This window comes from Bradyrhizobium sp. PMVTL-01, assembly GCF_051861855.1.
GTDB lineage: Bacteria > Pseudomonadota > Alphaproteobacteria > Rhizobiales > Xanthobacteraceae > Bradyrhizobium.
The window spans coordinates 7,626,692-7,681,226 of record NZ_CP193982.1; the positions used below are offsets into that span (position 1 = coordinate 7,626,692).

The 54,535-nt window shown below is 65.5% G+C and carries 55 protein-coding genes, 1 other RNA gene and 2 pseudogenes (1 of these 58 only partly in view); 14 read left to right on the plus strand and 44 right to left on the minus strand.

Going from position 1 to position 54,535, the window contains the following annotated elements; translation table 11 throughout:
• Positions 1–49 precede the first annotated feature (49 nt).
• From ACRQ5Q_RS36745 to ACRQ5Q_RS36755, 3 genes are all read left to right on the plus strand, one after another.
• Positions 50–487, plus strand: coding sequence for a hypothetical protein (locus ACRQ5Q_RS36745; RefSeq protein WP_439370461.1), 438 nt, complete (start codon positions 50–52; stop codon positions 485–487).
• 49 nt (positions 488–536) lie between these two features.
• Positions 537–722 carry a hypothetical protein gene (locus ACRQ5Q_RS36750; protein WP_439394742.1) on the plus strand — a complete coding sequence of 62 codons (186 nt, stop codon included), beginning with the start codon at positions 537–539 and terminating at the stop codon, positions 720–722.
• A 418-nt stretch (positions 723–1,140) separates the two neighbouring features.
• Positions 1,141–1,491, plus strand: coding sequence for a hypothetical protein (locus ACRQ5Q_RS36755; RefSeq protein ID WP_439370462.1), 351 nt, complete (start codon positions 1,141–1,143; stop codon positions 1,489–1,491).
• Between the two features lie 106 nt (positions 1,492–1,597).
• Here ACRQ5Q_RS36755 and ACRQ5Q_RS36760 read toward each other — a convergent pair whose 3' ends face one another.
• The 4 genes from ACRQ5Q_RS36760 to ACRQ5Q_RS36775 all read right to left on the minus strand — a co-directional run bounded on the left by ACRQ5Q_RS36760 (position 1,598) and on the right by ACRQ5Q_RS36775 (position 4,385).
• Positions 1,598–2,011 carry a VOC family protein gene (locus tag ACRQ5Q_RS36760; RefSeq protein WP_439370463.1) on the minus strand — a complete coding sequence of 138 codons (414 nt, stop codon included), beginning with the start codon at positions 2,009–2,011 and terminating at the stop codon, positions 1,598–1,600.
• 36 nt (positions 2,012–2,047) lie between these two features.
• Positions 2,048–2,584, minus strand: coding sequence for an SRPBCC family protein (locus ACRQ5Q_RS36765; protein WP_439370464.1), 537 nt, complete (start codon positions 2,582–2,584; stop codon positions 2,048–2,050).
• A 149-nt stretch (positions 2,585–2,733) separates the two neighbouring features.
• Positions 2,734–4,020 carry an RNA polymerase sigma factor gene (locus ACRQ5Q_RS36770; protein WP_439394744.1) on the minus strand — a complete coding sequence of 429 codons (1,287 nt, stop codon included), beginning with the start codon at positions 4,018–4,020 and terminating at the stop codon, positions 2,734–2,736.
• Positions 4,017–4,385 (minus strand): YciI family protein, encoded by a 369-nt coding sequence (locus ACRQ5Q_RS36775; protein WP_439370466.1) that lies wholly within the window; start codon positions 4,383–4,385, stop codon positions 4,017–4,019. Before ACRQ5Q_RS36775 ends, ACRQ5Q_RS36770 begins: the two co-directional genes overlap by 4 nt.
• Before the next feature lie 144 nt (positions 4,386–4,529).
• Between ACRQ5Q_RS36775 and ACRQ5Q_RS36780 the strand changes: the two genes are divergently transcribed.
• Entirely contained in the window at positions 4,530–5,495 is a 966-nt protein-coding gene (locus ACRQ5Q_RS36780; protein WP_439394746.1) for a 2-hydroxyacid dehydrogenase, read from the plus strand.
• A gap of 142 nt (positions 5,496–5,637) precedes the next feature.
• On the opposite strand, the gene ACRQ5Q_RS36785 is transcribed toward ACRQ5Q_RS36780, so the two are convergent.
• The gene (locus ACRQ5Q_RS36785; protein ID WP_439394748.1) at positions 5,638–6,315 is read right to left on the minus strand and encodes a TetR/AcrR family transcriptional regulator; all 678 of its coding nucleotides are present in this window, start codon (positions 6,313–6,315) and stop codon (positions 5,638–5,640) included.
• Between the two features lie 106 nt (positions 6,316–6,421).
• On the opposite strand from ACRQ5Q_RS36785, the gene ACRQ5Q_RS36790 reads away from it, so the two are divergent.
• Positions 6,422–7,066: a glutathione binding-like protein gene (locus ACRQ5Q_RS36790; RefSeq protein ID WP_439394750.1), complete on the plus strand. Its 645-nt coding sequence runs from the start codon at positions 6,422–6,424 to the stop codon at positions 7,064–7,066.
• A gap of 216 nt (positions 7,067–7,282) precedes the next feature.
• Here ACRQ5Q_RS36790 and ACRQ5Q_RS36795 read toward each other — a convergent pair whose 3' ends face one another.
• From ACRQ5Q_RS36795 to ACRQ5Q_RS36830, 8 genes are all read right to left on the minus strand, one after another.
• Positions 7,283–8,050: a substrate-binding periplasmic protein gene (locus ACRQ5Q_RS36795; protein WP_439394752.1), complete on the minus strand. Its 768-nt coding sequence runs from the start codon at positions 8,048–8,050 to the stop codon at positions 7,283–7,285.
• 49 nt (positions 8,051–8,099) lie between these two features.
• Positions 8,100–8,378 carry a c-type cytochrome gene (locus ACRQ5Q_RS36800; RefSeq protein ID WP_439394754.1) on the minus strand — a complete coding sequence of 93 codons (279 nt, stop codon included), beginning with the start codon at positions 8,376–8,378 and terminating at the stop codon, positions 8,100–8,102.
• Between the two features lie 149 nt (positions 8,379–8,527).
• Complete coding sequence (locus tag ACRQ5Q_RS36805) at positions 8,528–10,246, minus strand: pyrroloquinoline quinone-dependent dehydrogenase (RefSeq protein WP_439370472.1); 1,719 nt, start codon at positions 10,244–10,246, stop codon at positions 8,528–8,530.
• A 384-nt stretch (positions 10,247–10,630) separates the two neighbouring features.
• Complete coding sequence (locus ACRQ5Q_RS36810) at positions 10,631–12,289, minus strand: hydantoinase B/oxoprolinase family protein (RefSeq protein ID WP_439370473.1); 1,659 nt, start codon at positions 12,287–12,289, stop codon at positions 10,631–10,633.
• Position 12,290: 1 nt separating this feature from the next.
• Positions 12,291–14,375, minus strand: coding sequence for a hydantoinase/oxoprolinase family protein (locus tag ACRQ5Q_RS36815; RefSeq protein WP_439394756.1), 2,085 nt, complete (start codon positions 14,373–14,375; stop codon positions 12,291–12,293).
• 141 nt (positions 14,376–14,516) lie between these two features.
• Positions 14,517–15,323, minus strand: coding sequence for an NAD-dependent protein deacetylase (locus tag ACRQ5Q_RS36820; protein WP_439394758.1), 807 nt, complete (start codon positions 15,321–15,323; stop codon positions 14,517–14,519).
• Between the two features lie 53 nt (positions 15,324–15,376).
• Positions 15,377–16,213, minus strand: coding sequence for an SDR family oxidoreductase (locus ACRQ5Q_RS36825; protein WP_439370476.1), 837 nt, complete (start codon positions 16,211–16,213; stop codon positions 15,377–15,379).
• A 74-nt stretch (positions 16,214–16,287) separates the two neighbouring features.
• The gene (locus ACRQ5Q_RS36830; protein WP_439370477.1) at positions 16,288–17,607 is read right to left on the minus strand and encodes a solute carrier family 23 protein; all 1,320 of its coding nucleotides are present in this window, start codon (positions 17,605–17,607) and stop codon (positions 16,288–16,290) included.
• A 141-nt stretch (positions 17,608–17,748) separates the two neighbouring features.
• Between ACRQ5Q_RS36830 and ACRQ5Q_RS36835 the strand changes: the two genes are divergently transcribed.
• A complete protein-coding gene (locus ACRQ5Q_RS36835; protein WP_439370478.1) occupies positions 17,749–19,077 on the plus strand; it encodes a dicarboxylate/amino acid:cation symporter in 1,329 nt (442 codons plus the stop codon).
• Between the two features lie 97 nt (positions 19,078–19,174).
• Here the strand turns inward: ACRQ5Q_RS36835 and ACRQ5Q_RS36840 are convergent.
• The 10 genes and pseudogenes from ACRQ5Q_RS36840 to ACRQ5Q_RS36885 all read right to left on the minus strand — a co-directional run.
• Positions 19,175–19,842: pseudogene (locus tag ACRQ5Q_RS36840) on the minus strand (ATP-binding cassette domain-containing protein); the annotation flags it as partial.
• A 183-nt stretch (positions 19,843–20,025) separates the two neighbouring features.
• Positions 20,026–20,373, minus strand: coding sequence for a RidA family protein (locus ACRQ5Q_RS36845; RefSeq protein WP_439394759.1), 348 nt, complete (start codon positions 20,371–20,373; stop codon positions 20,026–20,028).
• A 12-nt stretch (positions 20,374–20,385) separates the two neighbouring features.
• The gene (locus ACRQ5Q_RS36850; protein WP_439394761.1) at positions 20,386–21,507 is read right to left on the minus strand and encodes an NAD(P)/FAD-dependent oxidoreductase; all 1,122 of its coding nucleotides are present in this window, start codon (positions 21,505–21,507) and stop codon (positions 20,386–20,388) included.
• Positions 21,504–22,922: an NAD(P)/FAD-dependent oxidoreductase gene (locus tag ACRQ5Q_RS36855; protein ID WP_439394763.1), complete on the minus strand. Its 1,419-nt coding sequence runs from the start codon at positions 22,920–22,922 to the stop codon at positions 21,504–21,506. The genes ACRQ5Q_RS36850 and ACRQ5Q_RS36855 overlap by 4 nt, the downstream gene beginning before the upstream one ends.
• Positions 22,919–23,215, minus strand: a complete 297-nt coding sequence (locus tag ACRQ5Q_RS36860; protein ID WP_439370482.1) for a (2Fe-2S)-binding protein — start codon at positions 23,213–23,215, stop codon at positions 22,919–22,921. Before ACRQ5Q_RS36860 ends, ACRQ5Q_RS36855 begins: the two co-directional genes overlap by 4 nt.
• Positions 23,216–23,243: 28 nt before the next feature.
• Entirely contained in the window at positions 23,244–24,380 is a 1,137-nt protein-coding gene (locus ACRQ5Q_RS36865; protein ID WP_439394765.1) for an NAD(P)/FAD-dependent oxidoreductase, read from the minus strand.
• 8 nt (positions 24,381–24,388) lie between these two features.
• Positions 24,389–25,195: an ABC transporter permease gene (locus ACRQ5Q_RS36870; protein WP_439394767.1), complete on the minus strand. Its 807-nt coding sequence runs from the start codon at positions 25,193–25,195 to the stop codon at positions 24,389–24,391.
• On the minus strand, positions 25,192–26,067 hold the full coding sequence (locus ACRQ5Q_RS36875; RefSeq protein ID WP_439394769.1) for an ABC transporter permease: 876 nt from the start codon (positions 26,065–26,067) through the stop codon (positions 25,192–25,194). The genes ACRQ5Q_RS36870 and ACRQ5Q_RS36875 overlap by 4 nt, the downstream gene beginning before the upstream one ends.
• The gene (locus tag ACRQ5Q_RS36880; protein WP_439394771.1) at positions 26,064–27,104 is read right to left on the minus strand and encodes an ABC transporter ATP-binding protein; all 1,041 of its coding nucleotides are present in this window, start codon (positions 27,102–27,104) and stop codon (positions 26,064–26,066) included. Before ACRQ5Q_RS36880 ends, ACRQ5Q_RS36875 begins: the two co-directional genes overlap by 4 nt.
• Before the next feature lie 23 nt (positions 27,105–27,127).
• Positions 27,128–28,162, minus strand: coding sequence for an ABC transporter substrate-binding protein (locus ACRQ5Q_RS36885; protein WP_439394773.1), 1,035 nt, complete (start codon positions 28,160–28,162; stop codon positions 27,128–27,130).
• Between the two features lie 274 nt (positions 28,163–28,436).
• Between ACRQ5Q_RS36885 and ACRQ5Q_RS36890 the strand changes: the two genes are divergently transcribed.
• Positions 28,437–29,336 (plus strand): LysR substrate-binding domain-containing protein, encoded by a 900-nt coding sequence (locus ACRQ5Q_RS36890; protein WP_439370488.1) that lies wholly within the window; start codon positions 28,437–28,439, stop codon positions 29,334–29,336.
• Positions 29,337–29,429: 93 nt separating this feature from the next.
• Here ACRQ5Q_RS36890 and ACRQ5Q_RS36895 read toward each other — a convergent pair whose 3' ends face one another.
• From ACRQ5Q_RS36895 to ACRQ5Q_RS36935, 9 genes are all read right to left on the minus strand, one after another.
• Complete coding sequence (locus tag ACRQ5Q_RS36895) at positions 29,430–30,803, minus strand: amidohydrolase family protein (RefSeq protein WP_439370489.1); 1,374 nt, start codon at positions 30,801–30,803, stop codon at positions 29,430–29,432.
• Complete coding sequence (locus ACRQ5Q_RS36900) at positions 30,800–32,383, minus strand: ABC transporter substrate-binding protein (protein ID WP_439394774.1); 1,584 nt, start codon at positions 32,381–32,383, stop codon at positions 30,800–30,802. Before ACRQ5Q_RS36900 ends, ACRQ5Q_RS36895 begins: the two co-directional genes overlap by 4 nt.
• A 222-nt stretch (positions 32,384–32,605) precedes the next feature.
• A complete protein-coding gene (locus ACRQ5Q_RS36905) occupies positions 32,606–33,262 on the minus strand; it encodes an aspartate/glutamate racemase family protein (protein ID WP_439370491.1) in 657 nt (218 codons plus the stop codon).
• An 8-nt stretch (positions 33,263–33,270) separates the two neighbouring features.
• Positions 33,271–34,155 (minus strand): polysaccharide deacetylase family protein, encoded by an 885-nt coding sequence (locus ACRQ5Q_RS36910; protein WP_439394776.1) that lies wholly within the window; start codon positions 34,153–34,155, stop codon positions 33,271–33,273.
• Entirely contained in the window at positions 34,142–34,957 is an 816-nt protein-coding gene (locus ACRQ5Q_RS36915) for an ABC transporter substrate-binding protein (RefSeq protein WP_439370493.1), read from the minus strand. The genes ACRQ5Q_RS36910 and ACRQ5Q_RS36915 overlap by 14 nt, the downstream gene beginning before the upstream one ends.
• 16 nt (positions 34,958–34,973) lie before the next feature.
• Positions 34,974–35,738, minus strand: coding sequence for an amino acid ABC transporter ATP-binding protein (locus tag ACRQ5Q_RS36920; RefSeq protein WP_439370494.1), 765 nt, complete (start codon positions 35,736–35,738; stop codon positions 34,974–34,976).
• A complete protein-coding gene (locus ACRQ5Q_RS36925) occupies positions 35,735–36,592 on the minus strand; it encodes an amino acid ABC transporter permease (protein WP_439370495.1) in 858 nt (285 codons plus the stop codon). The genes ACRQ5Q_RS36920 and ACRQ5Q_RS36925 overlap by 4 nt, the downstream gene beginning before the upstream one ends.
• On the minus strand, positions 36,589–37,416 hold the full coding sequence (locus ACRQ5Q_RS36930; protein ID WP_439394778.1) for an ABC transporter substrate-binding protein: 828 nt from the start codon (positions 37,414–37,416) through the stop codon (positions 36,589–36,591). Before ACRQ5Q_RS36930 ends, ACRQ5Q_RS36925 begins: the two co-directional genes overlap by 4 nt.
• Before the next feature lie 48 nt (positions 37,417–37,464).
• Positions 37,465–38,388 (minus strand): N-carbamoyl-D-amino-acid hydrolase, encoded by a 924-nt coding sequence (locus ACRQ5Q_RS36935; protein WP_439375695.1) that lies wholly within the window; start codon positions 38,386–38,388, stop codon positions 37,465–37,467.
• A 184-nt stretch (positions 38,389–38,572) separates the two neighbouring features.
• On the opposite strand from ACRQ5Q_RS36935, the gene ACRQ5Q_RS36940 reads away from it, so the two are divergent.
• Positions 38,573–39,499: a LysR family transcriptional regulator gene (locus ACRQ5Q_RS36940; protein WP_439375696.1), complete on the plus strand. Its 927-nt coding sequence runs from the start codon at positions 38,573–38,575 to the stop codon at positions 39,497–39,499.
• A 27-nt stretch (positions 39,500–39,526) separates the two neighbouring features.
• A complete protein-coding gene (locus ACRQ5Q_RS36945) occupies positions 39,527–40,240 on the plus strand; it encodes a type 1 glutamine amidotransferase (protein WP_439394780.1) in 714 nt (237 codons plus the stop codon).
• A 213-nt stretch (positions 40,241–40,453) separates the two neighbouring features.
• On the opposite strand, the gene ACRQ5Q_RS36950 is transcribed toward ACRQ5Q_RS36945, so the two are convergent.
• From ACRQ5Q_RS36950 to ACRQ5Q_RS36980, 7 genes are all read right to left on the minus strand, one after another.
• Positions 40,454–40,921, minus strand: a complete 468-nt coding sequence (locus ACRQ5Q_RS36950; RefSeq protein WP_439370499.1) for a DUF1348 family protein — start codon at positions 40,919–40,921, stop codon at positions 40,454–40,456.
• A 95-nt stretch (positions 40,922–41,016) separates the two neighbouring features.
• Entirely contained in the window at positions 41,017–41,466 is a 450-nt protein-coding gene (ybgC, locus tag ACRQ5Q_RS36955; RefSeq protein WP_439394782.1) for a tol-pal system-associated acyl-CoA thioesterase, read from the minus strand.
• A 67-nt stretch (positions 41,467–41,533) separates the two neighbouring features.
• On the minus strand, positions 41,534–42,451 hold the full coding sequence (locus ACRQ5Q_RS36960) for a metallophosphoesterase (protein ID WP_439370501.1): 918 nt from the start codon (positions 42,449–42,451) through the stop codon (positions 41,534–41,536).
• Positions 42,452–42,580: 129 nt separating this feature from the next.
• Complete coding sequence (gene ruvB, locus ACRQ5Q_RS36965) at positions 42,581–43,612, minus strand: Holliday junction branch migration DNA helicase RuvB (protein WP_207233021.1); 1,032 nt, start codon at positions 43,610–43,612, stop codon at positions 42,581–42,583.
• Positions 43,613–43,632: 20 nt separating this feature from the next.
• Complete coding sequence (gene ruvA, locus ACRQ5Q_RS36970) at positions 43,633–44,250, minus strand: Holliday junction branch migration protein RuvA (RefSeq protein ID WP_439370502.1); 618 nt, start codon at positions 44,248–44,250, stop codon at positions 43,633–43,635.
• Entirely contained in the window at positions 44,247–44,774 is a 528-nt protein-coding gene (gene ruvC, locus ACRQ5Q_RS36975; RefSeq protein ID WP_439370503.1) for a crossover junction endodeoxyribonuclease RuvC, read from the minus strand. Before ruvC ends, ruvA begins: the two co-directional genes overlap by 4 nt.
• A gap of 80 nt (positions 44,775–44,854) precedes the next feature.
• A complete protein-coding gene (locus tag ACRQ5Q_RS36980) occupies positions 44,855–45,601 on the minus strand; it encodes a YebC/PmpR family DNA-binding transcriptional regulator (RefSeq protein ID WP_439370504.1) in 747 nt (248 codons plus the stop codon).
• A 218-nt stretch (positions 45,602–45,819) separates the two neighbouring features.
• Here ACRQ5Q_RS36980 and ACRQ5Q_RS36985 point away from each other — a divergent pair.
• The 4 genes and pseudogenes from ACRQ5Q_RS36985 to ACRQ5Q_RS37000 form a co-directional block, all read left to right on the plus strand.
• Positions 45,820–46,324 (plus strand): annotated as a pseudogene (locus tag ACRQ5Q_RS36985) (methyl-accepting chemotaxis protein); the annotation flags it as partial.
• A gap of 488 nt (positions 46,325–46,812) precedes the next feature.
• A complete protein-coding gene (locus ACRQ5Q_RS36990; RefSeq protein ID WP_439370505.1) occupies positions 46,813–47,277 on the plus strand; it encodes a (2Fe-2S)-binding protein in 465 nt (154 codons plus the stop codon).
• A gap of 8 nt (positions 47,278–47,285) precedes the next feature.
• Complete coding sequence (locus tag ACRQ5Q_RS36995) at positions 47,286–49,454, plus strand: molybdopterin cofactor-binding domain-containing protein (protein ID WP_439370506.1); 2,169 nt, start codon at positions 47,286–47,288, stop codon at positions 49,452–49,454.
• A complete protein-coding gene (locus ACRQ5Q_RS37000; RefSeq protein ID WP_439370507.1) occupies positions 49,451–50,794 on the plus strand; it encodes a c-type cytochrome in 1,344 nt (447 codons plus the stop codon). Before ACRQ5Q_RS36995 ends, ACRQ5Q_RS37000 begins: the two co-directional genes overlap by 4 nt.
• 136 nt (positions 50,795–50,930) lie before the next feature.
• Here ACRQ5Q_RS37000 and ACRQ5Q_RS37005 read toward each other — a convergent pair whose 3' ends face one another.
• The 5 genes from ACRQ5Q_RS37005 to ACRQ5Q_RS37025 all read right to left on the minus strand — a co-directional run bounded on the left by ACRQ5Q_RS37005 (position 50,931) and on the right by ACRQ5Q_RS37025 (position 53,650).
• Positions 50,931–51,755, minus strand: coding sequence for a TIGR00282 family metallophosphoesterase (locus ACRQ5Q_RS37005; RefSeq protein ID WP_439370508.1), 825 nt, complete (start codon positions 51,753–51,755; stop codon positions 50,931–50,933).
• The gene (locus tag ACRQ5Q_RS37010; protein WP_439370509.1) at positions 51,733–52,329 is read right to left on the minus strand and encodes a 5-formyltetrahydrofolate cyclo-ligase; all 597 of its coding nucleotides are present in this window, start codon (positions 52,327–52,329) and stop codon (positions 51,733–51,735) included. The genes ACRQ5Q_RS37005 and ACRQ5Q_RS37010 overlap by 23 nt, the downstream gene beginning before the upstream one ends.
• A gap of 191 nt (positions 52,330–52,520) precedes the next feature.
• Positions 52,521–52,681: non-coding RNA, 6S RNA (gene ssrS, locus ACRQ5Q_RS37015), on the minus strand.
• A 268-nt stretch (positions 52,682–52,949) separates the two neighbouring features.
• A complete protein-coding gene (locus ACRQ5Q_RS37020) occupies positions 52,950–53,333 on the minus strand; it encodes a cell division protein ZapA (protein WP_061025095.1) in 384 nt (127 codons plus the stop codon).
• Complete coding sequence (locus ACRQ5Q_RS37025) at positions 53,330–53,650, minus strand: DUF4164 domain-containing protein (RefSeq protein ID WP_020608063.1); 321 nt, start codon at positions 53,648–53,650, stop codon at positions 53,330–53,332. Before ACRQ5Q_RS37025 ends, ACRQ5Q_RS37020 begins: the two co-directional genes overlap by 4 nt.
• A 370-nt stretch (positions 53,651–54,020) precedes the next feature.
• Between ACRQ5Q_RS37025 and tkt the strand changes: the two genes are divergently transcribed.
• Positions 54,021–54,535 carry the 5' portion of a transketolase gene (tkt, locus tag ACRQ5Q_RS37030; protein WP_439394784.1) on the plus strand. The gene runs 1,471 nt beyond the window's last position, so 515 of the gene's 1,986 nt are visible here — the first part of the coding sequence; the start codon lies at positions 54,021–54,023; its stop codon lies off the right edge, out of view.

Here is a 54,535-nt window from a genome sequence, read left to right on the forward strand (position 1 = left end):
GCAGCCGTAGGGCTAACCCACCCTGCGAAACCGAGTTGGTGGAGAGTTCATGCGACGCGTCACCTCCCTCAAAGCCCTGATGCTCGCATCCACCCTGCTCGCCGCCACGCCCGCGGCCGCCGAAATCCGTATCATCCAGTCGCCGGGCGGTCAGGTTGGGCCGTTCCTCGATCTGTTCGAGAGGGTGCGCGAGAGCGGCGAGCGCGTGGTGATCGACGGTCCCTGCCTGTCCGCCTGCACGCTGGTGCTGAGCATCGTGCCGGGCGAGCGTATCTGCGTCACGAGGCGCGCCGTGCTCGGCTTCCATGCCGCGCGTTCGATCGACCGGGCCGGGCGCATCTATGCCGAGCCCGAAGCATCCGAAGCGGTGCTGGCCGCCTATCCCGGCCCGGTGCGCGACTGGATCAGCCGCCGCGGCGGTCTCACTTCGCGGCTACTGCTGCTGAAGGGGCGCGATCTCGCCGCCATCTATCCGCGCTGCCGGTGACGCCCTGGGCGCCGCTGGCGCGTCCGAGCTGCGGCTGCTCGAGCTCTATGTGAAATATGTCGGCGGGGACGCAGACACCGCGACCGTGCCGCCGCAACCCTACCGGCTCGGCGTCGAGCCGCCGCGGCAGGGGAAACCGACGCCCTCCCGGACGGCGCGGCCGCGCAACTACATCGCCTCGACGCTCGTCATCGCAAGTGTCAGCTTCACGCTCATCGCATTGCTCGTGCGCTGACGGGCAAGGGCGCCGGCGACATATTGCGCCCGTCACACGCTTCGTCGGTTCTAGAAGAACCGCTGGATCATCTGCGCCAGTTCCATGCTCGCGCAGATGAGCATACCCCAGAGTGCAAAGTTGATCTGTAGCGCCGCCACCATCGGTCGCTCCCCTTCCAAGTCACGTCCATCCCAGTTTGTAGAATTTATGAAGGAATGATTAGCGATTCTGACGCTGGGTTCACAGCCTATTATTGCGCCAGTTGTTGTGCGATGCGGGCCGCACCGTTTTCACGAAGCGGCCTCACTGCTCCCGCAAAGTGAGGCGAGCATGATCCCTCATGCCGGCCACGTCGTCCCTTACTTCCATTCAACTGGCGCGATGCGATACTTCCCAAGCGGAATTTGCGTGTCGCCTACCGCTCCGAAGGCCCGGCATGATGCGGCACGGCTTGTTCTTGCTTGGTTTTTGCGCAGCACTCATGGGATGCGCGGTCGCACCGGCGCAGGAGCGTCGTCCGGTCGCATGGGACGGCCTCGGCCAGAACCCGAATCGCTCTCACGTCGCAAAGCGGCGCGCTGCCAATCCGCTACCTGCGCAGGACAATCCCAATCAGGAGCGGGAAAAAGTGCTCGCCACCTTGCGTCCGTACTCCGAAGCGTGGTGGGCGGTCCACGACGAGATCGAAGCGGAGAACGACAGAACCCTCGGCACCAAGCTCGTGATCTGCCCGCGCTGCGTTCAGTCTCCGCCGTCCGGCGAAGACGTGACCGGATCAATCCGGTGAGAGGCGCATAAGCCGATCTGTATTTGACGTGCCCAGCCCGGGGCGCGCCCTGACCCGCAATGATCGAAAGGGGCGCGCCGCCGGGCGTGTCAGGCGACCAAGGCTGTCACATGCCCTCCGCCGGGCAGTTCACCATCCAGGGAATGCCGAACCTGTCGACGCACATGCCAAAACCCTTGGCCCAGAAGGTCTTGCTGAAGGGCATCGTGACGGTGCCGCCGTCGGCGAGCGCATTGAACCTGCGCTCGGCGTCCGCGACGTCCGTGATCGTCAGCGAGACCGAAAAGCCCTGCGGCTTGTGAAAGTGCTCGCCTGGCGCATCGGAGGCCATCAAGACGCTGCCGTCGGGCAACGACAGCCGCGCATGCATGATCATCTTCTCGCGGCCGGGTGCAGCCGGCATGTCCGGCGGCGCTTCGGATGCTCGCATCATCGCGTCGATCTTGCCGCCGAGGACCTTGGCGTAATAGGTGAACGCCGCTTCGCAGGTGTCCTGATAGAACAGATAGGGATTGAGCATCGTTTCTCTCCTCTTTCTTCCTGGGCAATCGTTGCGTTATTTCTCGGCGAGCTTCTTGAGGCTCGCGAGACCAGCTTCGAAATCTTTGCCGATCATGCTGTCCATGTTGATGAAGACCTGCATCACCTTGGACATGAACGGGGCCGGACCGTACATCGCCCATGTGACCAGAGTGGTATCGCCCTGCGGCACAAAGGTGAACTCGGCGGTGTTGTGGCCTTCGAAGGGCCGCTCGAAATCGAGCTTGATGCGGAGCTTCGACGGTGAGCTCGCCTCGAGGATCTCCATGTGGCCGGCGCCGACATTGTTGTTGCCGTCCCAGGCATAGGTCGCGCCCTTTCCTGCCGCGGTTCCACCGAAGCTGCGTTTCATAGCGGGATCGCGGTTCTCGTACGGCGACCAGCTGGTCCAGAAGCGGAAATCGGCCACCTGCGGATAGATCGCGGCGGCGGGTGCCTTCATGGCCAGGGAACGCTCAACGCGGAACGTGTCCGGCTTGCTCAATGCGAAGACGAGGACTCCGGCGATGCCGACGGCGAGAACGATGACGATGACGGTAATGGGTTTCAGCAATGAATGGCTCCCTGGCTACGGGATCAAGACGAAGGGGAACGGCGGGGGCCGACAATTGATGGAATGTTTTTTTGATCGTCATTCCGGGATGGTCCGAAGGACCAGACCACAGGTGCGCAATTGCCCACCGCCCCGGAATGACGGGCGCCCTACTTCGCCTTCGCGCTTTCCTTTGCCTTCGGCTGGCTGTCCCGGATCAGCCGGTCGAGATGCATGCGGATGTGGGCGGCTTCGGCGGAGGTGTTGGCCAGCGCGATGGCGCGGTCGAAGGCGGTTCGGGCTTCGTCGTTGCGACCGAGCTGCATCAGGAAGGCGCCACGCACGCCATAGAAATGGAAGTAGTTGGCGAGTTTCGGCGCCAGCGGCTCGATCAGGTCGAGCGCGGCCTGGGCTCCGCGGACCTTGGAGACCGCGACGGAGCGGTTGAGCGTCACCACGGGCGAAGGCTGCACCAGCTCGAGCGCGCCGTAGAGCAGGTCGATCTGGACCCAGTCGGTCTCCTCCGGCGTCGACGCGCGCGCATGCAGTGCGGCGATCGCGGCCTGGATCTGGTATGGCCCGCTGCGGCGATGGCGCATCGCCTTGTCGATCAAGGCGAGGCCTTCCGCGATCATGGCGCCATTCCACAGCGAACGGTCCTGGTCGCCGAGCAGGATCAGCGAGCCATCCGCCGCAAAGCGCGCGGCGCTGCGGGCATGCTGCAACAGGATCAGCGCCGTGAGCCCCATGATCTCAGGCTCGCTCGGGAACAGCCGCAGCAGCAGCCGCGCCAGCCGGATCGCCTCCTCGCACAAGGGCTTCCTGATCTCGGCGGTATCGCCGCTCGCGGAATAGCCCTCGTTGAAGATCAGGTAGATCATCGCCGCCACGCCGGCGAGCCGCTCGGCGCGCTCGACGGCGCCGGGGGCTTCGAACGGCGTCCCCGCCTCCGCCACCTTCGCCTTGGCGCGCGTGATCCGCTGCTCCATCGCCGCGTCCGAGACCAGGAAGGCGCGTGCGATCTGCTTCACGGTGAGGCCCGAGACGATGCGCAAGGCCAGCGCGATCTGCTGCGTCGCCGGCAGCTGCGGATGGCAGCAGATGAACATCAGCCGCAGGATGTCGTCGCGATAATGCGAGCCGTCGAGTCGCTCGGCGAGCGCGCCCTCGGCGTCGTCGAGATCGGAAATCGCCTGGTCGTCGTCGGGCAGCGGCTGCTGCTTGCGGGTCCGGCGCACTTCGTCAATCGCGACGTTGCGGCCGACCATGATCAGCCATGCCGCGGGATCGCGCGGCGGCCCGTTCTGCGGCCAGCTTTTCAGCGCGCGCAGGCAGGCGTTCTGGAAGGCTTCCTCGGCGGTGTCCAGATCGCGGAAATAGCGCAGCAGCGCGCCGACTGCCTGGGGTCGCGCCGAGGTCAGCGCAGTCTCGATCCAGGCAGTCTCGGTCTCGCTCACGTCAGGTTTCCTCCGGGCCGGAACACGCCGACGGGACGCACCTCATAGGCGCCGCCGGGATTGGCTGCGCCGAGCTCGCGCGCGACGTCGAGGGCGTCATCGAGGTTCTTGCAATCCACGATGTAGAAGCCGAGCAATTGCTCCTTGGTCTCGGCATAGGGACCGTCGAGCACCAGCGGCGGGTCCTCCTTGCGCAGGGTCGCAGCCGCGGTGGTCGGCAGCAGCCGCGCCACCGGCCCGAGCCGGCCCTGCTTGGTGAGCTTCTCCTGCACCACGGCGAGCTTCTTCATCACGGCCTCGTCCTGCTCCTTGCTCCAGGAGCCGACGAAGTCCTCATCGTGATAGCAAAGAATCGCATAAAGCATGGGCAGTCCCTTCCCCGACCTCTCGTTCTGAAGACGATCCACTATGCCCTGCGCCGACAGGGCTGCGGAAAAATTTTGCAAGAAAAATCCGGCAGATCGTGCCAAGGAGAGCCTCCAAAAGCGGAACCTGACGAGGCACTTCGAATGAGCAAAGGCACCCTGGCCGTCCTGATCAACAGCACGCAGCAGAACTGGCTGCCGGAGCGCTGGAAGGCCCGGTTCGACGCGGTCTGCGGCGGCCGCCGCGTGGTGCTGCTGCCCGATCCCGGGCTCGATCCTGCCGAGGTGCATTATGCGGCGGTGTGGAAGCCGGTGCCGGGCGATCTCGGCGCGTTCCCCAATCTTCGCGCCATCTTCAATCTCGGCGCCGGCGTCGATGCGCTGATGGCGGACAAGAGCCTGCCCGACGTGCCGCTGGTCCGCGTCGCCGTGCCTGACCTCACCAACCGGATGACCGAATACGTCGTGCTGCACGTGCTGATGCACCACCGCCAGGAGCTGTACCTGCGGCAGTCGCAGCGCGAGAAGCGCTGGGAGCCGAAATATCAGTGGCCGGCGAGCGCCATCACCGTCGGCGTGATGGGACTCGGCACCCTCGGTGCGGACGCGGCCGGCGTGCTGCGACGGCTCGGCTTCCGGGTCACCGGCTGGAGCCGCAGCCCGCGCACGATCGCGGGCGTCGAATGCTTCCATGGCACTGCCGGCATGGACGCGTTCCTGCGCAAGACCGACATCCTCGTCAGCCTTTTGCCCCTGACTCCAGACACGCACGGCATCCTCAACCGCGACGTCTTCTCAAAGCTCAACCGCACCAGCCCGCTCGGCGCGCCGGTGCTGATCAATGCCGGCCGCGGCGGCTTGCAGAACGAAGCCGACATCCTCGCCTGTCTCGATGACGGCACGCTCGGTGCCGCCTCGCTCGACGTCTTCGTGCAGGAGCCGCAGCCGAAGGACAGCCGGTTCTGGACCCACCCCAAGGTGCTGCTGACCCCGCACAACGCCGCCGACACCGACGCGGAGGCCATCTCGGCCTACGTCGCCGAGCAGATCGAAAAATTCGAGGCGGGCGGTGCGCTGGAGAACGTGGTGGACCGGGTCAGGGGGTATTGAGGCCCGGTAGCTCTGCACGCTCTTCTATGCAGCCGAGTACGCCCGCGCACCCGGCGGCGACTTCACGGTGCGACAGTCCCGGCTCGATGCCACGCCCGTCGCCGCGCCGCCTGGCGAAAGCCGGGCTGCGCCGGGATGGCAGCTAGGGCTTTGCTCCCAGCATCACATCAATCGCGCCCTTCACGATCGCTTCCAGCTCCTTGCGCGGGACGCGGGCGCGCGAGCGGATGGCGATGGTGTGGACGGTGGCGGACGCGATCTGCGCCAGCGCGAACGGATCGGCGCCCTCCGGCAGCTCGCCTTTCTCCCTGGCGCGGCGGAAGCAGCTTGCAAACGCCTTGTCGAGCCCGGTGAGACCGTCGAGCACCATGGCGCGGATCTCGGGATCGCCGACGGCCTCGGACGCCGCGGTCACGACCGTGAAGCAGCCGCGCGGGCCGGTGTCGCCGGACAGATAGATGTCGAGCGCCGCAGCGTAGATGCGCTCCAGCCGCTGCCGCAGGGGCATCTCCTGGCGAAAGATCTCGACCATGGAGGCGGCAGCCTCCTCACGATAGCGCTGGTAGCTCTTGATGTAGAGCTCGCGCTTGTCGCCGAAGGCGCCGTAGAGGCTCGGCCGGTTCATGCCGGTCGCTTGGCTGAGATCATCGAGCGAGGTGGCCGCAAAACCTTGCTTGCGGAACAGATCGAGCGCCTTGCCCAGCGCGATATCGGGCTCGTAGGCGCGGGGACGGCCACGACGCTTGGGTTCGCCGCGGCGCTCGGGTTCGGCACGGCGCCTGGGCTGACCGGCAGCTGGCGGCTTCGATTTTTGTACCATTTCGCAAAATAATCCTTGACCACGGATATATTATGCAAGATGGTACAAAAATCAATCTGGCCAGGTTGAGCGACACCAAAAGAGGAATTGCCCAAGGAGGCTACAGATGGATCTTTATTTCTCGCCGCTCGCCTGCTCGATGGCGACGCGCGTCGCATTGTATGAAGCCGGCGCCGAGGCGAACTATCTCGAAGTCGATCCGCCGACCAAGACCGTGCTGAACGACGGCTCCGACTTCCGCGCCGTCAATCCGATCGGCCTCGTGCCGACGCTGCGCACCGACGAAGGCGTGGTGCTCACCGAGAACGCCGCAATCCTGCAATATGTCGCGGACTGTTTTCCGCAATCCGGCCTCGGCGCCACCGCGGGCATCGAGCGCACAAGGCTGCATCAATGGCTCTGCTTCATCGGCACCGAGCTGCACAAGGGCCTGTTCATTCCCGTACTCGACCGCAAGGCGCCGCAGGAAGCCAAAGCCTATGTGCTGGAGAAGAACCTGTCGCGGCTCGATTATCTCGACAATTACCTGAAAGGCAGGGAATTCCTGCTCGACCATTTCAGCGTGGCCGATGCCTATCTCGTCACGGTCATCAACTGGACCATGGCGACGCCGCCGATCGAGCTTGCGAAATGGCCCAACGTAAAGGCGTATTACGAGCGCCTGCGCCAGCGGCCGTCAGTCGCCAAGGCGATTGCGGAAGAGTTCGAGCTGTACAAGGCCGAGCTCGCGCGGAAGAAGGCGGCGGCCTGAGGCGCGATGAAATAGGCTCGATCGCTGCAACCACGGGAGGTGCGCTCCCTCTCCCGCTTGCGGGAGAGGATGCTTCTCCAATGGCACAACCCCCAGGAGGAGAAAGCCCTCACCCGCGCCTCCGGCGCGACCTCTCCCGCAAGCGGGTCGCAAGCGGGAGAGGTGAACGAGCCGCGGCAGTCGATCCAGCCAAAGCCGCTCCGTCCTGCAGCTCGACTATTTCGGCGCCTGCAGCACGATGCCATAGCGGCCGTAGATGCGGTCGATCGTGCCGTCGCTCCGCAGCCGCTCCACGGCTCCGTCGATGGCTTCGCGCAACGCATCGTCCGGACGGATCATGCCGACGGCAACGTTCCAGTTGAGATCGACCACGCTCTCGTCGCGATCCAGGATCCGGAGCTTCTTGTCCGGATGCGTCAGGTTGAAATAGCTCGCCGCGGTGGGCGTGACGGCGGCGGCATCGATCTCATGGTTCGACACCGCTTCCAGGCTATCGTTCTCGAAGCCGAAGGTCGACGTCGGCACGCGCCGTTGACCGATGATCATGGCTGCGATCGATCCAACCTGCACGCCCACCCTGGTCGCCTCGTTGAGGCTCCCGAACGAGGTGAGCGTGCTGGATGACGGCACCGCGAGCGCGACGCCCGTGCGATAATACGGTTTCGAGATCCTCAGGCGGGTTTCGCCCTGCGCTTCGCGGTCGGCGATGACGTCCAGAAGAATGTCACAGCCGGCGCTGCGCATCTGATATTGCGTGATGATCCAGTCGAGCCTGAGCGAGACGCCGAGCTCGCGTGCCAGCACCCGACCGAACTCAACCTGAAAGCCGGGTGGATCGGCGGCCTTGTGCGCAAAGGGAAGCGAATTGGGATGCGCGCACAACCCGATCACGCCGCTCGAACGGATCGCGTCCAGGGTTCGCGCCTGCGCGGGCCCCGACAGAACGATGGCAGCAGCGACGATGGCCGGGGCGAATGCCTTCATTCCGTGTCTCTTGGATGGTTCGGGGCTTGACGGATCGAGTCCTGGCGGTTCAACCCTCGCGCGGTTTCAAGGCGCGGATGTATTTGACGATCTGGTCGATCTGGGCGTCGGTGAAGGCGCCGTCGAATGCCGGCATCGCTCCCTGCTTGCCGTGCTTGATGCGGTCGCGAATGAAGTCGTCGTCGCGCGGCGAGTTCATCAGTTGCGGCCCCTTGCCGGCTGCACGTCCACCGTCGGAGTGACAGAAGCCGCAAGTCCCCGCGAACACCTGCTCGACGTCGAGCGTCCCGTTCTCGGGCGCCGGCGTGGCGGATTGTGCTTGAGCCATAACAGCGCACAGTAACGAGGCGGCCAGCGCCGCCGGAATCGTTTTCAAATGCAATCTCAACACGTCCTCTCCATTCCTGAATCACGCCGCTGCTTCGATCGACCGGGGAGCGGGCTTGCGCCCGCTTCCCGACGAACGTTTGCGGCAGGCTATTTCAGGCTGAAGACGATGAGCGCGCCGTCGTCACGCGGCATGCTCTTGTAGGCGCCGCCGAAGTTCGGCGCATATTCGTCCGCCAGCATCCCGCCAAAGCCCGCGGTTACGGCGATATATTGCTTGCCCCCGGCGGAGTAGCTGACGATGCCGCCCTGGTGGCCGGTGCCATTGTTGTGCTTCCACAGCTCGGCCCCGGTCTCGGCATCGTAGGCGTGAAGGACGCCGCGGGAATCGGGCACGAACACCAGATTGCCGGCGGTCGACAGCACGCTCCCGAGCGGCGGCTCGGGGTAGCGAACCTCCCATTTCTTTGCCCCCGTGATGGGGTCGCGCGCGTCGAGGTGTCCGTAGATCTCACCGCCAGGGGGCGGCGCCATCTTGAAATCGGCGCCGATGTTGAGCTGCGCCTGCGGCGCGGTGACCGGCGTCGTCTTCTGGATATCGAGCGTCATGCACCATTCCTGGCCGATCTTGTAGTAAAGACCGGTCTTCGGGCTGTAGGAGCCGGAGTTCCAGCTGATGCCGCCGCCGATGAACGGACACAGCGGCGGTTCGGTGACCTTCCCGACCGGGAAATCGCGACGGCCGATCAACGCGCCGGTCTTGGGATCGATATCCTTGACGAAGTTGATGTTCTCGACCAGCCGCCAGACGTTCTTCACGCCGAGATTGCGGTCGTAGACGAAGACGAAGCCGCCCTTGTTCGGATGAACCACGTATTTCTGGCCGTCTCGCTCGAGCATCACGAACTCGCCGACGGCGCTGTCGAAGTCCCAGGCATCGTGCGGCAGTTCCTGATGGTAGGATTTCAGCTTTCCGGTATCGATATCGAGAGCGATCACCGAACTCGTGTAGAGATTGTCGCCGGGACGCGCACCTTGCGTCTTGTAGTCGGCGCCCGACCAGTCGTAGAGCGGCGCCGGATTTGCGGTGCCCCACAGGATGGTGTTGGTCTCGGAATCGTAGGTGCCCGGCATCCAGCCGCCACCGCCGCCGGTGCGCCAGGAATCGTTGCCCCAGGTCTTCATAGCCTCGTCGGTGCCCGCGACCGTCAGGAACTCCCACTTCTTCTTTCCAGTGGTGGCATCGACCGCGAAGATCGGGCCGCGGCCCGGCCATTCGCCCCCTTGCGAGCCGATGATCACAGTCCCCTTCGCGTAGAGCGGCGCGCCGGTAAAGCCGACCGTGAGCTTCTGCGAATCGATCAGCCTGGTCTCCCAGAGCACCTTGCCGGTCTTCGCATCGAGCCCGAACAGACGACCGTCCATGGTGCCGACGAAGACCTTGCCTTCGCCGAGCGCTACGCCGCGGTTGTAGGGAGAGTGGGTCTGGCGGCTGATGAGCGCCTCATCCAGCTCCGGAAAGAACGACCAGATGACCTCGCCCGTCGCGCCGTTCAGCGCGAAAACACGGCTGTAGGATCCCGAGTAGTACAGCACACCGTCGGCCGCGAGCGGCATCGACTGCAGGCCGCGCGTCGATCGTCCTGGAATGTGCATCCAGGCGACGCCCAGATTGCCGACGTTGTTCGCGTTGATCTGCGCGAGCGGGCTGTAATGATGGGATTTGTATGAACCGTGATAGGTGAGCCAGTCGTTCTGCCCGGCGCCCTCGATCCGGGCCGTATCCACGGTTTGGGCCAACGCCGCCGACGCAGCAAATGCCGCAACGGCGAGAACAGGTAAGCCCGAGTTGAGCCACTGCTTCCTCATATGCACTTCCTCCCGCTTTGTGTTTGTTGATTGCGTCTCGTGAACGCCGCTGCGAGGAATGTTTGCAGTTCGGTACGCGTCGATAGTCCTCCACCGGACATGATCTGCCAACAAATGCCCCTTCTCTCGGCGCATGTCGCCAAGGGAGCCACGTTCACTGCCGTGATTGCTGTCGCACGTCTGCTCACACAGCGTACGACGGATCGCAGGACGTGCAAAGATGGAATGCGCGCGCCGGGCGACTTGGCGCGGAGGCCGAATTGAAACGACAGCAGCGCTGACCGTTCGATCTCTTACAGCTCTCCCTAGCGCATCCGCGGCAGGATCGCGACGATGCCGGGCCAGAGCGCCAGCAGCGGCACTAATCCGATCGACGCGTTGGCATCAACGCGCATACGCGTAAAGCTTGACCGCGTTGTCCGGGGACACGAGACCGCTCGCGACGTCCTCGTTGACGGCCGCACGATCGCGCTCCCTGGGATCGCCAATGCCGGCACCGCCGGGCGTCATCACCACCAGCCGATCGTCCGGCGGCACCTGCTGAAAACCCTTGCCACGAAGCTTCTTGCCGGATTTCAGGCCGACATAGCCGGCCTCGCCGTTCTGGCCGCCGTCGCGGCCGCGCGGCGGATGATCGATGCGGTCGAACGCCGCGAGGATGTCGAACGGCGCATCGACGCCGCTGCCGACCTCGATGATCTGGCCGAGGCCGCCGCGGGTGCGCCCTGCTCCACCGGAATCCGGACGCAGCTCCTTGCGCCAGAAGATCAGCGGCGTCTGCGTCTCCGCGATCTCCACCGGCGTGCCGCGCACGCCGCTGGGATAGGCGGTCGCCGACAGCCCGTCCTTGCCGAAGCGCGCGCCGGTGCCGCCATTGGAGGTGACCGCCATGGAGAACCCGTAATTGCCGCCGGCGCCCGAGCGGGTCTGGCCACGCACGTTGAGATTCCACAGACACGAGGTGCCTTCAGCGGGCACGCGCTCGGGAATGATCTGGCGCAGGCAGCCGAACACGACGTCGGGCAGCATCTGGCCGATGACGTGGCGCGAGGCGACCGGCGCCGGCTTCGGCGCATTGAGGATCGCGCCAGGGGGAGCCGACACCGTCAGCGGCGAGAGCGAGCCGGCATTGTTCGGGATCTGCGAGGCGACGACGCAGCCGAGGCCGAACACGGTGTAGGCGGTGGTGTAGGACAGCGGCACGTTGATGCCGAATTTCGACGCGTCCGACGTGCCGTCGAAATCGACGTGAATGCCCGCATCCGATATCGTCAGCGTCGCGGCGAGCGTCACCGGCGCATCGTAGCCGTCCACGACCATGCTGTTGCGCCAGCTGCCCTTCGGCAGCTTTGCGATCTCGGCGAGCACGGCCTCGCGCGAGCGGTCGCAGATGTAGTCGCCGAGCTCGTCGAGCGTGTCGATGCCGAACTCGGTCATCATCTCGACCAGACGCTCGCAGCCGACGTCATTGCAGCCGGCGAGCGAATAGGTGTCGCCCTCGGTATCGATCGGCAGCCGCGTGTTGGTGCGGATCATCGCCATCAGCGTCTCGTTGACGACGCCCTGGTCGATCAGCTTCAGCATGGGGATGTAGAGACCCTCCATGAACACGTCGGTGGCGTCAGGCCCGAAGCCGATGCCGCCGATGTCCATGAGATGGCTGGTGCAGGAGAACAGCGCGACGACCTTGCCGTCCTTGAAGCAGGGCGTGGTGACGACGAAATCGTTGAGATGGCCGGTGCCCATCCAGGGATCGTTGGTGATGTAGGCATCGCCCTCCTTCATCGTCTCGATCGGAAAGTGGGCGATGAAGTGCTTGACCGATTCCGCCATCGAGTTGACGTGACCGGGCGTGCCGGTGACCGCCTGCGCCAGCATACGCCCCCTGAGGTCGAACACGCCGGCCGAGAGGTCGCCGCATTCGCGCACGATCGGGCTGAACGCAGTGCGCAAAAGCACCTGCGCCTGCTCCTCGACCACGGCGATCAGCCGGTGCCACATGATCTGGAGGTCGATCAGGCTCGCGCCGCTTGCCTTGCTCATGTCAAGCCGCCTTTCGTTCCATGACGATGCTGCCGGCACCGTCGATATGCGCGTCAAAACTGGTCGAGACAAAAGTGGATGTCTCGTCTTCCGCGATCACGGCGGGGCCCGCGATGGTCGCGCCCGGCGCCATGTCCTCGCGGCGATAGAGCGGGATCTCGATCACCTCGCCGGCGCGGCCGTCGAAGAATTTTCGGCTGCCGGAGGCCTTCGCCGCCGGCTTGCGCGCGACCGCCGCAACGGCGGGCGGATTGCGCGCCTCGGTGGTGGCGAGCACCGACCAGCTCAAGACCTCGATCGCCGCGCCCGGGATCGGGCGCTCGAACATCGCCGAATAGTCGGTCTCGAACTTCTGGCGCAGGCCGGCGAGATCGGCCGAGGTCAACGGCCGGTTCGGCAGCTCGACGGTGATCTCGTGGCCCTGACCGACATAGCGCATGAAGGCTGCACGGCGCTCGCGCACCGGCGCGCCGGCTGCGCCGGGCTCGACCAGCGCACGCGCCTCGGTCGTCATCTCCTGAAGCAAGTCGGAGACGGCCTTGGTGTCGAAATCGTCGAGCCGGACATGACGGCTGCGCACCAGCTCGTAGGCGATGGGCGCCGCCAGGAATCCGACCGCCGAGCCGACGCCGGCATTCGACGGCACGATCACGCGGGAGACACCGATCTTCTCGGCGACGCGCGCCGCATGCAGCGGCGCGGCACCGCCGAAGGCGATCAGCGTGTGCTGGCCGACCACGGCGCCGCGCTCGACCGCATGCACGCGCGCCGCGCTCGCCATGTTCTCGCAGACGACCTCGTGCACGGCATAGGCCGCCGTTTCCGCCGACAGGCCGAGTGCCTCACCGACATCGCGCAGCAGCACCTGCTTCGAGAGCTCCGGATCGAGCTTGATCGTGCCGCCCGCGAAGGCATCAGGATCGATCATGCCGAGTGCAACGTCCGCATCCGTCACCGATGGACGCTGGCCGCCGCGGCCGTAGCAGGCGGGACCAGGCTCGGACGAGGCGCTCTCCGGGCCGACGGTGACACGCTTCATCGCGTCGACATGGGCGATCGAGCCACCGCCGGCGCCGATCTCGACCATCTCGATCACGGGGATGCGCACCGGCAGGCCCGAACCTTTCAGGAAGCGCGCGGCGCGGTCGACCTCGAACACGCGCGAGGTCTCGGGCTGGTATTCTTCGATCAGGCAGATCTTTGCCGTGGTGCCGCCCATGTCGAAGGAGAGCACCTTGCTCTCCCCCAACCGTGCCGCGATCTGCGCCGCGAAGATGGCGCCGCCGGCCGGGCCGGATTCGACGAGACGCACGGGAAAGCGCCGCGCCGTCTCGATCGAGGTGACGCCGCCGCCCGACGTGACGAGGTAGATCGCGCCGCGAAACTGCTCGACCTGCAAGGCATCGGCCATGCGGGCGAGATAGCCGTCGATCAACGGCTGCACATAGGCGTTGGCAACTGCCGTGGAGGTGCGCTCATATTCGCGGATCTCCGGACACACCGCCGACGAGACCGTCACCGAAATGCCGGGCATCTCTTCGGCAATGATCGCAGCCGCGCGGCGCTCGTGCTCGGGATTGGCATAGGAGTGCAGGAAGGCGATCGCGACGCTCTCGACGCCCAGCTCGCGCAATTTCGGCGCGAGTGCGCGTACGGCCGTCTCGTCGAGCGGGAGACGAACCGCCCCGTGGGCGTCGATGCGCTCGGGCACGGTGAAGCGAAGGCTGCGCGGCGCCAGCGGCTTCGGCTTGTCGATGCTGAGATCGTACTGGTCGTAGCGGCTCTCGGTGCCGATATCGAGCACGTCGCGAAAGCCGTAGGTCGCGATCAGCGCCGTCCTGGCGCCGCGGCGCTCGATGATGGCGTTGGTCGCGAGCGTGGTGCCGTGAATGAAGACGTCGATATCGCTGATGTGAGCCCGCGCATCGGCGAGAATGAGACGCATGCCGTCGAGCACCGCCTGCTCGGGTCGCTGCGGCGTCGTCAGCACCTTGCGCGTCTTGCGCGCCTCGCCCACGTCCAGCACGATGTCGGTGAACGTGCCACCGATATCCACGGCAAGCCGCACCTCGGCTCCCTCAAGCATTCCAAATTCTCCGTGCTGATCGTCAAGATTGGGCCCAAAAAGCTAGCAATTTGCGTGCCATGAGGCATGCCAGCAACGCTATGCCCGGTCATTCTGCGCGGCACCTTTGCAATAGGCAAGGCGTGTTCGCGGCCTGCGCAATCAGAGCAGGAATGCAAGCGCCGCTTCGCAGCGCTCCTCGACCTTCAGCGTCAGGAGATCGTCGGCGCGGGTGCGTCCGAGATTGACCGCGGCGATCGGAATCTGCCGTTTCGCGGCCGCCTGCACGAAACGGAATCCGGAATAGACCATCAATGACGAGCCGACGATCAGCATGGCATCCGCCTGCGCCAGGTGATCCTGCGCCGTGGCGACCACGTCGCGCGGCACGTTCTCGCCGAAGAACACCACGTCGGGCTTGAGGATGCCGCCGCAGGCTTCGCAATGAGGCACCTTGAATGACGAGAACTCCGCGCGCTCCAGATCGGCGTCACCGTCCGGCGCGTCCGCGGCATCGAGCGTCAGCCACTCCGCATTGGCGCGGCCGAGCGTGTCCTGGAATTCGCTCCGCGGCGTCTTCACCCCGCAGCCCATGCAGCGGACGAGATCGAGCCGGCCATGCAGATCGATCACCCGCCGGTGGCCGGCGGATTGATGCAGCCGGTCGACGTTCTGGGTCAGGAGCATGCCGCAGCGGCCGTCGCCCTCGAGCCGGGCCAGCGCACGGTGCGCATCATTCGGCCTCGCTTGGCCGAACCGCCGCCAGCCGATCAGGCTGCGCGCCCAATAGCGCTGGCGCGTACGCGCATCCGACATGAAGGCCTGGAAATTGACCGGCTGCGTCCGCTTCCAGTTTCCATGACTGTCGCGGTAATCGGGAATGCCCGAATTGGTGCTGCAGCCGGCGCCGGTCAGCACGAACAGATTGTCGTGCCGGCCGACGAAATCCTGGAGGGGAGAGCTTGCCATGGCGCAGATGTAGTCTGCGCCGGCGGATTCTGCCAGATGCCGCGCGGGCCTGCCTAGCTCGCCCAGTTCTCGCGAAACTCCGGAAACAGCGTTATGCCACCACAGGCGTAGATGGTCTGTCCAGTGATGTAGCTGGCATCGTCCGAGGCGAGGAAGGCGAACACGGCGGCGATCTCTTCCGGCGTGCCGACGCGGCCCATGGGAATGTGGCTGGTGACGACGCCGCGCTTTTCGAGATCGCCGGTCCAGGCCGCGTTGATCGGCGTGTCGATCGCGCCGGGACCGACCGCATTGACGCGGATGCCGCGCCCTGCAAATTCGAGCGCCAGCGTGCGCGTCAGATTGGCCATGCCGCCCTTGCTGATGGAGTAAGCGAGGTAGCCCGGCTTCGGAATGATCTGGTGGACGCTGGAGCAATTGATGATGCTGCCGCCTCCGCCGCGCGCGACGAAATGCGCCAGTGCCTTCTGCGCACAGAGCACGGCACCGTTGAGGTTGACGTCGATGATGCGGCGATAGGTTTCGAGGTCGAGTGCCTCGCTCGGCGACTCCCGCTGGAAGCCGGCATTGTTGACGAGGCAGTCGAGCCGCTTGAAGCGCGCCAGGACCGTCTCGAACATCGCGGCGATGTCCTGCTCGTTGCCGACATCGGCCTTGACGATGATGTGATCGAGCCTGCCGTGACCGCGGTCGCTCGATGCCGTCCGCGCAAGGGCGAGCGTCTCCTCGGCCTTTCCGGGATGATCGAAATAGTTGATGGCGACGGTCGCGCCTTCCTGCGCCAGCCGGATGGCGACGGCACGGCCGATGCCTTGCGAGGCGCCAGTCACCAGGGCGTATTGGCCGGCGAGGCGCGAGGGAAAGGACGTTGAGTGTTCGGTTTGCGGCATGTGTTCTCTCCGGAATGCCTCATCATGGATGGAACCGGCGTTTTGTTCCATTCCCATCCGCGCATTGCTGGGATTCACTCCCCGTGGCGCGCGAGCGGCGAGGTCAGGATCTGATACAGGATGATGGCGCCGAAGGTCGCGGTGCCGATCCCGCCGATCGTGAACGCACCGAATTTGAGCGTGAGGTCGCCCGCGCCTGCGGTCAACGCCACGGCGACGGTGATCAGGTTCGCAGGGTTTGCGAAGTCGACCTTGTTCTCGACCCAGATCCGGCCCGCCATCGCGGCGATCAAGCCGAACAGCACGATGGACAGACCACCGATCACGGGCCCGGGGATCGACAGGATCAGCGCGCCGAATTTCGGCGAGAAGCCGAGCAGGATCGACACCGTGGCCGCGAACGCAAACAGCAGAGTCGAATAGACCTTCGTCGCCGCCATGACGCCGATGTTCTCGGCATAGGTGGTGACGCCGGTGCCGCCGCCGCAGGCCGCGACGATCGTGGCGAGGCTGTCGGCGAACAAGGCCCGGCCGAGATAGGCATCGAGGCTGCGCCCCGTCATCGCGCCGACGGCCTTGATGTGCCCGAGGTTCTCGGCGACGAGGATGACCGCGACCGGCGCGATCAGAAAGATCGCATCGGCCTGGAACGTCGGCGTGGTGAATTTCGGCAGGCCGAGCCACGGCGCCGCCGAAAGCTGGGTGAAGTCGATCGGCTTGCCGAAGCCGAGGCCGTTCGCGAACAGAAAATACAAAAGATATCCGCCGATCGCGCCGAGGATGATCGGCAGCCGGCGCCACAGGCCTGGCGCTGCAACGGCGACCACGCCGATCATCAGAACGGTCGCGAGACCGATCCAGGTGTCGAACGCATTGGCGCTCACCGCCTTGACCGCGACGGGTGCGAGGTTGAGACCGATCGCGGCGACCACGGCGCCGGTGACGGCCGGCGGCATCAGGCGCTCGACCCAGCCGACGCCCGACCACATCACGATCAGCGCAATCGCGCCGTAGAGCACCCCGGCTCCGACGATGCCCCCGAGCGCAACGGAGATGTTCGGGTTCGGCCCCTGCCCGGCATAGCCGGTGGCGGCGAGGACGACGGCGATGAAGGCGAAACTCGAGCCGAGATAGCTCGGCACGCGCCCGGCGACGATGACGAAGAAGATCAGCGTGCCGACGCCGGAGAACAGGACCGCAACGTTGGGATCGAATCCCATCAAGAGCGGCGCGATGATCGTCGCACCTGACATCGCCACGCAATGCTGCAGACCGGAGACGATGGTCTGGCCCCATGACAGCCGCTCCTCCGGCATGATCACGCCCGAGGTCTTGAGCTTCCAGCGCGGAAAATAGCCTTGCGTCTGCTCGTCCGAGCCTGTCGTGGCTGTCATGTTCCCCCCCGTTGCGGTGCAGCGATCGATGTTCGTGCGATCCGACAAAAATGTGATTGTCGCTTCTGTAGCGGCCATCACATGATGCGGGTCATGCAAGAGTCAAATCTTGCGAGATCAATGCGTTCCGGGGCTCAGCATATGACACAGATTGCGGTCCAGCCAGCCGTCCACCGCCGGCACCAGCCCTGGTACAAGATCCTCTACGTCCAGGTGCTGATCGCGATCGTGCTCGGCGTGCTCATCGGCTATTTCTATCCCGATCTCGGCAAGGCGTTGAAGCCGCTCGGCGACGGTTTCATCGCGCTGATCAAGATGATGATCGCGCCCGTCATCTTCTGCACCGTGGTACACGGCATCTCCTCGATGGGCGACCTCAAGCGTGTCGGCCGGGTCGGATTGAAGTCGCTGATCTATTTCGAGACGGTCTCGACCGTCGCGCTCGCGGTTGGCCTGCTGGTCGGGGAGATTCTCCAGCCCGGACACGGCTTCAACATCGATCCCGCCACGATCGACCCGAACTCGGTCGCGACCTACGTCACCAAGGCCAAGGAAGAGGGCATCGTCGCCCACCTGATGGCGATCATTCCCGACAGCTATCTCGGCGCCATCGCGCGCGGCGACCTGCTGCAGGTGCTGCTGATCTCGATTCTCTCCGGCTTCTCCATTGCCTTCCTCGGCAAGGCCGGCGAGCCCATCGCGGCGGCGATCGACAAGGCGGCAAAGATGTTCTTCGGCATCATCCGCATCATCGTGCGCGTCGCGCCGGTCGGCGCGTTCGGCGCGATGGCGTTCACCGTCGGCGCCTACGGGCTCGGCTCGCTGCTCAACCTCGCCGCCCTGATCGGTACGTTCTATCTGACCAGCATCCTGTTCGTGCTGATCGTGCTGGGTGCGATCGCGCGACTCGCCGGCTTCTCGATCCTGCGCTTCATCGCCTATATCAAGGACGAGCTCCTGATCGTGCTCGGCACCTCGTCCTCGGAGACGGTGCTGCCGCAGATGATCCAGAAGATGGAGCATCTCGGCGCCTCGCGCTCGGTGGTCGGCCTCGTGATTCCGACCGGCTACAGCTTCAACCTCGACGGCACCAACATCTACATGACGCTCGCGACGCTGTTCCTGGCGCAGGCGACCAACACGCATCTGACCATCTGGCAGGAGCTCGGCATTCTCGGCATCGCCATGATCACCTCGAAGGGCGCCTCGGGCGTGACCGGCGCCGGCTTCATCACGCTCGCCGCGACGCTCTCGATCGTGCCTGATATCCCGATCCAGTCGATCGCGATCCTGGTCGGGATCGACAAGTTCATGAGCGAGTGCCGCGCGCTGACCAATCTGATCGGCAATGGCGTTGCCTGCGTCGTCATCAGCATCTCCGAAGGCGAGCTCGACCGCGAGGCGCTGCACGAGACCATGGCGCATCCGCTGGAGATCGGCGAAGCGCTGGAACCGGGTGGCCGTGCGTGAGGCCACGGCAGTCCGGTTACGACCGCGGTAGTTTTCCGGAGTAGAAATTTGGTGCGGCACGCGTCACAACAGTGACGTTGGGATCACTGATTGATACTCATTTCTTTCCACCCGACGCGCTGGGGGCAGGGCGTCGGGTTTTTATTGCTCGAATGTCGGACCTTTGGACACGTTCGCCGGTGAGATCGAATCGCCGCGTGATCCCGATCGCCTGCAAAAATGCCTCGTCATGACTGACGACGAGCAGAGCACCGTCATAGGCTCTCAAGCCTGCTTCAACGGCCTCGATGTCCAGATGATTGGTCGGCTCGTCCAGGATCAGCAGAGACGGCGGCGTTGGCCCGCCCAGCACGCAGGCCAGGCCGGCACGAAGCATCTGCCCGCCACTGAGACGTCCGACTTCTTGCAAGGCAGCATCGGCGCGAAACATGAACCGCGCCAGCGCGGCATGGCATTCATTCGCGCCCGCCTTCGGATTGAGACGACCGAAATTCTCCAGGATCGAGATCGCGGGATCGAGCAGGCTGACCTTCTGGTCGAACAACGCGAAGTCCGGCCTGACCCTCACGGTGCCAGAGAGTGGGCGCAGCTTGCCCGCCACGAGTTTCAGCAGCGTCGTCTTGCCGGATCCGTTCGGGCCGACCAGCGCGATCCGCTCCGGCCCGACGATGGCGAATGAGAGATCGCGCAAGACCGGCCCGCCGGCCGATAGCCGGCGCTGACCCGGTCCAGTGAACGCACCTCCCTGCCCGCCGGCAGGACAGTCGAAGCAGGCATGGAATTCCCCGTGGGCAAGGCGGATGAGCGTTGCGGTCGGGTTAAATCCATGGCTGCGAATATCCTGGTTGAGGAACTCCCCAAGTAGTCCCATCGAAGGACGAGATCAAGGCGGCGGCACAAGGAGACAACGGCGCGAGCGGCGCTGCCGTCCTTCGTCGCCGTGCGCGATCAGCCCTTGAGCGCGGTGACCACCACCTCGATCAGCGCGCCGCCGCCGAGATCAACGACGCCGACGGTGGCGCGGGTCGGCAAATTGTCGCCGAAGAACTCGGTCCAGGCTGCATCCATCTCTTTCTTCTTCGACAGATCGGTGACGAAGATCGAGGCGCTGACGACGCGGCTCTTATCGGTGCCGGCCTCCTTCAGATAGCCTGCGATCTTGCCGAGGATGTTGCGGGTCTGGTGGCCCATGGAAACGCTGGTGTCGTCGGCGATGGTGCCGCCGACGAAGACGAAGCCGTTGGCTTCGACCGCTCGGTGCATGATGGGCGTCCGGATGCTGCGGGTGATGCTCATGATGTCCTCTTCTTAGAGAGTGGATGGATGGAAGCGGTCGATGCCGAGATCGCTGACGCGGGTCTGGGTGCCGCCGTTGACGATCAGCTCAGCCATGACGGCGCCGGCGCCGGGGCCGAGCTGGAAACCGTGCAGCGAGAAGCCGAACTGGTGATAGAGGCCCCTGTGGCAGCCGCTCGGCCCGAACACCGGGATGTCGTCCTTCATCTTCGCCTCGATGCCGGCCCAGGCGCGGACGATGGTGGCGCTGCGCATCACCGGAAACAGCTCGAACACGGTCTGCGCGCTGGTCGCAAGGCTCTTCCAGTCGAGCACCGTCTCGTTGCGGTCCTGGTAGGGTGTCGCGAGATGGCCGCCGCCGATCAGCACGGTGCCGTTCTTGAACTGCTTGAAGGAGAGCTTCCGCCCGCGCAGGATCACCACGGGATCGATGAAGTGCGGCACGTGCGAGGTGATCATCAGCATCGGCGCGACGGTCTCGACCGGAACGGGCTCGCCGAGATCAGCCGCGATCTTGCCGGCCCAGGCGCCGGCCGCGTTGACCAGCACCGGCGCGGCGTAGCTGTCCGATCCGACATCGACATGCCAGAGGCCGTCGCTGTGGCGGATGTTGCCGGCCGCCACGCCCTCGCGCACGGTTGCGCCGAGCTGCTCGGCCTTGCGGCGGAACGCGGTCGTGGTCTGCGCCGGATTGGCCGCGCCATCGCGGCGCGAGACCACGCCGCCCGGACAGGTCTCGGCCACCGCGGGCACCAGCCGGCGCAATTCGGCGGCGTCGATCAGCTCCTCGTGGGTGAAGCCGAGCGCGTTGAGTTCTGCCACGCGCGCGCGGCAGACGGCGAGCTCGTCCTCGTTCTCGGCGACCAGAACCTGGCCGTGGCTCTCGAAGCTGCAGTCGTCGTCGAGAAGATCGTTGATCTTCTCCCAGATCCCCATCGAACGGATCGAGAGCGGGATCTCGGGGATGTGCCTCGCGAGCTGGCGCACGCCGCCGGCGTTGACGCCGGAGGCGTGGCGGCCGGCATAGTCCTTCTCGATCAGCACCGGCTTCAGGCCGGCGAGGCACAGATGCAGCGTGGTCGAGCACCCGTGGATGCCGCCGCCAATGACGATCGCATCCACGTTCTTGCTCATCCGCGCACCACGGCCTTCACATCGGCCTCGCTCTTCGGGACAGCGGCGAGCTCGGCGAGCGTGATCGGCTTCACCGGCGCGCGCAGCCGGTAATAGCCGATCTCCTGAGGGGTTTTACCGCGCGCCTGCGCCATCAGCTCGGTGACGGTGAGGCCGCACAGACGGCCCTGGCACGGGCCCATGCCGGTGCGGCGATAGGCCTTGAGCTGGTTCGGTCCGGTCGCACCGATCGCGACGGAGTCGAGAACGTCCTTGGCCGTCACCTCCTCGCAGCGGCAGACGATGGTATCGCCTGAGGGAATGCGGAACGGTGGCGACGGGCGGAACAGCGTATCGAGGAACAGGCGGCCACGCTCGGCCCTGGCGAGATCGGAGCGGAGCGTTGCCATCGCGGGAAGTTTTGCGGCAGAAGCGGGCGCCAGCGCTTCGACTGCGGCGCGCGCGGCAATGCGACCGCGCACCACGGCTGCATTGGCACCACCGATGCCGGCGCCGTCGCCGGCGATCGCGATGCCCGCGACCGACGAATTGCCGCTCGCGTCGAGCACCGGCGACCAGCACAATTGCAGACCGTCCCAGCGATGCTCGATGCCGGCCGCCATTGCCAGGTTGACGTTGGGCACGACGCCCTGATGCAGCAGCAAGAGATCGGCGGGAATGGTCTCTCGCTTGCTGCCGGCGACATAGCTGACACTCGCGAGCTGACCGTCGCCAGCCGCAGCAAGCTCCGTGATGCCGGAGACGACCGGCACTTTCGCCTGCACCTCGCGCATCATAGACAGGCCCTTGGTGAAATAAGGCGATGTCATGAACGCGAAGGCGTGCGGCAGCGCGGCGAAATAATTGGCGCGCTCGGTGGTATCGAGGATGCGATCGATGCGGCCACCAAGGCGCAAAATCTGCGCGGCCAGCAGCCAGAGCAGCGGCCCCTGCCCCGCGATCACCGTGCGGCCATCGGGCACCAGCGCCGAGGACTTCAGCATGGTTTGCGCCGCGCCGGCGGTCATCACGCCCGGCAGCGTCCAGCCCGGGACCGGGAACGGGCGCTCCAGCGCGCCGGTCGCAAGGATCACGCGCTTGGCCTTGACGAAGGCGGAGGCGCCGCCGATCGAGACGGCGATGTCGAGATTGCGGTCGAGGCTCCAGACCGTCGCACGCTGAATCACTTCCGCGTTGCTCGCGCGCAGCGACTGCACGAGATCGGCGCCCACCCAATAGTCGGCGCCGAGCTGGTTGCGGTCGGTGACCGGCGTCGAGGCGATCGCACGAAACACCTGGCCGCCGGGGCCGATATTCTCGTCGAGCAGCAACGTCGTGAGACCTGCTTCGGCGGAGGTCGCAGCAGCAGCGAGGCCGGCAGGCCCGGCGCCGATCACGACGACGTCATATTCTTCGCGCTTGGGAGCCACAGTCATCTTCCGATCTCCCGCTTGCCCTTCTGGATCTCGACCTGCATGCCCTCGACGACCGGCACGAGGCAGCCCTGGCGGTTGCCGACGCCGTCGATGGTGACGAGGCAGTCGAAGCACACGCCCATCATGCAGTAGGGCAAGCGCGGCGCACCGCTGACCGCGGTGGAGCGCCGTGCGTCGCGGCCAGATGCCAGCAGCGCGGCCGAAACGGTGTCGCCCTGGCGCGCCGCGACGGCAACGCCGTCGACGAAGATCTGCACCTGTGGCCGCTTGTCCTGGTCGGATCGTCTAAACATGGGATGCCTCGTGGCTCCTTAAAAATCACTAGTAGCCGCTGCTGTTGGCAGCGCCTGCGCCAGCAAAGCGGCTGGCCGAGAACGCGCCGACCAGCTCGGGCTCGAGCGCGCCCTGCGCCACCATGCGGGCGATCTCGAAGGCGTGGTTGGAGGCGAGCGTGACGCCGGAATGGCAGCAGGCCACGAAGGCGCCGGGATGCGTCTCCGACTGGTCGTAGATCGGAAAGCCGTCCTGCGGCATGACGCGGATGCCGGACCAGCTCCTGACCACGTTGAGCCGCGCCAGATGCGGAAACATGCGCTGCGCGCGATCGGCCATCACGCCGCTGATCGAAGGCTTCAGCGTGCGATCATCCAGCTCGTCCTCCTTGCTGTCGCCGATCATCACCGTGCCCTCGTCGGTCTGGCGGATCGTGGTCAGCGGATGCGGCAGAAACGGCATGGTGCGCTCGGTCACCACCACCTGGCCGCGGGTCGGCCCCATCGGCGCGTAGAGACCGACCATCGGCGCCAGCGCCTGGTTGGCATTGCCCGCGGCGAGCACGATCTTTTCGGCACGCAGCTCGCCGTTGGGCGTGGTCAGACGGAATTCGCCGCCGCTCTTGCTTAGCGCCGAGACCGGACGCTCCGGAAAATAGTCGATGCCGAACGCCTTGAAGCCGGTGTGAAAAGCGCGGAACGTGCGCAGCGAATTGACGTGGCCGTCGAGCGGGCAATAGCTGCCGCCGGAGACCTCGGGCCCGATCAGCGGCAGCGCCTTCTTCACCTCGGAGGGCCGCAGCATCTCCATCTTGTAGTCCGCCGCACCGGCCTGGTTGTGCATGCGCTTGACCAGTTCGGCACGCTGACCGAATTCGTCCTCGCCGAGGGTGAGATGAAAGCCGCCGTTCTGCTGCAAGGCAACGTCAAGACCGGTCTGCTGCTTCAGCTCGGAGGCGAGCCGGCCCCATGCCTGCGAGGCCTGCACGGTCCAGACCGTATAGGCGGGCATGCCGAGCCCCTTGCTCTGCACCCACACCAGCGCAAAATTCGCACGCGAGGCGCGCTTCGTGATGTCGCCTTCGTCGAGCACGGCGACGCGTCTGCCGAGCCGGCCGAGGCCCCAGGCAATGGCGGAGCCGAGCAGACCGCCGCCGACCACGGCGACGTCGTAATCCGTTCGCATAGGTTCTCCTATCGTCCCGTATCGCCCTTGCCGGCCAGCACACGGTCGAGCCCGTAGAAGCGGTCGAGCAGAATGAGGGCGGACATGGTAACAGCGATCACGCAGGCCGAGACCGACGTCACCAGCGGATCGATGTTGTCCTGGATATAAAGGAACATGCGCACCGGCAGCGTCTCGGTGCCGGGTGCCGCGAGGAAGACGGTCATGGTGAGATCGTCGAAAGACTGGATGAAGGCGAGCGCCCAGCCGCTGACGACCCCGGGCAGGATCAGCGGCAGGGTCACGCGGCGGAACAGCGTCCAGCCGCCGGCGCCGAGCGAGACCGCTGCCATCTCCACGGTGCGGTCCATGCCGGTTGCGGCTGCCAGCGTCAGCCGCAGCGCGAACGGAAACACGATGATGACATGCGCGATGATGAGCGCCGCAAAGCTGCCGCCGAGACCGGCCGAGGTGAAGAAGCGCAGGAAGGCGATGCCGAGCACGACATGCGGGATCATCAGCGGCGACAGGAACAACGCCGCCAGCGCATCGCGGCCGCGAAAGCGATAGCGCGCGATCGCCAGCGCCGCAGGCACGGCGAACAGCAGCGACACGAACGAAGAGAGCGCCCCGAGGCCGAGGCTGACCCAGAAGGCGTGGATGAATTCGGGGTAGTTCAGGATTGTCCTGAACCAGCGCAGCGAAAAGCCGTTGGTCGGCAGCGACAGAAAGCCTTCGGGCGTAAAGGCGACGAGGCAGACCACCAGGATCGGCGCCACCATGACGATGACGAAGACAGTGTGGAAGATCAGCGCGAGCGGACCGTTCCGGCTCATCGGAACACCTCCGCATAGCGGCGCTCGATCAGCGCGTTGCTGCCGATGACGATCAGCACCAGCGCGACCAGCAGCAGCGTCGCGACTGCTGCGCCCAGCGGCCAGTTCAGCGTGTTGAGGAACTCGTCATAGGCCAGTGTCGCCGCGACCTTGAGCCGGCGGCCACCGATGATCGCGGGCGTCGCGAAGGCGCTGGCCGACAGCGAGAACACGATGATCGCGCCCGACAGCACGCCGGGCATGATCTGCGGCATGATGATGCGGCGTATGATGGTGAAAGGTCCGGCGCCGAGCGACATCGCGGCGTTCTCGATCTGCGGATCGAGCCGCTGCAACGCCGCCCACACCGACAGCACCATGAACGGCATCATCACATGCGCGAGCGCGACCACCATGCCGGTTTCGGTGAACATGAAGGGAATGGGGGAGCGGATCGCGCCGAGCGACATAAGCAGCTTGTTGACGAGGCCGTTGTTGCCGCCGAACAGCAGCGCCCAGCCGAGCGTGCGCGCGACGACGGAGATCAGCAGCGGCCCGAGGATCACCAGCAGGAAGAAGCTCTTCCAGCGGCCGCTCATGCGGTTGAGGATGTAGGCTTCGGGCGCACCTAACAATGCGGTGAGCAGCGTCGTCAGGACCGCGATCCGAAACGTCCGCCAGAACATCTCGGCGTAATAGGGGTCCGTCGCGATCTCGTGCCAGTTCTTCAGGATGAAGACCGTCTCGATGCCCTTGTACTGGCCCCAATCGTGGAACGACAGCATCACCGTCATCGCCAGCGGGATCAGCAACACGCCGACGAACAGCATCAAGGCGGGCGCGGTCATCGCCCATGGCGCACGTGCGCTGCGCTCCTCGGCGGCCATGCTCATGCGCCGGCCCTCGCGCGCACGCTCATGTCCTCCGGACGCCAGGTGAGGCGAACCGCATCGCCTTCGACCGGCTGCGCCTTGCCGTCATTCTGCCGGATCACGATCGCCGGGCCGCATTCGCTGTCGCACTGGAACAGCCAGTGATTGCCCTGGAAGATGCGCGTGATGATTTTTGCGCTGAGCCCTGTATCGCCGAAGCCGATTCTCTCGGGGCGAACGCTGACGGTGACGGGACCGCCGAGCCCGGCCGGCGCCGGCGCGCGCCAGGAGCCCGCCACCAACTGCGCCAGCGAGACGGTCCGGTCGATCGTTCCGGCAAAGTCGTTCGTCTTGCCCAAGAACTGCGAGACGAAGGCGGAGGCCGGCTTCTCATAGGTTTCCTGCGGCGTGCCGATCTGCTCGATCTTGCCCTGGCTCATCACCACGATGCGGTCTGACAGCGACATCGCCTCGTTCTGGTCGTGGGTGACCAGGATCGTGGTGGTGCCGACGGTGCGCTGGATCTGGCGCAGCTCGATCTGCATCTCCTCGCGCAGCTTGGCGTCGAGATTGGACAGCGGCTCGTCGAGCAGCAGCACGCTCGGCTTGATCACCAGCGCCCGCGCCAGCGCCACGCGCTGCTGCTGGCCGCCGGACATGCGGCGCGGATGGCGGTCCTCATAACCGGCGAGCCCCACCATCGCGAGCGCGGCACGGACGCGCTCGGCCCTTTCAGTGCGCGGCACGGCACGCATCTCGAGGCCGAACGCAACGTTCTCGGCCGCGGTCATATGCGGAAACAGCGCGTAGCTCTGGAACACGATGCCGAGGCCACGCTTGGCCGGATGGATCGCGGTCAGGTCCTTGCCCTCGAGGCGAATCGCGCCGCGCGTGGGATCGAGGAAGCCCGCGATCATCTGCAACGTCGTGGTCTTGCCGCAGCCGGACGGGCCGAGGAAGGAGATGAACTCCCCCTTCCTCACCGACAGGCTGAAGTCGTCGACCACAGTCTGCGCGCCGAACTGCTTGGCGACCCGATCGAGCTCGAGATAGACCATGACGCTGTCTCCGCTGCGGACGATCAGCGCTCGACCTCGCGATTCCAGCGCTTGGTCCACTCCTCGCGCTTCTCGTTGATCACGGTCCAATCCGGATTGTAGAGCTTCGCCGCGCGCTCGCCGATCGGCGCCATCTTGCCGAGCTCGGGCGGGATCACCAGCGATTTCAGCACCGGGCCGTAGCCATAGTCCTTCAGCATCACGAGCTGGATTTTTGGATCGAGCAGCATCTTGACGAAGCTCGCGGCGAGCGGCGAGGCATTCGGCTTGGTGATCGGGCATGCGGTGGTCAGCAGCGTCGCCGCGCCTTCCTTCGGGTAGACGAAGTCGACGGGGAAGCCGGTATTGGCAAAGCTCTGCACCCGGCCGGTGCCCCACACCGCGATCACGGCCTGGCCCGACTGGAACAGCTCGGTCATCTTGCCGGGCGACGGCTCATAGGCGAGCACGTTCGGATTGATCTCTTCCTTGAAGATCTTGAAACCGGAATCGACATTGCTCTCGCCGCCGCCGTTCATCTTCGACAGCATCACCAGCGCTTCGAGACCGTAGGTGTTGTTGATCGGCGGGATCACGAGCTGTTTCGCGTATTTCGTGTCCTTCAGATCGTTCCACGAGGTCGGCGGCGCCCAGCCTTTCTCGGCGAACACCTTGGTGTTGTACATCAGGCCGGTCGCAACGATGCCGATCGCGACCGCGCGATCGTCCTTGAAGCGCGCGGTGTCGTAGAGATCGGCGGGCAGGCCGTCGAGCTTGCCGCAGAAGCCGAGCTGGATCGCCTGGTACATCGGGCCGTCGTCGACGATGGCGACGTCGATCTGCTGGTTGCCCTTCTGCGCCTGGAGTTTCGCCAGCGTATCGGTGGAATTGCCGGCGACGTATTCGACCTTGACACCGTTCGCCTTCTCGAAGGCCGGGATCACCTCGTCGCGGATGGTCTTCTCGAACGAGCCGCCATAGCCGGCGACATAGAGCGTTTTCTGCTGGGCCGAGGCGACCGAGGGGGCCGCAACCAGCGCCGCGATGCTGACCGCTGTCAGGAGGCGAAGAGTCTTCATATGGACCGATCTCCAATACCGGAATGAGGTGACGTGCCGACGAGTCTCGCTGGCTGGAGCGTCTTTCCGCATTTCCTTCCGCGCCAATCCGTTTCCGACGGGGATCCGGCCCCCATTCGGCGGTTTTGGCGCGATCTGGAGGTTGGAACCCCTCCAATCTGCCGAAAAAGCGGGCCGACCCCAGTCCTGATGAAAAAGATCGCAACCTATACTTCCATCGTCCAATGAATAATGGCACCCTTTGCATGCCAAAATGTTATGATTGGAATTGGGGATGGCGCGGATCAATTCGCGGCAGGTGGAGGCCTTCCGGGCGACGATGCTGACCGGCAGCGTCACCGAGGCGGCGAAGCTGATGGTGGTGACACAGCCGGCGGTGAGCCGGCTGCTGCGCGACCTCCAGGCGCTGCTGAAAATGGAGTTGTTCGAGCGGCGCGGCACCGGCCTTGTGCCGACCGCCGCAGCGATGGCGCTCTACACCGAAGTGGAGCGCTCCTTCGTCGGCCTCGAGCGCATCACCGCGGCGGCCGAGGAAATCCGGGGACGCCGCACCGGCTCGTTGCGCATCGCAGCGCTGCCGGCGCTGGCGAACGGATACCTGCCCCGCCTTGCCGGACATTTCCTGATGGAGCGACCGAATCTCAACCTCGCCTTCTTCGGCGTGATCTCGCCGATCGTGGTCGATTGGGTATTGAACAACCAATGCGACATCGGCTTTGCCGAGGTGCCGATCGCGCATTCCGGCTTGCCAAGCCAGCGGCTGCCGGCTCTGGCGCGCGTGGCCGTGCTGCCGACCGGTCATCACCTTGCGGAGAAGGAAGTGCTGGAACCGCGCGATTTCGAGGGCGAGACGTTCATCTCGCTGTCGGCGGGATCGTCGAGCCGGCATCTCGTCGATCAGGTCTTCCACCGCCACGATGTCCGCCGCGTGCTCAGGGTCGAGACCACGCTGTCGGAGATCATGTGCGGCATGGTCTCGTCGGGACTCGGGGTCTCGATCTGCGATCCCTTCACCGCGCAGGAATTTGCAACGCGCGGCGTCGTCGTGCGGCCCTTCCTGCCGCGCATCGATTTCGAATTCTCCGCCGTCTTTCCCGCGCAGCGCAGCCCCTCGCCGGTGGCGCTCGACCTGGTCGAGACCATGCGCAAGGCGCTGCTGGAGTTTGAGGATTAGGACTTGGGTTTGAACAGTGCAGCTACAAGCTCGCGGCAACCTCTCCCGCAAGCGGGAGAGGGAGCGCACCGTCTTCGTGGCACCGGCAGCCCTTCACCCGTTGAACGCCGCCTGCGCTTCCGGCAAATCCCAGATCTTGCCGATCGCGGCGGTGCCGGCCGCCGTGATCGCCGCTTCATCGGCGCCGAGATAGCGTCCGTCGTTAACCAGCACACGGCCATCGACGATGACCTGATCGATATTGGCGCGGTTGGCGAGCGCGATCAGCGCGCGGCGCGGATCGAACAGCGGCTGGAGATGCGGATGGGTGAGATCGACGACGGTGAGATCGGCGGTCGCGCCCGGCTCGATCCGGCCGAGATCGGGGCGCTTGATGACATCGGCGGCGATCGCCGTGTTCGCCTCGATCAGTTCCGGCGAGTTGGCGACGTCGGGGCGCGCCGCGGTGATCTTGGAGATCAGCGACGCCGCATTGAGCTCGCCGAGCAGGTCCATGTTGTAGCCGTCGGTGCCCACCACGGTTCGCACGCCGTGCTCGGCGAAGCGGCTGAAGGCGGCGGTGATGCCGGCACGCGCGAACACGCGCGGGCAGTTTAGCACGGTCATGCCGCGCGCAGCCATCAACTCGAGATCGTCGTCACTGCTGAACATGCAATGCGCCGCCATCAGATCGGGCGCGAGCAGGCCGAGCCAGTCCAGATATTGCGCCGGAGTGCGGCCACCATAGCGCTTGCCGATGGTCTCGACCTCGGCGCGGCTCTGCGCCATGTGGGTCGTGATGGGGACACCGAGCTCGCGCGCCCGCGTCGCGCACGCCTTCAGAAGATCAGGACCGCAGGTGTCGGTGGCGTGCGGGCTCATCGCAAGCGAGATGCGACCGTCGCCGCGATTGTTCCAGCGGTGATAGAGCGCGTCCCACGTCGCCATGTCGGCGGCGCCGTCGTCGCCGGAATAGCGTACCACGCCATCCTGGCCGGCCTTGGCGTCCGACGTCGAGAACAGATAGGGCGCGCCGTAAAAGCGTATGCCCATCTCCTCGGCGGCGTCGAACATTTCCGGGATCGAGTTGCGGAACGGCTCCATCACCGTGGTGGCGCCGCCCTTGAGGAGCTGGAGGATGCCGAGCCGCGCCACTGCGAGGCGCTCCTCCGCCGACAGGATATCGGCGCCACGCTTGGTGAGCGGCAGCAGCACCGTGTAGACGATGCTCTGGTTGTTCTTGCGGCCGTTGCCGTCCTCGGTGTGGCTGCGCGCCACCGCTTCTGAGAAGCAGTGATTGTGCAGGTTGAGCAGGCCCGGCAGCACCAAGCGGCCGGGACGGTCGTAGACCTGATCGGCACTCGGCTTGTCGCGCGTGACCGCGGCGATCCTCTTGCCTTCGACCAGAACCCAATGGTCGCGCAGCACGTCCTGCGCGCCGTCTTTCCGTGACAGCACATAGCTGCCGAAGATTGCTGTGGTGCTCATGCGGGGCGTACGTTCCAGAACACGGCGGTGCCGTCGAGAATCCCGGTGATGGCTTTGCGATAGGCAGTCGGCTGCTTGTACAGGCCGATCGGAATATAGGGGATCTCCTCGAACGCCACCGCCTGGATCTCGCGGCAGATGCGCTGCTGCTCGGCGAGCTCCGAGGCTGCCAGCCACTGGCTGCGCAACTCGCCCATCTTCGTGCTCGCATACCAGCCGGCGACCTTGCCTTCGCCGCGGATGTTGGTGTTGCCGGCCGGGTTCAGCCAGTCGATGCCCTGCCAGTTGCCGACGGCTGCGCTCCAACCGCCCTGTCCGATCGGGTCTTTTTTGAGCTGGCGCTGCAACACCACAGCGAAATCGAGCCCGGCATATTCGACATTCATGCCGGCCTTGCGCAAGCTATCGACCGCGATCTGGCCGAGCGGCTTCTGCGCCAGCGAGTTGGTGGGGACGAGCAGCACGATCTTCTCGCCGTTGTAGCCGGCGGCCTTCAGATCCGCGTTGACCTTGTCGTAGTTGCGCGGGCCGCGGAATACGTCGAGGCCGACGTCGCTCGCCATCGGCGTGCCAGGTGCGAAATAGCCGATCGGCGAGACCTGGAAGGCCGGGTCGGTGCCGGCAACCGCGGTCATGAACGCGGACTGGTCGATCGCGCCGAGCAGCGCGCGGCGGATGGCGGGATTGTCGAACGGCGGCTGCAGATGGTTGAGGCGCAGCATGCAGGCATAGCCTCCGGGGTCGAGGATGCGCGTCTCGATGTCGCCTGCGGCCTTGATCACCGGCAACAGATCGTGCGGCGTGGTCTCCTGCCAGTCTTGCTCGCCGGTCTGGAGCGCGGCGACGCCGGTGCCTGCATCGGGCGTGGTGGTCCAGACCACGCGATCGTAATGGACAATCTTCGGCCCGGCGGTCCAATCCGGCTTGCCGTCCGTGCGCGGCTGGTAGCGCTCGAACCTGGCGTAGGCGTTGCGCGCGCCCTGCACGCGCTCGTCGGCAAGATAGCGGAACGGGCCGCTGCCGATGACCTCGGTGAGCGGCTTGAACGGGTCCTGGCTCGCCAGCCGCTCCGGCATCATGAAGCAGGCGTTGATCGCGGCCTTGCCGAGCGCCTGCGGCAGCAGCGGGAACGGTCGCTTGAGACGGAAGCGGATGGTGCGGTCGCCGGCGGCCGAAAGCTCCGCAGTCGCTCCGAGTAGTTCACCGCCAAAGCCGTCGCGCGCCGCCCAGCGGCGGATGCTGGCGACGCAGTCGCGCGCGAGCACGCGCTCGCCATCGTGCCAGAACAAGCCGTCGCGCAAGGTGAGGTCCCACTGGAGCTGGTCACCGGAGATGGCGTGACCCGACAGCATCTGCGGCGAGACCTGGAGCGACGAACTCATGCCGTAGAGCGTGTCGTAGACCATAAAGCCGTGGTTTCGCGAGACCTGCGCGGTCGAGTAGATGGGATCGATGAAGGCGAGGTCGATGACGGGGATGAAGCGCAGCGTGGATTGCGATTCAGCGCGGACGATGCCCGGCAGCGACAGCGCCGGCACGGCTGCGGCGGCCTTGAGGAGCGAACGGCGGGAGATGAGCATGACAAGAGGCTCCTAGTGCGGTGATATGCAGCGGCGTTGACGGTCTGCTCCCTCCCCCGTCTGCGGGGGAGGGTTGGGGAGAGGGTTTTTCCGCAGCGGGACAGTCCCCAAGAGGAGAAAGCCCTCACCCGGCGCTACGCGCCGACCTCTCCCGCAAGCGGGAGAGGTGCAGCGAGTAGGCCGCCCGAGCGATATCAAACCACCAGAATGCACCATTGGTACTTACGTGTTCAACAAGACCGCACCGATGGCAGCCGCGACCGCCTGCTGCGCCGGCTCGACCACGGGCACGCCGATCGCCTGCGCGATGGCCGCGCGGTGCGAGGCCATGCCGGCGCAGCCCATGACCACGACATCGGCGCGGCATTGCGTGACGAGTGCGCGGCCGGCGTCGATCAGGCGGCCGCGGATGTCGGCACCTGCCGTCTCGGCCGCACTCGCGCCGACCGACCAGCTTCCGGCATAGCGGCTGTCGACACCCATCACGCGCGCCATGCGCTGCTGGCGGCGGATGCTCGACGGCGACAGTGCAATGACGCCAAAGCGCTCGCCCAGCATCAGCGCGCGGAAGATGGCGCATTCGGCGATGCCCATGACAGGACGGCCAGCGGCCGCCTCGCGTACCGCATGCAGGCCGGGATCGCTGAAGCAGGCGAGCACGAATGCATCTGCATCGTCGCGCGACACGCGGTTCACCAGCGGCATGACGACGCTGTCGGCGTCGCGCTGCGAGTTGATGCCCGGCGGGCCCTCGGCAAGGCCGACCACCTCGATGTCAGGCCCGCCGGCGATACGCAGTGGCGCGACCGCGTCGTCGATCGCCGCCGTCACCGACGCCGACGAGTTGGGGTTGATGACGAGGATGCGGCGATGGGTCATGGCTTGGCTCAGCGGTTGGACGCTTCGTGGCGCACGAAGTTTTCCGCGATCTTCTCGCCCGTCGTGATCCAGACATCGGGGCACGACTTGGCGTAGGTGAGGAACTCACGCAGCAGGCGCAGCCGCATCGGACGGCCGCTGCATTGCGGATGCAGCACCGTCGTCACCATCGCACCCCAGTCGCGGACCTCGTCCAGCTCGTCTTTCCACATCGAGAGCACATGCTCCTTGGGGAAGATCGAGCGCGGGCTGAAGCGGGCAGAGAGGCCGTGCATCCAGTCGTCATAGCTCGCAGTCACCGGCAGCTCGATCGTGCCGGGCTTGCCGTCGGCGAGGCGATGGCGATAGGGCCTGACGTCGTCGCGGAACGAGGACGTGTAGACAATGCCGTGGCGCACCAGCGCAACGCGCAGCTCCTCGGTGAACTCGCCGTAAGGCGCGCGATAGCCGGTCGGCTTGACACCGAGCCGGCGCTTCAGCGCCTCGAAGCCGCGCTCCAGCTCCTCCTCGATCCAGGGATCGCCGGGATCGGGCAAGAGATGGTGATAGCCGTGATGGCCAATCTCGTGGCCGGCCTTCAGAATCGATTCGGCCATCGCGGGATGTGCGTCAACCGACCAGCCCGTGACGAAGAAGGTCGCCTTGAGATCGAGCTGGTCGAGCAGCTCCAAGAGCTTCGGCGTGCCGACACGCGCCTCATAGCCGCCATAGCTCATGGTGATGAGCCGCTGCGCATGACCTGCGTCCTTGCTGGTCCAGGCGCTTTCGGCGTCCACGTCGAACGACAGGAACATCGCCGACTTGTACGGCTTCGGCCAGGGATATTCCGGCGCGGGATCCGCGGTGTTGGCCGGGACCAGCGGGATGCTCTTGAGTGCCTTACTGTCCAGCATTGATGGTCGCCTTCTCTAATCCGTTGTCGTTGAGTTTCCACTTCGCCAGCAGGGTCTTGTAGGTGCCGTCGGCGATCAGCGCATCGACGGCTTCGAGGATGGCCTGCTGAAGTGCCTTTTCCTTGACCGGCAGCGCAATGCCCGTGAACTGCGACGCGAAGGGGACGCCGACCGGCGCATAGGTGCCCGGCTCGAGATCCATCAGATAGGGCAGCGTCTCGTTACCCTGCACGGCGGCATCGATACGCCCCTGCCTGAGCTGCGTGCGCGCATCGGCCGATCCGTCGGTGCCGACGATCTGGACCGGATTGCCGCCGCAGTTCTTCTGGCTCCACTTGTCGATCTCGGCCGGAAACATGGTCCGGCGGCTGGCGCCGACCTTCTTGCCGCACAGCGCAGCCATGTCCTTGAACTCGGACGCGCGGGACTGCTGCACGAAGAATTTTGGACCGCTGCGCAGATAATCGACGAACGACGCGATCTCGTGCCGGTTCGCATAGTCGGTGAAGCCGGACAGGATGGCATCCACCCGCCCCGTCGAAATCGACGGCATGAATTCGGCAAAGCTGGTCTCGGTCCATTCGATCTTGACGCCGAGCTTGCGGCCGATCGCCTCGCCGAGATCGATGTCGAATCCGGACAGCGCGTTGGTGGCGGGATCGCGGAACTCCATCGGCGGATAGTTCGGCACCAGCGCCACCTTGAGGCTGCCCCGCTTGGCAATATCAGGCGGCAGCTCGATCGCCGTCACCGATGCGCTCATGGCGCCGAGGAACGCCGCCGCAACCAAAATCCTCTTCATCACCACACCCCCAATGTCAGATCACAGCCGAAAGAAATGCCTTGGTGCGCTCCTCGCGCGGCGCACCCAACACGTCCGAGGCGCGGCCCTGCTCGATGATCGCGCCCTGGTCCATGTAGACGACGCGGTCGGCGACCTCGCGCGCGAAGCCGAGCTCGTGCGTCACCACCATCATGGTCATGCCGCTCTTCGCCAGCTCCTTCATGACCGCGAGCACCTCGCCGACCAGCTCGGGATCGAGCGCGCTGGTCGGCTCGTCGAACAGCATCAGCATCGGCTTCAGGGCGAGCGCCCGCGCAATCGCGACGCGCTGCTGCTGCCCGCCGGAAAGCTGCGCCGGGTATGAGTCCGCCTTGGCCGCCAGCCCGACGCGACGGAGCAGCTCGAGCGCCTCAGTGCGCACCTCTTCTGGCTTGCGGCCTTGCACCTGGGTCGGGCCTTCGGTGATGTTCTCGAGCGCAGTCTTGTGCGGAAACAGGTTGAAGCGCTGGAACACCATGCCGGTCTTCAGCCGCTGCCGCCCGATCTCGCGCTCGGAGAGGCGGTGAAGCTTCCCACCGTGCTCACGCACGCCCAGCAGCTCGCCGTCGAGCCAGATGCCGCCGGCATCGATCGTCGCGAGCTGGTTGATGCAGCGGAGCAGCGTGGTCTTGCCGGAGCCGGAGGCGCCGATCAGGCACATCACCTCGCCGGGCCAGACGTCGAGCGAGACATTCTTCAGAGCCTGGAACTCTCCAAAATTCTTGCTGACAGAGCGGATCGCGACGAGGGGTTTTGTCATCGCGCGAGCCGCAATGTGCCGCGCGCAAAGCGGCGCTCCAGCAGCATCTGCAGCGGGGTCAGGATCGAGACCACGAGCAGATACCAGAGCCCGGCGACGATCAGGAGCTCGATGACGCGGGAGTTGGCGTAATAGATGTTCTCTGCGTTGTGCAGCAGCTCCGGATACTGGATCACGCTCGCAAGCGATGTCGCCTTCACCATGCCGATGAACTCGTTGCCGAGCGGCGGGATCACCACCCGCATCGCCTGCGGCAGCACAATCCGGCGCAGCGCGCGCAGCCGTCCCATGCCGATTGCCTGCGCCGCCTCATATTGTCCGACGTCGACCGACAGCATGCCGGCGCGCATCACTTCCGATGTATAGGCGCCCTGGTTGATGCCGAGCCCGAGCAGCGCCGCGAGGAACGGCGTCATGACGTCGACGGCCCGCGCGCTCCACAGGCCGGGAATGCCGATGGTCGGAAACACCAGCGCGAGGTTGAACCACAGCAGCAATTGCAGGATCAGCGGCGTGCCGCGGAACAGCCAGGTGTAGCCGGCGGCCACCGACTTCAGCACCGGATTGGGCGACAGCCGCATGATAGCGACGACGATACCGAGAAAGATGCCGAGCATCATTGCCAGCACTGCCATCACCATGGTGTTGACGATGCCTTCGAGGATGACCTTCACGGTCAGGAAGCGGCTGACATAGGACCACTCGATCTGGCCGTTCGCAAACGCGCGCACGATCGCCGCCAGCACGAGGACGATCAGGGCCGCGCTGATCCAGCGAAACCAGTGCGGCTCGCGCGCGATCCGCATGCCCGACAGATCGGGAAATCCCTCCGCGAGAGCCGGCGTCGGCTTCATTGCGGCGCCGCGTTCAGCATGGGCTGCGCAACCGCGTTGGCGCCAAGGCCCCATTTGTCGAGAATGGCCTTGTAGGAGCCGTCGGCGATCATCGCCGCGAGCTTCTCCGTCACCACCTCGCGCAACGCCGCGTCGTCCTTGCGGAACATGATGCCCTGATAGCCCCTCGCGAAGGCCTCGCCGACGATGCGGTATTTGCCGGGCTCCTGGGATTGCGCATAAGGCAGCGTCTCGCTGCCCTGCACGGCGGCATCGATGCGGCCCTGCTTGAGCTGGTTGCGGACGTCGATCGAGTTCTCGCCCGGAACGTACTGGATCGCCGGTTTGCCGGCCGGCTCGCAATTCTGCTTGCTCCACTTCTCGATCTCGACCGGAAAGCTGGTGCTGCGGGTGGTGCCGACCTTCTTGCCGCAGAGATCGGTCGCCTCCTTGGCGGCGTTGTCCGCCATCACGAAAAACTGCGGACCGGTCGCGAGGTAATCGACGAAATCGGCGGTCTCTCGCCGCGAGGCGCGATCGGAGATACCGGAGATGATGAAATCGGCGCGCTTGGTCTGGAGCGAGGGGATCAGCTCGGCGAACGGCGTCTCGCTCCAGACGATCTTGAGGCCGCCGAGCCGCTTGGCGAGCTCGTTTGCGAGATCGATGTCGAGCCCGACCAGCTCGTTGGTCGCGGGATCGCGATATTCCATCGGCGCGTAGGTGGAGTTGACCGTGAGTTTCAGCGCGCCAGCCTGCTTGATCTCGGCCGGCAGCTCGGCGGCTTGCGCGGAGGTCACCGCGGCCAGCGCGGCAACAGCGAGAGAAAATGAGAGGCGTGTCATGTCAACTTCCTTGCCCATGTCAGCTCCTTTGCCAGCGCCGTGCCAAAGTCAGTCGGCATCGAGAACGGCCGGCTCGATCACGCCGGCGCGTTCGGTGATCACCCGGTATTGCTCCGGCCGCCGGTGGGCGGCGAAGTTGAACATCTTGTCCTTGCCCTGGCGGCAGAGATCGAGATCGATGTCGGCGACGATCACCTCGTCCGCGAGCGTCTGCGCCTGTGCGACGATGCGCCCATTGGGATCGACGATGCAGGAGCCGCCGATCAGCCCGGAGCCATCCTCCTCGCCCGCCTTCGCCACCGAGATCGCCCAGGTCGCGTTCATGTAGGCGTTGGCCTGTGTCACCAGCGTCGAGTGGAAGGTGCGCAAGGCTCCGTCTTCCGTCGTGCCGCCATTGGGATCGTAGGCCGCCGAATTATAGCCGATGCAGACGAGCTCGACGCCCTGCAGGCCGAGCACGCGCCAGGATTCCGGCCAGCGGCGATCGTTGCAGATCATCATGCCCATGATGGCGTGAGCCCAGGCCGAGCCGGCGCGGAAGGCGGGAAAGCCGAGGTCGCCATATTCGAAATAGCGCTTCTCGAGCTGCTGGTAGCGCGCGCCCTCGCGCGGCTCGACCGAGCCGGGCAGATGCACCTTGCGATAGCGGCCGAGAATCTCGCCGTCGCGATCGACCAGGACGGCGCAATTGTAGCGGCGGCCGTCCGGCGTCAGCTCGGCATAGCCGACATAGAAGCCGACGCGCAGCGCGCGTGCGCGGTCGAACAGCTTTGCCACCGCCGGGTTCGGCATGCCGCGCTCGAAATACTGGTCGAGCTCCTCGCCTTCCAGCAGCCAGCGCGGGAAGAAGGTGGTGAAGGCGAGCTCGGGGAACACCACGAGGCTGGCGCCGCGGCCGGCGGCCTCCTCCAGCAATGCCAGCATCCGCGCCAGCGTGTGCTCGCGCGAGTCTGCTTTTTGCGTCGGCCCCATCTGGGCGGCGGCGGCGCGAAGGACACGAACCAAGATTGCCTCCAATCTGTGCGCAGTGCTGCCTCGATGGGCGAATGAACCCATTGATGCGACGCGCAAATCCGCTGCCATTACGGGTGAGCGGGGCTGCAAAATCAATTCGTTCTGCTATGATGTTTTGGCCCAGAGTATAATCGGCAGTGATATGAACCTCCGCCAGCTCGAGATCCTGCGTGCCGTCATCCGCCACCGCACCACGGTGGCGGCGGCGGACGAACTGGCGCTGTCGCAGCCCGCGATCAGCAATGCCTTGAAGACGATGGAAGCGCAGGCGGGCTTTGCACTTTTCGAGCGCGTCAACAACCGGCTGTTTCCGACCGCGGAAGCGATGGCGCTCTACAAGGAGAGCGAAGCGATCTTCGCACTGCATGCCAAGCTCGAGAGCCGCGTGCGCGATCTGCGCGAGAACCGCTCCGGGCATCTTGCGATCGTGGCAACCCCGCCGCTCGCCTACAGCATCATTCCGTCCGCGCTGTCGGGCTTTTTGCGCCGCCGCCCGGAGACGCGCGTCTTTTTCGACGTGCGGCGCTATGAGGGCATCATCGAGGGCGTGCTCAGCCGTGTCGCCGAGCTCGGCTTCGCGCTCGGGCTGACCCATCATCCGGGCATCGCGCATGAGATCGTGCACACCGGCGAGATGGTCTGCGTGCTGCCGCCGCAGCACAAGCTCGCCGACCAGCAGGTGATCTCGGCCGCCGATCTGTCCGGCCTGCCCTTCATCGGGCTCGAGCGCGGTACGCGGCTGGGCGAAGCCGTGCGCGACAGTTTTGCCCGTGCTGGCGCGCCATTCCGGCCGACCGTCGAGGTACGCTACTGCAACACGGCCTGCGTGCTCGCTGCCGCCGGCGTCGGCGCCGCGGTGGTCGACCCGTTCTCGCCACGCCAGAACGGCGGCAGCGGCCTCGTCGTGCGGCCGTTTGCGCCGACAACCAGCGCCGTCGCCTATATGCTATGGTCGGAGGCCGAGCCGCTGTCGCGCCTCGCCAAGGCTTTCCTCAACGAAGTGCGCAAGGAAAGCGCGCTGCTGGAGCGTGCAGCGCCACACCAGCAACATGGGGCAGAAAGCGACTGAGCTGCGCAACCTTCGACCCGGGGGCACATGGCACGCATCACCATCATCGAGACGGGGCAGGTCCCGCCAAAATATCGCGAGCGGCACGGCTCGTTTCCGGACATGTTCGAGCGGATGATCCGTAGCGAGGATCCGACGGCGGCGATCGAGGTCGTCAGCATTCCGAATGGCGACGCGCTTCCCGACCCCGGCAAGCTCGAAGCCGTGCTGATCACGGGCGCAGCCGCCGGCGTCTATGATGGGCTCGACTGGATCGAGCCGCTGGAGGACTTCGTCCGCAAGGCCTACACGAACAAGACACCGATGGTCGGCGTTTGCTTCGGCCATCAACTGATCGCGCAGGCGCTCGGCGGCACCGTGCGCAAATCCGAGAAGGGCTGGGGCATCGGGCGGCACGTCTACCAGGTGTTGCCGGAGAACGGCGTCGTCGACGGCGAAGCGGTGGCGATCGCCGCCTCACATCAGGACCAGGTGATCGAGCCGCCAAGCGATGCGCTGACAATCCTCTCTTCCGAGTTCACTCCGCATGCCGGCCTGCTCTACGCCAACGGCGCAACGCTGACCGTGCAGCCGCACCCTGAATTCGATGTAGAGTTCGCGCAAGTCTGCTGCGACCTGCGCGACGGCAAGGCACCGGAGGATGTCGTGGCGACGGCGAGAGTGTCGCTGGCAGAGCCGATGGATAGTGCAAAGCTCGGCGGGGCGATCACGAGGTTTCTGACACACCGCGCGGCGCGTTAGTTGCACACTTCATAGCTCTCTCCCCTTGAGATGTTTGCACTCGCCCCCTGTTCGTCGTAGGGCCGGTGGCTCTGATATATCTCCTGTTCTTCGGGCTCGCGTGGAAGGGCTGGATGTTAATGGCCGCCGGTTTCGTGACGGCGCTAGGCTGCATGTGGTTCTGGGAGGACTTCCCAAATGCGAGAGCCAAGAGCAGTGAGGGCGGTTAGATAATCAGAACGGATCCGTTCCCAGGCCCGGCACATCGGCCGGACGCGGCCCGGGCGCGGCCCAATGAAAGCGGCGGTCCTTCTCCGCAATCATGATGTCGTTGATCGAGGCCTCGCGGCGCTTCATCAGGCCGTGCTCGTCGAACTCCCACTGCTCGTTTCCGTAGGAGCGATACCACTGGCCGTTCGCGTCGTGCCATTCGTACTGGAAACGCACCGCGATGCGGTTGCCGTCAAAGGCCCAGAGATCCTTGATCAGGCGGTAGTCCTGCTCCTTCTCCCATTTGCGGGTGAGGAAGGCGACGATGGCCTCGCGGCCCTGGAACACCTCGGAGCGGTTACGCCAGCGACTGTCCTCGGTATAGGCGAGCGAAACCCGCACCGGATCGCGCGAATTCCAGGCGTCCTCTGCCATGCGCGCCTTCTGCGCGGCGGTCTCTCGGGTAAAGGGCGGTAACGGCGGGCGCGACATGATGGCCTCATCGGTTTGGTCGGGGCCGCAAATCTATCGCTGCGATTGACGGAGTCGATAGGCCATCTCATATCGGCCGATCACTTATCGGGCGATCAGGAAATCAGATCGGCCTTCATCAAGGTGCGGATCGACTTCGGGATCGGCTGGGCGCGGCCGCCGCTGATGAAGGCGACGCGCACCTCGGCCTTCACCAGCACGTCCTCGCCCCGCTGCACCTCCTGCGCCAGCATGATGGAGGCGCCCTTCACCGCGATCGGCCAGGTCACGACGTCGAGCACGTCGTCCATCCGCGCCGGCTTGAGGAAATCGAGATGCATCGAGCGCACGACGAAGGCAAAGCCCGCGCCTTCCGTCTCCACCTGCTCGAACAGCGCCTGCTGCTCGGCGCCCATCAGCCTGAGATGATTGGTCCGGCCGCGCTCCATGTAGCGCAGATAATTGGCGTGATAGACGATGCCGGAAAAATCCGTGTCCTCGTAGTAGACGCGGACCTGCATGTAATGGCGGCCGTCGCGGATCTCGCCGTCGAGATGGGCAGTCACGTCGCGAGCCTCTTGGCTTGTCGCTGTCGGCCCGTTTTGCGCAAAAACCTTGGTCCGCGCAAGCGTATTAGGACACAACCGGCGCCCGCCCCAGCGTCACTTCGACGATCTCCGGCGGCACGCCGACGCGGACGGGCATGAGGCTACAGCCGAGGCCGCCGGAGATGATGACGTCGCATTTGAGCCTGACGTGACCATACGCCAGCCTGATGCCCTGCTGCTTCGGAACGGCCGGCGACCAGCCGAGCAGGCGGACCTGGCCGCCATGGGTGTGGCCGGACAGTTGCAGCGCGACGCGCGCGGGCACGCGAGTCGCGATGCCAGGCTCGTGCGCGAGCAGGATCACTGGCGCGTCGTCGCTGACCTTGGCGAGTGTTGCGGTGAGATCGTCGGCACCGAAGCGCCCCGTGGTGCGGAAGCGCCGCGCCGGCAGGAAGGCGAGCTGATCGCCGAGGCCGGCGAGCCAGAACGGGCGACCGTCCTTGGTAAGGCGCACGGCGTCGTTCTCGTAGACGGGAATGCCGGCCGCCTCCAGCGCGCGGTGCGCGACCGTCGGCCCATGGCCCGCCTGCTGCACGGCCCTGTCGACCCAATAGTCGTGATTGCCCATGACGGCGTGGACGCCGAGGGGCGCTTTCAGGCCCGAAAGCACCCTCGCCCATTCGCTCGAAGGGATGATGCGCGTGACGTGGTGAAGGCCGGCGACATAATCGCCGAGCAGCACGATGAGGTCGGGCTCGAGCGCATTGGTGCGATCGACGATGCTCTCGATCCGCTCCAGCGACATCCAGGGATCGCAGGCATGGATGTCAGCGATCGCGGCAATCTTCAGCGGAAAATCCGCCGGCCATTGTCGCGGGGTCGGATGATACCGGGTGACGCGGAGCCGCAGCACCGGCTCGATGCCGAAGCCGTAGGCAGCGGTCGAAACGCCGAGGGCAGACAGGCCGCCGATGGAGCGGATGAAATGACGCCGTGTGATCATGGAAGCCCAATGGTCATGCAGCTTCTTGATGCGTCCCGATTGGAGCGGAATTGGGGTGCGCTCGTGCAGACCTTCTGCACGAGATTACCGGAAATTCATCAAAACCGGAACGGCGAACGTTTCAGCAGATCAGTCGTCACTTTCGTCGGTGCCGAACAGGCCGAACTGTGCCGCATCGCGATTCGGCTCGGCGAGACCGAGGTGGCGGAAGGCGTGCGAGGTGAGCAGCCGGCCGCGCGGGGTGCGCTGGAGATAGCCGCACTGGATCAGATAGGGCTCGATGATGTCCTCGATCGCATCGCGCGGCTCGGACAGCGCCGCGGCCATGGTCTCGACACCGACCGGGCCGCCGCCATAGTTGAGCGCGATGGTCGAGAGATAGCGGCGGTCCATGGCATCGAGGCCCGCGGCGTCGACCTCGAGCGCGCTCAGCGCGTGATCGGCGATCTTGCGGTCGATCGTGTCGGCATTCGCCGCCGAGGCAAAGTCGCGGACACGGCGGAGCAGGCGCCCGGCGATGCGCGGCGTGCCGCGGGCGCGGCGCGCGATCTCGTTGGCGCCATCCGCGCTCATGCCGACATTGAGCACGCGCGCCCCGCGGCTGACGATGCTCTCGAGTTCCTCGATGGTGTAGAAATTGAGCCGGACCGGAATGCCGAAGCGGTCGCGCAAGGGATTCGTAAGAAGACCGGCGCGCGTGGTGGCACCGACCAGCGTGAATTTCGACAGCTCGATCTTCACCGAGCGCGCCGCCGGGCCCTCGCCGATGATGAGGTCGAGCTGAAAATCCTCCATCGCGGGATAGAGCACCTCTTCGACCGCGGGGCTCAGGCGATGGATCTCGTCGATGAAGAGCACATCGCGCTCTTCCAGGTTGGTGAGGAGCGCCGCGAGATCCCCGGCCTTGGCGATCACGGGACCCGAGGTGGCACGAAAGCCGACGCCGAGCTCTTTCGCCACGATCTGCGCCAGCGTGGTCTTGCCGAGGCCGGGGGGACCGACGAACAGCACGTGATCCAGCGCCTCGCCGCGCTTGCGCGCCGCCTCGATGAAGATCGACAGGTTCTTGCGCGCCTGCTGCTGGCCGACGAAATCGGACAGCGATTGCGGACGCAGCGCGGTGTCGCCGACATCGTCGCTGCGGCGCTCGGGCGAGACCATGCGGTTGGCCTTGGGATCGCTCACTTCGCCAGTTCCTTCAGGCCGAGCCGGATGAGCTGCGCCGTTTCGGCGCCTTCACCCGCGCTGCGCGAGGCCGATGCAATCGCGGCAGCCGCCTGCGGCTGGCCGTAGCCCAGATTGACCAGCGCGGAGATCGCATCGGCAACCGGGCGCGGCGCGCGCTGGTCGTCGACGGCGCCGGCGAGATGCACGACGGCCGGATCGACACTGGCGAAGGCCGGCGCCTTGTCCTTCAATTCGGTGACAATGCGCTCGGCGACCTTGGGGCCGACCCCGGGCGTGCGCGACACCGCCGCCTTGTCGCGCAGCGCGATGGCATTGGCGAGATCGCCCGGCGCCAGCGTGCCGAGCACCGCGAGCGCGACCTTGGCGCCGACGCCCTGTACGGTCTGGAGCAGGCGAAACCATTCGCGCTCCTGGTCGGTGCGGAAGCCGAACAGTTTTATTTGGTCCTCGCGGACGTAAGTCTCGATCGACAGCACGGCGGCTTCGCCGGGCGAAGGCAGATGCTGCAGCGTGCGCGACGAGCAGTGCACCTGGTAACCGACGCCGCCGACGTCGAGGATGACGAAGTCCTCGCCGTAGGAGTCGATCAGGCCCTTGAGCTTGCCGATCATAACCCCGCCACCTTCAGCCTGAGCGCCCTGCCCTGGCGGTGATGGGCGTGGGTGACGGCGATGGCGAGCGCGTCGGCGGCATCCGCCGACGGCGGCTCGGCTTTGGGCAGCAATATCTTCAGCATCATCGCGATCTGTTGCTTGTCGGCGTGGCCGGCGCCGACCACCGTCTTCTTGACCTGGTTCGGCGCGTACTCGGCAACACTGATGCCGAACATTGCGGGCGCCAGCATGGCGACCCCGCGGGCCTGGCCGAGCTTGAGCGTCGCAACGCCGTCCTTGTTGACGAAAGTCTGCTCGACCGCGGCTTCGATCGGCTGGTGGCTGGACAGGACGGACGCGAGACCTTCGTGGATCGCGAGCAGCCGGCTCGACAGCGGCAGATCGTCCGGCGGTTCCACCGAGCCGCAGGCGACGTAGACCAGGCGGTTGCCCTCAGCCTCGATCACGCCCCAGCCGGTGCGGCGCAGGCCGGGGTCGATGCCGATGATGCGAACGGGGCCACGAATCGGAAGCGCAGTCATGGGCCAGTGATAGCGGCTGGCCGCGGCGGGGGAAACAGAAACAGAACGGAAGTAACAGGGGAAGTGGAGCCTTCGTGCCCCTACCCGCCCATCTTCGCCATCAGCGCGTCCGACACCTCGAAATTGGCGTAGACGTTCTGGACGTCGTCGTGCTCGTTGAGCAGGTCCATCAGCTTGAGCAGCTTCTCGCCGGTTTCGTCGTCGACCGACACCGTATTCTGCGGCTTCCAGATCAGCGCGGCCTTGCGCGGCTCGCCGAACTTGGCTTCCAGCGCCTTGGCGACGTCGCGATAGCTTTCGGTCGAGGCATAGATCTCGTGGCCGCCTTCGCCGGAGATCACGTCGTCGGCGCCGGCGTCGATCGCGGCATCCAGCACCGCGTCGTCGGAGGCGACGCTGCGGTCATATTCGATGATGCCGGTGCGGTCGAACATGAACGAGACCGAGCCGGTTTCGCCGAGATTTCCGCCGGACTTGGTGAAGAAGGAGCGGATGTCCGAGGCCGCGCGGTTGCGGTTGTCGGTCAGCGCCTCGACGATGACTGCGACGCCGCCCGGGCCATAGCCCTCGTAGCGGATCTCGTCATAGTTCTCGCCGTCATTGCCGGCCGCCTTCTTGATGGCGCGCTCGATATTGTCCTTCGGCATGTTCTCCTGGCGTGCGGCGATCACGGCGGCGCGCAGGCGCGGGTTCATGGCGGGGTCGGGCGTCCCCAGCTTGGCGGCGACGGTGATTTCCCGCGCCAGCTTGCCGAACAGTTTCGACTTTTGCGCATCCTGCCGCCCCTTGCGGTGCATGATGTTCTTGAATTGGGAATGTCCGGCCATGCGTGGTCTCTTGAGGAATAGTCAGCCAAAGGTGAGCGTGGGAAGCGCGGCCTTATAGGCCGCCAACCCAGCGGAATCAAAGGGCCCTGACGCGTCAAGCTAGCACTGTGAAGTTAGCCGGCGGAATGGTCCGTGCCCAGAGGTCGGGCATTGTTAACCCTGATTTCATCCTGGCCTGCGAAAATAGCGTCCGCCCGCCCCCCGGCAAGAGATACCTGATGGCATTCGGACTGTTTCGGAAGCGTCGGCCGGATATGGCTGCGCCGGCGGCCCCCCGCAGCTGCGCAGCCGGCGGCCATTTCCGAGCCCGTTCCGGCCAATGAGGGCGATTCGGCCAGGGACGTCCTGGAACCGCTGGAACTCGAGCTCGGGGCCATGATCCGCCAGCTCGAGCGCGCCCCAATTCGATGGCCGGCGGCGCCGAGGCGATGGCGGTGAGGCTGGCCGCCATTCGCGACCGCACCAACGCCCTGACAGGTCCCACCAACGCCGCCCAGTCGACCGCATCCACCTTCGCCCACGCCGCCGACAAGTTCGCCCAGTCGGCGCAAGGCATCGGGGCGCAGGTCCGCGCGGCCGGCAAGCTCGCCGACGACGCCAGCGCCGCAGGAAGCGCGCGCCAATGTCGACCGCCTGCGCGAGTCCTCCGCCGCGATCGGCAACGTCGTCAATCTGATCGCGCAGATCGCGCGGCAGACGACGCCGCTCGCGCTCAACTCGACCAAGAGTTCGAAAACAACCCCATGCACAGTAGGCGGGGTGTGCGGAAGCAATGGCTTATGCCGACATGCCGTGGCGCGCTTTGACTCGTCGGGCAAAACAGGGGCATAATGCTATTATTCCGAAATAACCAATTCTCATCGCCGTCTTCTCCAGCAAGATAGAGCTATCGCAGGTGACTTCCTGGCGGCCGCCGACTTTTCCAATCGCACGAATTTCGTCATCGCACGGCTTTGCACATTCGCACGACGATTTGCGACGATCGGGGGCGCTTGCGGCGAAATGCGTCAAAATATGACGATTATCATATCTTTTAACCCAAAAACGCCGCGATGATTGCCGCACAAATTCGTGAACGTCATGGCCTGACGCTTCGATCGCGCAAATATGCATTGCCGGAAATTTCGATGCTTCTTCGCTTCGCATCGATATGATTATGGTCGCGCGCAAATCGGCGACGCCGCAAGCGCTCGTCGAGCAAGGGGATGCACATGGCAACTGTTCTCACCATCAACGGGGAAACGAAATCGTTCGACGCACCACCTGAAATGCCCTTGCTGTGGGTGCTGCGCGACATCCTCGGCATGACCGGCACCAAGTTCGGCTGCGGCATCGCGCAGTGCGGCGCGTGCACGGTGCATGTCGACGGCAAGGCGGTGCGTTCCTGCGTGCTGCCGGTGAGCGCGGTCGCGAACCGCGCCATCACCACCATCGAACATGTCGGCAGCACGCCTGCGGGCGCGAAGGTGCAGAAGGCCTGGCTCGAGGCCGAGGTGGTCCAGTGCGGCTATTGCCAGTCCGGCCAGATCATGGCGGCGGCCGCACTGCTGGCGACGACGCCAAACCCCGACGATTCCGACATCGACGCCGCGATGGCCGGCAACATCTGCCGCTGCGGCACCTATGTCCGCATCCGCGAGGCCATCAAGCACGCCGCCAACGGCAAGCAGTCGTGAGACCCGCCATGAACGCACACAACGACATCTCCCGCCGCGCGCTTCTCACCGGCGGCCTCGCCTCCGGATTCCTGCTCGCCTTCCACCTGCCGCTGCGCGCCGCCATCAACGAGCCGGTCCAGCCGGATGACAAGACCGACGGCAAGTTCGCACCGAATGCCTTCATCCGCATCGATCCGGAAGGTGTGACCACGCTGGTGATGCCGCAGGTCGAGATGGGACAGGGAATCTACACCGCGATCTCGATGATCCTGGCGGAAGAGCTCGACGCGGATTGGTCGAAGGTTCAGCTGCTGCACGCACCGGCCAACGAAAAGCTGTACGGCAATCCGCTCTTCATCATCCAGGCGACCGGGGGCTCCTCATCGGTCCGCGCGTTCTGGAAGCCGCTGCGCGAAGCCGGCGCCAGCGCACGCACCATGCTGGTGCAGGCCGCGGCCGCACAATGGAGCGTCGATCCCGCCAGCTGCACGACCTCGAAGGGTATCGTGACGCACCAGGCGAGCGGCCGGGCACTCGCCTATGGCGCGCTGGCGGCGGCCGCGAGCGGGCAGACACCGCCCAAGAACGTCCCGCTGAAAGACCCCAAGGATTTCGTCTATATCGGCCAGCCGTTGAAGCGGCTCGACACGCCCGAGAAGGTGAACGGCAAGGCCGTCTACGGCATCGACGCCATCGTGCCGGGCATGAAATTCGCGACCCTGGCGCAGTGCCCGGTGTTCGGCGGCAAGGTCGGCAAGGTCGATGACCGGGCCGCGAAGAAGATTCCGGGCGTGCGGCAGATCGTCGTGCTCGACGATCTCGTCGCCGTGGTCGGCGATCACATGTGGGCGGCCAAGAAAGGCCTCGATGCGCTCGACATCGAATGGAACGAGGGACCGAACGCCAAGCTGAATTCGAAAGCGATCTGGGACGATCTGCGCGCCGCCAGCGCCAAGGACGGCGTGGTCGCCAAGGCCACCGGCGACGTCGCCAAGGGCCTCGCGGCCGGTGAAAAATTCGAGGCCTCGTTCGAATTGCCGTTTCTCGCCCACGCGACGATGGAGCCGTTGAACGCCACGGTCCATTGCAAGCCTGATTCCTGCGAGATCTGGACGGGCACGCAGATCATGGCGCGCGTGCAGTCGGAGGCGGCCAAGGCCGCCGGGCTCGCTGTCGAGAAGGTGACCGTGAACAACCATCTGCTGGGCGGCGGCTTCGGCCGCAAGCTCGAGCCCGACATGGTGGTCACCGCGGTACGCATCGCCAAACAGGTCGACGGGCCGGTCAAGGTGGTGTGGACCCGTGAAGAGGACATTCAGCACGACATCTACCGTCCGGTCTATCGCGACACGATCGCGGCAACCTTGTCAGGCGGCAAGATCACCAGCTGGAAGTACAAGATCGCCGGCGCTGCGATCCTCGCGCGCTGGCTGCCGCCGGCGTTCCAGAAGGGTATCGATATCGACGCGGTCGACAGCGCCGTCGACGTGCCCTACGAGATCCCGAATTTCCAAGTCGAGTATGTCCGGGCCGAACCGCCGGCGATCCCGACTGGATTCTGGCGCGGGGTCGGCCCCAACAACAACGTGTTTGCGGTCGAGTCGTTCGTCGACGAATTGGCGCGCAAGGCGGGCAAGGACCCGGTCGAGTTTCGCCGCGGCATGCTCGCCAATTCGCCGCGCTTCCTCTCCGTCCTCGACCTCGCGGCCGAGAAGTCCAATTGGGGGCAGCCCTTGCCGGCGCGCGTCGGGCGCGGAGTGTGCCTGCAGCCGTCATTCGGGAGCTTCATCGCCACTGTCGTGGAAGCGGAAGTCGACGAGCAGGGCGAGGTCAATCTGCGACGCGCCACCTCTGTGGTCGATACCGGCATTGCCATCAATCCCGATACGATCATGGCCCAGCTCGAGGGCGGGCTGGTCTTCGGCCTGACCGCCGCGCTCTACGGCGAGGTCACCATCGACAAGGGCCGCGTCCAGCAATCCAACTTCCATGACTACCGGATGCTGCGGATCAACCAGATGCCCAAGATCGAGGTTCACGTCGTCAAGAGCGGCGAGGCGCCCGGCGGAATCGGCGAGACCGGTACGACGGCGGGGCCGCCGGCGCTGCGCAACGCGATTTACGCGGCAACCGGCGTGGCGCTGCGGCGCCTGCCGATCGATCGGAAACTGCTGGCTGCGGGGAAGAAGGCATGAGCGGCAAGATGCGTATCCTCTCGAGTCTCGTCGTGATCGCCGTCGTCGCGGTGGCGCTCGGAGTCTGGATCATCCGCGGGCCCGGCCCGCTCGACTTTGCCGGAAGCACCAAGGTGGCGCTGGCGGATTACCGCGCCGGCAAGCCGACCGGCGTGCCGGCCAAGCTGGAGAATGCGAGCCTGGTCGAACGCGGCGAATATCTCGCCAAGGCCGCCGACTGCATGGTCTGCCACACCAAGCCGGGCGAGAAGGACTATTCCGGCGGGCTCGCCTTCAAGCTGCCGTTCGGCACGCTCTATTCGACCAACATCACGCCGGACAGGGACACCGGCATCGGCAATTACAGCGACCAGGACTTCTTGAACGCGGTCCAGCACGGCAAGCGGCGTGACGGCGCGCGGCTCTATCCGGCGATGCCCTACACGTCCTACACGTTCATGACCGATGAGGATGTGCTGGCGGTGAAGGCCTATCTGTTCAGCCTGCCGGCGGTGCGTGCCAGGGCGCCCGACAACACGCTGTCATTCCCGTTCAACCAGCGCTGGGCGATGATCTTCTGGTCGGCCGTGTTCAATCCGGACACGCGCTTTGCGCCGGACACGTCGAAGAGCCCGGAGTGGAATCGTGGTGCGTATCTTGCGGAGGCGCTGGCGCATTGCGGGGAGTGCCACACGCCGCGCAATCTCGGCTTCGCGCTCGATAACCGCAAGAAGTTCGCCGGCGCCATCACGGCGGGCTGGCGCGCCTTCAACATCTCCTCGGACAAGGCCACCGGTCTCGGCAACTGGAGCGACCAGGATCTGATCTCGTATCTGTCGCTCGGCCATGCGCCGGGCCACGGCTCGGCCTCGGGCCCGATGGGTGAAGCGGTCGACCACAGCTTTAGCCAGTTCACCCCAGGGGACATCAGCAGCATCGTTGCCTACCTGCGCAGCGTGCCGCCGCAGCCCTCGCCCGACCTGCCGGCATCTACGGCACCCGTCGCCCCCGCCTCGCACCGCGACGGCGTGACAGCGGACGCGCGCGGCAAGAAGGTGTTCGCCAGCGCCTGCGCCAGCTGCCATGGCTGGAGCGGCGAGAGCCCGGTGTCGCCGATGGCGACGCTCACCGGCACCTGGGCCGTCAACGACCCCGCCGCCACCAACGTCGCGCAGATCGTGATCTCGGGCACCAAGCGGCATACGCCTGACGGTGCGCTGTCGATGCCCGCGTTCGGCAATGCCTATACCGACGACGAGATCGCGGCGGTGGCGAACTACGTCACGGCGCGATTCGGTGCGAAGGGCTCGATGCTGACGGCGAAGGATGTGGCGGAGCTGCGGGAGCAGACGGCGGAGTGAGTCTCGCCGCGATTGACACTGCACCCTCTCCCCTTGCGGGCGAGCCTCTCGCAGTCGAGCTCGCTGATAGAACCCGGCGCTTCGCGCCACCTTCTCCCGCAAGGGGAGAAGGTGCAGTGGTTGTTTGCCGCGCAAGCTAGCTCAACCAGAACTTCGGCGTCGTCGGCTCCAGTCTTCCGCCGACGCGCACCGGTGCGATGCGGAGCGCGAGGCCCGTTGCGTCGTCCGTCTCTACCGCGACGCCACTGAGGGTTGCAGCGCCGGCTGCCGGCTCGAAGCGGCTCGACGGAATGCCTGACGTGAACCGGCGCAGCGGCTCTTCCTTCTGCATGCCGATGATGGAATCGTAGTCGCCGGTCATGCCGGCGTCGGTCATGTAGGCGGTGCCGCCTGCGAGGATCTGGTGGTCGGCGGTCGGCACATGCGTGTGGGTGCCGACGACGAGGCTGGCGCGCCCGTCGCAGAAGAAGCCGATGCCCTGCTTCTCGCTGGTCGCCTCGCAATGGAAATCGACGACGATGGCATCGGCGGCGACGCCGAGCGGACAGGCCCCTAACTCGCGCTCGAGCGCGGCGAAGGGATCGTCGAACGGGGTCATGAAGACGCGGCCGAGCGCGTTGACGACGAGGGCGTGCTTGCCGTTCTTGGCCTCGACCAGAGCGGCGCCGCGGCCGGGCGTGCCGCGCGGATAGTTTGCGGGGCGCACCAGGCGGTCGGCGCGCTGGATGAACACCAGGGCCTCGCGCTGGTCCCAGGAGTGGTTGCCGAGCGTCACCGCATCGGCGCCGGCCTCGAGAAACTCCTGGTAGATCGCTTCCGTGATGCCGAAGCCGCCGGCCGAATTCTCGCCGTTGACCACGACGAAATCGAGCGACCAGTCCTTGACCATGCCGGGCAGATATTCGGCGACGGCCTCGCGCCCGCTACGGCCGACGACGTCACCCACGAAGAGAATGCGCAACTTCAGGACTCCGGAAATCGAACACGTCCGATTCCGTTAGCACATAATCCAGCGCCACGTCGTGGGATAGTGCCGGAACCGCCTCGATCTCCTGCGCCGCAAAAGCAAGGCCGATGCCGACGATGTGCTTGGCCTTGCGCAAATGCGCGAAGGTGAAATCGTAATGCCCGGCGCCATAGCCGACGCGATGGCCGAGACGGTCGAAGGCGGCGAGCGGCGTCAGCATGACGTCGGGGATGACTTCAGCGGCTGCAGGCGACGGCTCGGGAATGCCGAGCGGGCCTAGCATCAGGCGGTCGTTCGGATGGAAGATGCGGAAGATCAGCGACTGGCCACGCGCGGTGACGCAAGGCAGCGCCAGCCTGGCGCCCTGCTCCGCAAGCCGCTTGAGGAGCGGCATCGGATCGATCTCGCTGCGGATCGGCGAATAACCGGAGACGATGCTGCCCGGCAATAGCTCGAACGGCAGCCCGCGCTTGGCGAGCTTGGCGGCCGCAGCCGTGCGCTTCTTCTCGCTCAGCGCATCGCGCTTGGCGAGGGCCTTGGCACGGAGCTCGGATTTGGAGTTGGACATGCGCTTTGGTCCCCCAAGGTCATCACCCGCCTTGTGCGCCATTGCGCACTGGAGCGGGTGATCCAGTATTCCAGAGGCGGTCGTGATTCACACAAGGGCCGGCGTACTGGATGGCCCGGTCAAGCCGGGGCATGACACCTGTTGAACTGGCCGCAGTCGTTTCAACAAGTACAAACCAAGCAAACATCGAGTGCGAAGCCGCGTACGCCGTTGAAGCACTCGATCCCGGAGTTCCCTACGAAAGTAGGTGGGCACCATATGTCCGGGCCCACGGGCCCGGCCAGGGACAGTTCCCTAAAGGATCGATAAGGCCCCGGGGATATATGGCTCCTGACGCACGTCGCAGCTTCGCTTGGGCAATGTAACAACGATACCGATGAATCGCCAGCCCGGCGGAAATGCGAGCTTCGACGTAATGAGGCGTGCCGCGAGCCGCGGCGGAAGTGCGCTCCCTCCCCCGCTTGCGTGGGAGGGTTGGGGAGAGGGTGTCTCCTCGGGCGAGAACCCCCTGGAGGAGAGAGCCCTCACCCGGCGTTCGCGCCGACCTCTCCTGCAAGCGGGAGAGGTTGAGACCGCGGACACATCGAACCCAACAAGCTGATCGAGTCTTCCGAAGAGCCTCAGCCGATCGCAATCCCGTTGCCGACGGTGCGGTTCAGGACCTGAGTCGACTTCTCGATGCGCTCGGCGGCGGCATTCAGGGCGTTCACCACCGCGGTCTGGGTCATGCGGGCGCGCTCGACCGCGGCGTTGCGGAAATCCCGGAGCTCGGTCAGCTCCTGCTCGAGGGTTCGGACGCGGTTGCTGGTGTCGATCAGCTCGTCGCAGACGGTCAGCGCGGCCATCACGGTGAGGCGTGCATCGCCGATCTCGCCGAATTTGCCGCGCAGCGACTGGATGCGTGTCTCGAGGGTTTCGGCGAGCTTGAGCAGCCGCACCTCCTGGCCCTCCTCGCAAGCCATGCGGTATTGCCGGCCATTGATGGTGACGTTGATGTGGCTCATCCATCCTCTCCGGTATCGAGCACCGAGCGTATCGTGACGATCGCGGAATCCAGCCGGTCGGAGATCTCGCGATTGGTGCGCTCGAGCTTGCGCGCCTTCACCAGCGCGCCGTCGAGCTCGTCGGCCAGTCGCGAACGGTCCGCGCCGAGCGCCTGGATTCGCGCCGCGAGCTCGTTCTCGTCGCGATCGGCATCGCGTCGCCGCTCGACCGCGCTTTCGAGCGCATCGAGCGCCGCCATGAGCCTGCGGGTCGCGATCTCGATCTCGACGGCGGACGACTCCGTCATGGCAGAGCTGTTGGACACGCGATCGTTCATGCAGTCAGCGGCGGAACCTGGCGGCCTTTGCCCAGTGGCCTTTCCCTGGAGCTTGCCACCCGGCAAAAGACTCGGTTCGGCAAGCGGTTAGAAGCAGAAATTTACGTGGCAAGCTAGCCGAGCGCAACGCCGCCCCGAAATTGTACACCGATAGATCGGAGGGACATCGTCCGGATCGTCGATTGCCGCCGGCACGATCCGGGCGCAGAACCGGTCTCCACAGAGGCAACTTTTGCGGTCAAACCGGCGTTTGATTGCCTTGGACTCGCGGAACTGAGGTGCTATCCCAGCCGCGACCTCCAGCGGCCGAAAGGCTCCTTCCCCGCGCGGGCGTGCACGCCAAGCGCCTCATTTCAGACGGATTTCAGACATGACGCAGGTCGACCACACCCGTATGGCCAACGCCATCCGCGGCCTTTCGATGGACGCTGTCGAGAAGGCGAAATCGGGCCATCCCGGCCTGCCGATGGGCGCCGCCGACATCGCCACGGTGCTGTTCACGCAGTTCCTGAAATTCGACGCCTCAGCGCCCGCCTGGCCGGACCGCGACCGCTTCGTGCTGTCGGCCGGCCACGGTTCGATGCTGCTCTATTCGCTGCTGTATCTCACCGGCAATGCCGAGATGACGCTGGACCAGATCAAGCAGTTCCGCCAGGTCGATTCGCTCACCCCCGGACATCCCGAGAACTTCCGCACCAAGGGCATCGAGACCACGACCGGCCCGCTCGGCCAGGGCATCTCGACCGCGGTCGGCATGGCGCTCGCCGAGAAGATGCTCGCCGCCGAGTTCGGCAAGAAGATCGTCGACCACCACACCTATGTGCTCGCCTCCGACGGCGACCTGATGGAAGGCGTCTCGCAGGAAGCGATTGCGATGGCCGGGCA

What these genes read in the sequence shown, in the direction of transcription:
- ACRQ5Q_RS36745 (WP_439370461.1), top strand. Translation starts at nt 50, where the DNA reads ATGCGACGCGTCACCTCCCTCAAAGCCCTGATGCTCGCATCCACCCTG.
- ACRQ5Q_RS36755 (WP_439370462.1), top strand. Translation starts at nt 1,141, where the DNA reads ATGATGCGGCACGGCTTGTTCTTGCTTGGTTTTTGCGCAGCACTCATG.
- ACRQ5Q_RS36760 (WP_439370463.1), bottom strand. Translation starts at nt 2,011, where the DNA reads ATGCTCAATCCCTATCTGTTCTATCAGGACACCTGCGAAGCGGCGTTC.
- ACRQ5Q_RS36775 (WP_439370466.1), bottom strand. Translation starts at nt 4,385, where the DNA reads ATGCTTTATGCGATTCTTTGCTATCACGATGAGGACTTCGTCGGCTCC.
- ACRQ5Q_RS36780 (WP_439394746.1), top strand. Translation starts at nt 4,530, where the DNA reads ATGAGCAAAGGCACCCTGGCCGTCCTGATCAACAGCACGCAGCAGAAC.
- ACRQ5Q_RS36785 (WP_439394748.1), bottom strand. Translation starts at nt 6,315, where the DNA reads ATGGTACAAAAATCGAAGCCGCCAGCTGCCGGTCAGCCCAGGCGCCGT.
- ACRQ5Q_RS36790 (WP_439394750.1), top strand. Translation starts at nt 6,422, where the DNA reads ATGGATCTTTATTTCTCGCCGCTCGCCTGCTCGATGGCGACGCGCGTC.
- ACRQ5Q_RS36795 (WP_439394752.1), bottom strand. Translation starts at nt 8,050, where the DNA reads ATGAAGGCATTCGCCCCGGCCATCGTCGCTGCTGCCATCGTTCTGTCG.
- ACRQ5Q_RS36800 (WP_439394754.1), bottom strand. Translation starts at nt 8,378, where the DNA reads ATGGCTCAAGCACAATCCGCCACGCCGGCGCCCGAGAACGGGACGCTC.
- ACRQ5Q_RS36805 (WP_439370472.1), bottom strand. Translation starts at nt 10,246, where the DNA reads ATGAGGAAGCAGTGGCTCAACTCGGGCTTACCTGTTCTCGCCGTTGCG.
- ACRQ5Q_RS36810 (WP_439370473.1), bottom strand. Translation starts at nt 12,289, where the DNA reads ATGAGCAAGGCAAGCGGCGCGAGCCTGATCGACCTCCAGATCATGTGG.
- ACRQ5Q_RS36815 (WP_439394756.1), bottom strand. Translation starts at nt 14,375, where the DNA reads ATGCTTGAGGGAGCCGAGGTGCGGCTTGCCGTGGATATCGGTGGCACG.
- ACRQ5Q_RS36820 (WP_439394758.1), bottom strand. Translation starts at nt 15,323, where the DNA reads ATGGCAAGCTCTCCCCTCCAGGATTTCGTCGGCCGGCACGACAATCTG.
- ACRQ5Q_RS36825 (WP_439370476.1), bottom strand. Translation starts at nt 16,213, where the DNA reads ATGCCGCAAACCGAACACTCAACGTCCTTTCCCTCGCGCCTCGCCGGC.
- ACRQ5Q_RS36830 (WP_439370477.1), bottom strand. Translation starts at nt 17,607, where the DNA reads ATGACAGCCACGACAGGCTCGGACGAGCAGACGCAAGGCTATTTTCCG.
- ACRQ5Q_RS36835 (WP_439370478.1), top strand. Translation starts at nt 17,749, where the DNA reads ATGACACAGATTGCGGTCCAGCCAGCCGTCCACCGCCGGCACCAGCCC.
- ACRQ5Q_RS36845 (WP_439394759.1), bottom strand. Translation starts at nt 20,373, where the DNA reads ATGAGCATCACCCGCAGCATCCGGACGCCCATCATGCACCGAGCGGTC.
- ACRQ5Q_RS36850 (WP_439394761.1), bottom strand. Translation starts at nt 21,507, where the DNA reads ATGAGCAAGAACGTGGATGCGATCGTCATTGGCGGCGGCATCCACGGG.
- ACRQ5Q_RS36855 (WP_439394763.1), bottom strand. Translation starts at nt 22,922, where the DNA reads ATGACTGTGGCTCCCAAGCGCGAAGAATATGACGTCGTCGTGATCGGC.
- ACRQ5Q_RS36860 (WP_439370482.1), bottom strand. Translation starts at nt 23,215, where the DNA reads ATGTTTAGACGATCCGACCAGGACAAGCGGCCACAGGTGCAGATCTTC.
- ACRQ5Q_RS36865 (WP_439394765.1), bottom strand. Translation starts at nt 24,380, where the DNA reads ATGCGAACGGATTACGACGTCGCCGTGGTCGGCGGCGGTCTGCTCGGC.
- ACRQ5Q_RS36870 (WP_439394767.1), bottom strand. Translation starts at nt 25,195, where the DNA reads ATGAGCCGGAACGGTCCGCTCGCGCTGATCTTCCACACTGTCTTCGTC.
- ACRQ5Q_RS36875 (WP_439394769.1), bottom strand. Translation starts at nt 26,067, where the DNA reads ATGAGCATGGCCGCCGAGGAGCGCAGCGCACGTGCGCCATGGGCGATG.
- ACRQ5Q_RS36880 (WP_439394771.1), bottom strand. Translation starts at nt 27,104, where the DNA reads ATGGTCTATCTCGAGCTCGATCGGGTCGCCAAGCAGTTCGGCGCGCAG.
- ACRQ5Q_RS36885 (WP_439394773.1), bottom strand. Translation starts at nt 28,162, where the DNA reads ATGAAGACTCTTCGCCTCCTGACAGCGGTCAGCATCGCGGCGCTGGTT.
- ACRQ5Q_RS36890 (WP_439370488.1), top strand. Translation starts at nt 28,437, where the DNA reads ATGGCGCGGATCAATTCGCGGCAGGTGGAGGCCTTCCGGGCGACGATG.
- ACRQ5Q_RS36895 (WP_439370489.1), bottom strand. Translation starts at nt 30,803, where the DNA reads ATGAGCACCACAGCAATCTTCGGCAGCTATGTGCTGTCACGGAAAGAC.
- ACRQ5Q_RS36900 (WP_439394774.1), bottom strand. Translation starts at nt 32,383, where the DNA reads ATGCTCATCTCCCGCCGTTCGCTCCTCAAGGCCGCCGCAGCCGTGCCG.
- ACRQ5Q_RS36905 (WP_439370491.1), bottom strand. Translation starts at nt 33,262, where the DNA reads ATGACCCATCGCCGCATCCTCGTCATCAACCCCAACTCGTCGGCGTCG.
- ACRQ5Q_RS36910 (WP_439394776.1), bottom strand. Translation starts at nt 34,155, where the DNA reads ATGCTGGACAGTAAGGCACTCAAGAGCATCCCGCTGGTCCCGGCCAAC.
- ACRQ5Q_RS36915 (WP_439370493.1), bottom strand. Translation starts at nt 34,957, where the DNA reads ATGAAGAGGATTTTGGTTGCGGCGGCGTTCCTCGGCGCCATGAGCGCA.
- ACRQ5Q_RS36920 (WP_439370494.1), bottom strand. Translation starts at nt 35,738, where the DNA reads ATGACAAAACCCCTCGTCGCGATCCGCTCTGTCAGCAAGAATTTTGGA.
- ACRQ5Q_RS36925 (WP_439370495.1), bottom strand. Translation starts at nt 36,592, where the DNA reads ATGAAGCCGACGCCGGCTCTCGCGGAGGGATTTCCCGATCTGTCGGGC.
- ACRQ5Q_RS36930 (WP_439394778.1), bottom strand. Translation starts at nt 37,416, where the DNA reads ATGACACGCCTCTCATTTTCTCTCGCTGTTGCCGCGCTGGCCGCGGTG.
- ACRQ5Q_RS36935 (WP_439375695.1), bottom strand. Translation starts at nt 38,388, where the DNA reads ATGGGGCCGACGCAAAAAGCAGACTCGCGCGAGCACACGCTGGCGCGG.
- ACRQ5Q_RS36940 (WP_439375696.1), top strand. Translation starts at nt 38,573, where the DNA reads ATGAACCTCCGCCAGCTCGAGATCCTGCGTGCCGTCATCCGCCACCGC.
- ACRQ5Q_RS36945 (WP_439394780.1), top strand. Translation starts at nt 39,527, where the DNA reads ATGGCACGCATCACCATCATCGAGACGGGGCAGGTCCCGCCAAAATAT.
- ACRQ5Q_RS36950 (WP_439370499.1), bottom strand. Translation starts at nt 40,921, where the DNA reads ATGTCGCGCCCGCCGTTACCGCCCTTTACCCGAGAGACCGCCGCGCAG.
- ACRQ5Q_RS36960 (WP_439370501.1), bottom strand. Translation starts at nt 42,451, where the DNA reads ATGATCACACGGCGTCATTTCATCCGCTCCATCGGCGGCCTGTCTGCC.
- ruvB (WP_207233021.1), bottom strand. Translation starts at nt 43,612, where the DNA reads ATGGTCTCGCCCGAGCGCCGCAGCGACGATGTCGGCGACACCGCGCTG.
- ruvA (WP_439370502.1), bottom strand. Translation starts at nt 44,250, where the DNA reads ATGATCGGCAAGCTCAAGGGCCTGATCGACTCCTACGGCGAGGACTTC.
- ruvC (WP_439370503.1), bottom strand. Translation starts at nt 44,774, where the DNA reads ATGACTGCGCTTCCGATTCGTGGCCCCGTTCGCATCATCGGCATCGAC.
- ACRQ5Q_RS36980 (WP_439370504.1), bottom strand. Translation starts at nt 45,601, where the DNA reads ATGGCCGGACATTCCCAATTCAAGAACATCATGCACCGCAAGGGGCGG.
- ACRQ5Q_RS36990 (WP_439370505.1), top strand. Translation starts at nt 46,813, where the DNA reads ATGGCAACTGTTCTCACCATCAACGGGGAAACGAAATCGTTCGACGCA.
- ACRQ5Q_RS36995 (WP_439370506.1), top strand. Translation starts at nt 47,286, where the DNA reads ATGAACGCACACAACGACATCTCCCGCCGCGCGCTTCTCACCGGCGGC.
- ACRQ5Q_RS37000 (WP_439370507.1), top strand. Translation starts at nt 49,451, where the DNA reads ATGAGCGGCAAGATGCGTATCCTCTCGAGTCTCGTCGTGATCGCCGTC.
- ACRQ5Q_RS37010 (WP_439370509.1), bottom strand. Translation starts at nt 52,329, where the DNA reads ATGTCCAACTCCAAATCCGAGCTCCGTGCCAAGGCCCTCGCCAAGCGC.
- ACRQ5Q_RS37020 (WP_061025095.1), bottom strand. Translation starts at nt 53,333, where the DNA reads ATGAGCCACATCAACGTCACCATCAATGGCCGGCAATACCGCATGGCT.
- ACRQ5Q_RS37025 (WP_020608063.1), bottom strand. Translation starts at nt 53,650, where the DNA reads ATGAACGATCGCGTGTCCAACAGCTCTGCCATGACGGAGTCGTCCGCC.